Origin of the sequence: Thiocapsa marina 5811 (genome assembly GCF_000223985.1) — a bacterium.
Taxonomy (GTDB): domain Bacteria; phylum Pseudomonadota; class Gammaproteobacteria; order Chromatiales; family Chromatiaceae; genus Thiocapsa; species Thiocapsa marina.
Window position 1 is genome coordinate 112243 of sequence record NZ_AFWV01000003.1, and the last position, 57083, is coordinate 169325.

The 57083-nt window shown below is 65.3% G+C and carries 51 protein-coding genes and 1 other RNA gene (2 of these 52 only partly in view); 33 read left to right on the forward strand and 19 right to left on the reverse strand.

Annotated elements, in window-relative coordinates:
* The 4 genes from THIMADRAFT_RS04945 to THIMADRAFT_RS04960 form a co-directional block, all read right to left on the reverse strand.
* Positions 1-171: the start of a glycosyltransferase family 4 protein gene (locus THIMADRAFT_RS04945; RefSeq protein WP_007191879.1), read on the reverse strand. Its footprint begins 1065 nt before the window's first position; only the first 171 of its 1236 coding nucleotides appear in the window; the start codon lies at positions 169-171; its stop codon lies beyond the left edge, outside the window.
* Positions 161-901 (reverse strand): lysophospholipid acyltransferase family protein, encoded by a 741-nt coding sequence (locus tag THIMADRAFT_RS04950; protein WP_158308360.1) that lies wholly within the window; start codon positions 899-901, stop codon positions 161-163. Before THIMADRAFT_RS04950 ends, THIMADRAFT_RS04945 begins: the two co-directional genes overlap by 11 nt.
* 130 nt (positions 902-1031) lie before the next feature.
* Positions 1032-1799: a GNAT family N-acetyltransferase gene (locus tag THIMADRAFT_RS04955; RefSeq protein ID WP_007191881.1), complete on the reverse strand. Its 768-nt coding sequence runs from the start codon at positions 1797-1799 to the stop codon at positions 1032-1034.
* 143 nt (positions 1800-1942) lie between these two features.
* Positions 1943-2599, reverse strand: a complete 657-nt coding sequence (locus THIMADRAFT_RS04960; protein WP_007191882.1) for a histidinol-phosphatase — start codon at positions 2597-2599, stop codon at positions 1943-1945.
* Between the two features lie 293 nt (positions 2600-2892).
* On the opposite strand from THIMADRAFT_RS04960, the gene THIMADRAFT_RS04965 reads away from it, so the two are divergent.
* Both THIMADRAFT_RS04965 and ptsP read left to right on the forward strand, forming a co-directional pair.
* Complete coding sequence (locus THIMADRAFT_RS04965) at positions 2893-3432, forward strand: RNA pyrophosphohydrolase (RefSeq protein ID WP_040729956.1); 540 nt, start codon at positions 2893-2895, stop codon at positions 3430-3432.
* 98 nt (positions 3433-3530) lie between these two features.
* On the forward strand, positions 3531-5792 hold the full coding sequence (ptsP, locus tag THIMADRAFT_RS04970) for a phosphoenolpyruvate--protein phosphotransferase (RefSeq protein WP_040729959.1): 2262 nt from the start codon (positions 3531-3533) through the stop codon (positions 5790-5792).
* 27 nt (positions 5793-5819) lie between these two features.
* On the opposite strand, the gene THIMADRAFT_RS04975 is transcribed toward ptsP, so the two are convergent.
* From THIMADRAFT_RS04975 to THIMADRAFT_RS04990, 4 genes are read right to left on the reverse strand one after another with little or no spacing between them, the layout of a single operon-like run.
* The gene (locus THIMADRAFT_RS04975; protein WP_007191885.1) at positions 5820-7253 is read right to left on the reverse strand and encodes an FAD-binding oxidoreductase; all 1434 of its coding nucleotides are present in this window, start codon (positions 7251-7253) and stop codon (positions 5820-5822) included.
* Positions 7228-7917 (reverse strand): BON domain-containing protein, encoded by a 690-nt coding sequence (locus THIMADRAFT_RS04980; protein WP_007191886.1) that lies wholly within the window; start codon positions 7915-7917, stop codon positions 7228-7230. Before THIMADRAFT_RS04980 ends, THIMADRAFT_RS04975 begins: the two co-directional genes overlap by 26 nt.
* On the reverse strand, positions 7895-8293 hold the full coding sequence (locus THIMADRAFT_RS04985; RefSeq protein ID WP_007191887.1) for a YraN family protein: 399 nt from the start codon (positions 8291-8293) through the stop codon (positions 7895-7897). The genes THIMADRAFT_RS04980 and THIMADRAFT_RS04985 overlap by 23 nt, the downstream gene beginning before the upstream one ends.
* Positions 8290-10104, reverse strand: a complete 1815-nt coding sequence (locus THIMADRAFT_RS04990; RefSeq protein ID WP_233490186.1) for a penicillin-binding protein activator — start codon at positions 10102-10104, stop codon at positions 8290-8292. Before THIMADRAFT_RS04990 ends, THIMADRAFT_RS04985 begins: the two co-directional genes overlap by 4 nt.
* Positions 10105-10167: 63 nt before the next feature.
* Between THIMADRAFT_RS04990 and rsmI the strand changes: the two genes are divergently transcribed.
* The 19 genes from rsmI (at position 10168) to lpxC (ending at position 30564) form a co-directional block, all read left to right on the forward strand.
* A complete protein-coding gene (gene rsmI / locus THIMADRAFT_RS04995) occupies positions 10168-11043 on the forward strand; it encodes a 16S rRNA (cytidine(1402)-2'-O)-methyltransferase (protein ID WP_007191889.1) in 876 nt (291 codons plus the stop codon).
* A 74-nt stretch (positions 11044-11117) separates the two neighbouring features.
* Positions 11118-11489: RNase P RNA component class A (gene rnpB / locus THIMADRAFT_RS24475), an RNA gene on the forward strand.
* Between the two features lie 296 nt (positions 11490-11785).
* Positions 11786-12241, forward strand: a complete 456-nt coding sequence (gene mraZ / locus THIMADRAFT_RS05000; protein WP_007191890.1) for a division/cell wall cluster transcriptional repressor MraZ — start codon at positions 11786-11788, stop codon at positions 12239-12241.
* A 2-nt stretch (positions 12242-12243) separates the two neighbouring features.
* Positions 12244-13182 (forward strand): 16S rRNA (cytosine(1402)-N(4))-methyltransferase RsmH, encoded by a 939-nt coding sequence (gene rsmH / locus THIMADRAFT_RS05005; protein ID WP_040729963.1) that lies wholly within the window; start codon positions 12244-12246, stop codon positions 13180-13182.
* Positions 13179-13469, forward strand: coding sequence for a cell division protein FtsL (ftsL, locus tag THIMADRAFT_RS05010; protein ID WP_007191892.1), 291 nt, complete (start codon positions 13179-13181; stop codon positions 13467-13469). Before rsmH ends, ftsL begins: the two co-directional genes overlap by 4 nt.
* Positions 13456-15225 carry a peptidoglycan D,D-transpeptidase FtsI family protein gene (locus THIMADRAFT_RS05015; protein WP_007191893.1) on the forward strand — a complete coding sequence of 590 codons (1770 nt, stop codon included), beginning with the start codon at positions 13456-13458 and terminating at the stop codon, positions 15223-15225. The genes ftsL and THIMADRAFT_RS05015 overlap by 14 nt, the downstream gene beginning before the upstream one ends.
* Positions 15222-16463 carry a Mur ligase family protein gene (locus tag THIMADRAFT_RS05020; RefSeq protein WP_007191894.1) on the forward strand — a complete coding sequence of 414 codons (1242 nt, stop codon included), beginning with the start codon at positions 15222-15224 and terminating at the stop codon, positions 16461-16463. Before THIMADRAFT_RS05015 ends, THIMADRAFT_RS05020 begins: the two co-directional genes overlap by 4 nt.
* Complete coding sequence (locus THIMADRAFT_RS05025) at positions 16463-17833, forward strand: UDP-N-acetylmuramoyl-tripeptide--D-alanyl-D-alanine ligase (RefSeq protein ID WP_007191895.1); 1371 nt, start codon at positions 16463-16465, stop codon at positions 17831-17833. The genes THIMADRAFT_RS05020 and THIMADRAFT_RS05025 overlap by 1 nt, the downstream gene beginning before the upstream one ends.
* Positions 17834-18916, forward strand: coding sequence for a phospho-N-acetylmuramoyl-pentapeptide-transferase (gene mraY / locus THIMADRAFT_RS05030; protein WP_007191896.1), 1083 nt, complete (start codon positions 17834-17836; stop codon positions 18914-18916). It abuts the gene before it with no gap.
* Positions 18917-19029: 113 nt separating this feature from the next.
* The gene (murD, locus tag THIMADRAFT_RS05035) at positions 19030-20382 is read left to right on the forward strand and encodes a UDP-N-acetylmuramoyl-L-alanine--D-glutamate ligase (protein WP_007191897.1); all 1353 of its coding nucleotides are present in this window, start codon (positions 19030-19032) and stop codon (positions 20380-20382) included.
* Positions 20379-21593, forward strand: coding sequence for a putative lipid II flippase FtsW (gene ftsW, locus THIMADRAFT_RS05040; protein WP_007191898.1), 1215 nt, complete (start codon positions 20379-20381; stop codon positions 21591-21593). Before murD ends, ftsW begins: the two co-directional genes overlap by 4 nt.
* Positions 21578-22672 (forward strand): undecaprenyldiphospho-muramoylpentapeptide beta-N-acetylglucosaminyltransferase, encoded by a 1095-nt coding sequence (gene murG, locus THIMADRAFT_RS05045; protein ID WP_007191899.1) that lies wholly within the window; start codon positions 21578-21580, stop codon positions 22670-22672. Before ftsW ends, murG begins: the two co-directional genes overlap by 16 nt.
* Entirely contained in the window at positions 22669-24099 is a 1431-nt protein-coding gene (murC, locus tag THIMADRAFT_RS05050) for a UDP-N-acetylmuramate--L-alanine ligase (RefSeq protein ID WP_007191900.1), read from the forward strand. The genes murG and murC overlap by 4 nt, the downstream gene beginning before the upstream one ends.
* The gene (gene murB / locus THIMADRAFT_RS05055) at positions 24096-24971 is read left to right on the forward strand and encodes a UDP-N-acetylmuramate dehydrogenase (protein WP_007191901.1); all 876 of its coding nucleotides are present in this window, start codon (positions 24096-24098) and stop codon (positions 24969-24971) included. Before murC ends, murB begins: the two co-directional genes overlap by 4 nt.
* Positions 24968-25903: a D-alanine--D-alanine ligase gene (locus THIMADRAFT_RS05060; protein WP_007191902.1), complete on the forward strand. Its 936-nt coding sequence runs from the start codon at positions 24968-24970 to the stop codon at positions 25901-25903. Before murB ends, THIMADRAFT_RS05060 begins: the two co-directional genes overlap by 4 nt.
* On the forward strand, positions 25896-26690 hold the full coding sequence (locus THIMADRAFT_RS05065) for a cell division protein FtsQ/DivIB (protein ID WP_007191903.1): 795 nt from the start codon (positions 25896-25898) through the stop codon (positions 26688-26690). The genes THIMADRAFT_RS05060 and THIMADRAFT_RS05065 overlap by 8 nt, the downstream gene beginning before the upstream one ends.
* Before the next feature lie 6 nt (positions 26691-26696).
* Entirely contained in the window at positions 26697-27932 is a 1236-nt protein-coding gene (gene ftsA, locus THIMADRAFT_RS05070) for a cell division protein FtsA (protein WP_007191904.1), read from the forward strand.
* A 302-nt stretch (positions 27933-28234) separates the two neighbouring features.
* On the forward strand, positions 28235-29401 hold the full coding sequence (gene ftsZ / locus THIMADRAFT_RS05075) for a cell division protein FtsZ (RefSeq protein WP_007191905.1): 1167 nt from the start codon (positions 28235-28237) through the stop codon (positions 29399-29401).
* A 251-nt stretch (positions 29402-29652) separates the two neighbouring features.
* Positions 29653-30564, forward strand: coding sequence for a UDP-3-O-acyl-N-acetylglucosamine deacetylase (gene lpxC, locus THIMADRAFT_RS05080; protein ID WP_007191906.1), 912 nt, complete (start codon positions 29653-29655; stop codon positions 30562-30564).
* Here lpxC and THIMADRAFT_RS05085 read toward each other — a convergent pair.
* Positions 30561-31118, reverse strand: coding sequence for a DciA family protein (locus THIMADRAFT_RS05085; RefSeq protein ID WP_007191907.1), 558 nt, complete (start codon positions 31116-31118; stop codon positions 30561-30563). The two genes, lpxC and THIMADRAFT_RS05085, sit on opposite strands and share 4 nt — an antisense overlap.
* A 458-nt stretch (positions 31119-31576) precedes the next feature.
* Between THIMADRAFT_RS05085 and THIMADRAFT_RS05090 the strand changes: the two genes are divergently transcribed.
* From THIMADRAFT_RS05090 to THIMADRAFT_RS05105, 4 genes are all read left to right on the forward strand, one after another.
* Positions 31577-32212 (forward strand): M23 family metallopeptidase, encoded by a 636-nt coding sequence (locus THIMADRAFT_RS05090; protein WP_233490187.1) that lies wholly within the window; start codon positions 31577-31579, stop codon positions 32210-32212.
* Positions 32213-32568: 356 nt separating this feature from the next.
* A complete protein-coding gene (secA, locus tag THIMADRAFT_RS05095; RefSeq protein ID WP_007191909.1) occupies positions 32569-35415 on the forward strand; it encodes a preprotein translocase subunit SecA in 2847 nt (948 codons plus the stop codon).
* A gap of 8 nt (positions 35416-35423) precedes the next feature.
* A complete protein-coding gene (gene argJ / locus THIMADRAFT_RS05100) occupies positions 35424-36665 on the forward strand; it encodes a bifunctional glutamate N-acetyltransferase/amino-acid acetyltransferase ArgJ (RefSeq protein WP_007191910.1) in 1242 nt (413 codons plus the stop codon).
* Positions 36662-37612, forward strand: coding sequence for a Nudix family hydrolase (locus THIMADRAFT_RS05105; protein ID WP_324603126.1), 951 nt, complete (start codon positions 36662-36664; stop codon positions 37610-37612). The genes argJ and THIMADRAFT_RS05105 overlap by 4 nt, the downstream gene beginning before the upstream one ends.
* An 86-nt stretch (positions 37613-37698) precedes the next feature.
* Here the strand turns inward: THIMADRAFT_RS05105 and yacG are convergent, their stop codons facing one another.
* From yacG to THIMADRAFT_RS05120, 3 genes are all read right to left on the reverse strand, one after another.
* On the reverse strand, positions 37699-37899 hold the full coding sequence (gene yacG, locus THIMADRAFT_RS05110; RefSeq protein ID WP_007191912.1) for a DNA gyrase inhibitor YacG: 201 nt from the start codon (positions 37897-37899) through the stop codon (positions 37699-37701).
* 190 nt (positions 37900-38089) lie between these two features.
* Entirely contained in the window at positions 38090-38857 is a 768-nt protein-coding gene (gene zapD, locus THIMADRAFT_RS05115; RefSeq protein WP_007191913.1) for a cell division protein ZapD, read from the reverse strand.
* A gap of 215 nt (positions 38858-39072) precedes the next feature.
* Positions 39073-41043, reverse strand: a complete 1971-nt coding sequence (locus THIMADRAFT_RS05120) for an LOG family protein (RefSeq protein WP_007191914.1) — start codon at positions 41041-41043, stop codon at positions 39073-39075.
* Between the two features lie 250 nt (positions 41044-41293).
* On the opposite strand from THIMADRAFT_RS05120, the gene THIMADRAFT_RS05125 reads away from it, so the two are divergent.
* The 6 genes from THIMADRAFT_RS05125 to THIMADRAFT_RS05150 all read left to right on the forward strand — a co-directional run bounded on the left by THIMADRAFT_RS05125 (position 41294) and on the right by THIMADRAFT_RS05150 (position 46889).
* Complete coding sequence (locus THIMADRAFT_RS05125) at positions 41294-42043, forward strand: YebC/PmpR family DNA-binding transcriptional regulator (RefSeq protein ID WP_007191915.1); 750 nt, start codon at positions 41294-41296, stop codon at positions 42041-42043.
* A complete protein-coding gene (gene ruvC, locus THIMADRAFT_RS05130) occupies positions 42036-42614 on the forward strand; it encodes a crossover junction endodeoxyribonuclease RuvC (protein ID WP_007191916.1) in 579 nt (192 codons plus the stop codon). The genes THIMADRAFT_RS05125 and ruvC overlap by 8 nt, the downstream gene beginning before the upstream one ends.
* Positions 42611-43219, forward strand: a complete 609-nt coding sequence (gene ruvA / locus THIMADRAFT_RS05135; protein ID WP_007191917.1) for a Holliday junction branch migration protein RuvA — start codon at positions 42611-42613, stop codon at positions 43217-43219. Before ruvC ends, ruvA begins: the two co-directional genes overlap by 4 nt.
* Before the next feature lie 177 nt (positions 43220-43396).
* Complete coding sequence (glcE, locus tag THIMADRAFT_RS05140) at positions 43397-44494, forward strand: glycolate oxidase subunit GlcE (RefSeq protein ID WP_007191918.1); 1098 nt, start codon at positions 43397-43399, stop codon at positions 44492-44494.
* A 198-nt stretch (positions 44495-44692) separates the two neighbouring features.
* The gene (gene glcF, locus THIMADRAFT_RS05145) at positions 44693-45901 is read left to right on the forward strand and encodes a glycolate oxidase subunit GlcF (protein WP_007191919.1); all 1209 of its coding nucleotides are present in this window, start codon (positions 44693-44695) and stop codon (positions 45899-45901) included.
* A 106-nt stretch (positions 45902-46007) separates the two neighbouring features.
* Complete coding sequence (locus tag THIMADRAFT_RS05150) at positions 46008-46889, forward strand: NAD(P)-dependent oxidoreductase (protein ID WP_007191920.1); 882 nt, start codon at positions 46008-46010, stop codon at positions 46887-46889.
* 45 nt (positions 46890-46934) lie between these two features.
* On the opposite strand, the gene THIMADRAFT_RS05155 is transcribed toward THIMADRAFT_RS05150, so the two are convergent.
* From THIMADRAFT_RS05155 to THIMADRAFT_RS05165, 3 genes are read right to left on the reverse strand one after another with little or no spacing between them, the layout of a single operon-like run.
* Positions 46935-49397: a bifunctional diguanylate cyclase/phosphodiesterase gene (locus THIMADRAFT_RS05155; protein WP_007191921.1), complete on the reverse strand. Its 2463-nt coding sequence runs from the start codon at positions 49395-49397 to the stop codon at positions 46935-46937.
* Between the two features lie 10 nt (positions 49398-49407).
* Complete coding sequence (locus THIMADRAFT_RS05160; RefSeq protein WP_007191922.1) at positions 49408-50601, reverse strand: hypothetical protein; 1194 nt, start codon at positions 50599-50601, stop codon at positions 49408-49410.
* Between the two features lies 1 nt (position 50602).
* On the reverse strand, positions 50603-51022 hold the full coding sequence (locus tag THIMADRAFT_RS05165) for a type 2 periplasmic-binding domain-containing protein (protein ID WP_233490188.1): 420 nt from the start codon (positions 51020-51022) through the stop codon (positions 50603-50605).
* Between the two features lie 607 nt (positions 51023-51629).
* Here THIMADRAFT_RS05165 and THIMADRAFT_RS05170 point away from each other — a divergent pair.
* Positions 51630-52463 (forward strand): PEP-CTERM/exosortase system-associated acyltransferase, encoded by an 834-nt coding sequence (locus THIMADRAFT_RS05170; protein ID WP_007191924.1) that lies wholly within the window; start codon positions 51630-51632, stop codon positions 52461-52463.
* Positions 52464-52510: 47 nt separating this feature from the next.
* Here THIMADRAFT_RS05170 and THIMADRAFT_RS05175 read toward each other — a convergent pair whose 3' ends face one another.
* The 4 genes from THIMADRAFT_RS05175 to THIMADRAFT_RS05190 form a co-directional block, all read right to left on the reverse strand.
* Complete coding sequence (locus THIMADRAFT_RS05175; protein WP_007191925.1) at positions 52511-53947, reverse strand: phenylacetate--CoA ligase family protein; 1437 nt, start codon at positions 53945-53947, stop codon at positions 52511-52513.
* Between the two features lie 3 nt (positions 53948-53950).
* A complete protein-coding gene (locus THIMADRAFT_RS05180) occupies positions 53951-54331 on the reverse strand; it encodes a hypothetical protein (RefSeq protein WP_007191926.1) in 381 nt (126 codons plus the stop codon).
* Positions 54332-54343: 12 nt separating this feature from the next.
* Positions 54344-54529, reverse strand: coding sequence for a hypothetical protein (locus THIMADRAFT_RS05185; protein ID WP_007191927.1), 186 nt, complete (start codon positions 54527-54529; stop codon positions 54344-54346).
* Positions 54530-54665: 136 nt separating this feature from the next.
* Positions 54666-55241, reverse strand: coding sequence for a copper-binding protein (locus tag THIMADRAFT_RS05190; RefSeq protein ID WP_007191928.1), 576 nt, complete (start codon positions 55239-55241; stop codon positions 54666-54668).
* Positions 55242-55586: 345 nt separating this feature from the next.
* Between THIMADRAFT_RS05190 and THIMADRAFT_RS05195 the strand changes: the two genes are divergently transcribed.
* On the forward strand, positions 55587-57083 hold the 5' portion of the coding sequence (locus tag THIMADRAFT_RS05195; RefSeq protein ID WP_007191929.1) for a Do family serine endopeptidase. 42 nt of this gene lie beyond the right edge of the window; the window shows 1497 of its 1539 coding nt (coding positions 1-1497); it begins with the start codon at positions 55587-55589; its stop codon lies off the right edge, out of view.

Consider the following 57083-nt stretch of genomic DNA (forward strand, 5'->3'; position numbering starts at 1 on the left):
TCGAGGGCGGATCAGTTGGATGGTATGTCCGCGTTCGGCCAAGCCCTCGGCGAGATGCCGCATGGTGTGGGCAACGCCGTTGATCTCGGGAGGATAGGTCTCGGTGACGATCGCGACGCGCAGACGCCCGGAGACCGTATCGGTTTCCGGGACAACGTTGTCAGGCGACATGAGCGATTCCGTCCGTCGTGATGGATTCCGGTCGCCCGTGGATCGGGTCCGGAACGGGATCCGGCAGCCGGGTAGGCCCCGCAGGACGCGGGCGATGCGGCGCGGCGTCGGGGCCTATACCGAGTGCTTCGACGATCGCGCGGCGCGTGCGCTCGGCGAGGAGGCGTCGGGTCGTGTTCTCTTCGTCGAACGCCACCGGCGGGAGGAAATGGACCTCCGCGGTGAGCCCGGGGTGGCGAACCACCCGCAGCAGGTGGGCGAGGAGGGTATCGTCGCCGATGAAGGGCGCGACGTTGTCGTGCGCCCCGCTCGTGTCGCAACGGTAGGCGATGGCGACAGGCTGAATCTCCAGTCCGGTCTCCTGCGCAAGCGCGAAGAGACGCGGGTGGAATCGCAGTACGCCCGAGCCGTCGCTTGTCGTCCCTTCCGGGAAGAGCATCAGGGTCCGATCTCGGCCGATTTTGCGAAGCTGCCCGGCAATCTCCTCGATGCGGATGGCGCCGCGCTCGACGAACAGCGTGCCCGCGGTGTCGGCAAGCCAGCCGATCAGGGGCCAATCGCGCACTTCGGCCTTGGAGAGGAACGCGATCTCGCCTTGTGCGCCGACGACGGGGATGTCCAGCCAGGAGATATGGTTGCCGATCAAGAGGCAGCCGGGATGTGGGCGGCCGACGACGCGAATCCGGATTCCGAGGATTCCGCAGAGACGTCGGTGCCAGCGCCGTGCCATGTCCGGAATCCGCGTCGGTCTCCGGCCGAGTCGCGAAAGAAGGCCGATGTAGAGTGCGAGCGACGCACCCTTGCCCAGGTGAGCGAGGATGAGTGCAAGCCGCCGAGTCGACCGCGCGTGCCGCATCGCGTCACAGACTCGCGGTGCGATCGAAAAAGTGCCGCGAATAGGTCGGATTCAGCGCATGGACGTCGAGCAGCATGAGTACATCCGCCACGCCGAAATCAGGATCGCGGCAGGGCTCTCCGCAGACCTTCGCCCCGAGCCTCACGTAGGTACGCAGCAAGGCCGGCAGCGGCGCATCCAGAACATCGTCGTGCACCTGTGCGGTGCGCAGCGGCACCCGCGGGATGACCTGCAGCTCGGGCGAGACCGTAGCATGTCGCCGCAATCGGTTCATGATGGCTGCGGCCTGGATGTCGTTCTCGCCGAGCGGCATGCTGGCGCAGCCGAACAGATAATCGAAGCCGTGGAGCTGAATGAATCCGGCCAGCCCGGACCAGAGCACGGCGATCGCTGTTCCTTGCCGAAACTCGGCCGAGATGCAGGTCCGACCGACCTCCAGGAGGCGGCCCTTAAGCCGGGGGATTGCCCCCAAGTCGAATTCGCTCTCGGAATAGAACCGACCGATGCGCTCGGCGTTGCGGTCGGTCAGGAGCCGCGTGCAGCCCACGACCTCGCCGGTGCGTGTGTCCCGCACCAAGAGATGCTGGCAGTAGGCATCGAGATCGTCCACATCCAGTCCGCTCGAGCCCGTCTTCAGCTTTGCGCCCAACTCCTCTCCGAAGACCCGAAACCGCAGGGCTTGTGCCTCGCGGATCTCCGACTCGCTCGCGGCGAGCTCGACGAAAAGGCGCTCCCCGCGCTTGGCGGTCAACGCAGACGCAGTCGCAACCATTGCATGCCCTCGGAAAAAGAACCATTGCGTGGAGGGCCATCATAGATTCGGAGTATTGCGGGCGTATGTGGGCTGCGTGACGCCGGTGTGAACGTGGATCCGAACGCGGTTGCGAGGCGCGCCGGCGGCCTTGCGCCCCGGGTTTAGGGTCTGAGCGAGATGACGGGCCACTCGCGTGACAGGGCCGTCGCGCGCAGTTGCGGATCGGGATCGACCGCGACCGGCCGATCGACGCGTTCCAGGAGCGGGAGATCGTTGTGCGAGTCGCTATAGAAGCTGCTGCCCTCGAGGGTCTCTCGATGCTCGCGCAGCCAAGCATCGAGCCGGTCGACCTTGCCCTCGCGAAACGCCGGTTGGCCAGCCGGCTCACCGGTGAAACGCCCGTTCTCTTCCGCCGGCAGCGTCGCGATCAGGTGCGCGATTCCGAAGCGCTGCGCGATCGGGGTCGTGACGAAGGCATTGGTCGCCGTGATGATCATGAGCGTATCTCCCGCCTTGCGGTGCGACTCGACAAGGTCCTTCGCGGCCGGGAGCATGATGGGCGCGATCAGCTCTTCGACAAAGCGCTCGCGCAGCGCTTCGAGATACCCTCGCGGGTTGTCGCGCAGCGGGCGCAGGGAGAATCTCAAGAATTCCCGGATATCCAGGGTCCCGTCCTTGTACTCGCGATAGAAGCGCTCGTTCTCGCTGTCGTAATGGTCTGCATCGACCACCCCTTCGGCGGCGAGGAAGCGACCCCAGAGATAATCGGAGTCGCCTGCCAAGAGTGTGTTGTCCAGATCGAAGATCGCCAGCGCCATGTCCTAGTCCTTCGGTTGATGTCTCGCGCGGTTGATGTCTCGCGGCGATGTGGGCATCGTCGTCATGTTCGGACGCCCGCGTGTTGCCTCGCATCGCCGGATGGTCTCGGAATCCGACCGGGGTTTCAAGCCGGGGCGGGTGCCGTGGTCCGGCGTCCCGTGAGGGGGCCTCCGAGCCGTTTCCGATGGCATGCGAAAGCCGTTGAATGGCAATCGCTTATACAGCTGTCTGCTTGCCGGTCATGCGCCGGATGTGGAAGAATGAGGCAACACGGCCTCACGGACTCGGTTCCTTGATCGATCACGACGGTTTCAGACCCAACGTCGGCATTATCCTGAGCAATCAGGACCGGCGTCTATTCTGGGGTCGTCGCGTCGGCCAGAACGCCTGGCAGTTTCCGCAGGGCGGGATTCATTCGGACGAAACGCCCGAGCAAGCCATGTATCGCGAGCTCGAGGAGGAGGTCGGACTTCAGTCCCGGCAGGTCACCATCCTTGGCTGCACACGCGGTTGGCTCAGGTATCACCTTCCTAAACGCTACATCCGGCGGCATTGCGGTCCGACCTGCATCGGCCAGAAGCAGGTCTGGTTCATGTTGCGGGTGGATTGCGGGGAAGACGCCTTCTGTCTGGACAGGACCGAGAAGCCCGAATTCGACGCCTGGCGGTGGGTCCGCTACTGGCAGCCGCTGCACGAGGTGGTTTACTTCAAGCGCCGTGTCTACATGCAGGCACTCGAAGAGCTCGCCCCGAGCCTGTACCCGGAGGGTCCGCCCGCCCGCGAGGACGTCCAGTCTCGGGCGGTCGGCTTGATGCATCAGCGCGGACGATGACAGGGCTCGCGGCGGAGCAGCTCGAGCGAGGATCGGGCGGACTCGACGGCGGCGCTTCGGTTGCCGCGTCCGCAGCGGGTCCGGGGCAAGCCTCGCCCATGCTCGAATCGCTTCGCCGCATCGTGCAGGAGGTCAACAACGCCCCCGACCTCGAGCGTGCACTCACCATTATCGTCCAGCGTGTGAAGCAGGCGGTCGGGGCCGATGTCTGCTCCGTCTATCTCAACGACTTCGACAACCGTCGCCATGTCCTGCATGCGACCGACGGGCTGCGCGCGAAGGCCGTCGGCAGGGTGCGATTGGAGTTGGGCCGAGGGCTGATCGGGTTGGTCAGCGAGCGGGCCGAAACGATCAACCTGGACGATGCGGTCAGTCATCCGCGCTATCAGCGCATCACGGATACCGGGGAGGAGCAGTATCACGGTTTCCTCGGCGCACCCATCATCCAGAATCGCAAGGTTTTGGGTGTGCTGGTCCTGCGTCAGCGCGAGAAACGTCACTTCGGCGACGACGAGGTTACCTTCGTCGTCACGTTGGCCTCGCAGCTGGCCGGCGCCATCACCTTCGCGCGCACCAACGGGGAGTTGGCGCGGCTTCAGGACGACGGGATCCCGCAACGCTTCCTTCCGGGGTTGCCGGCGTCGCCCGGCATCGGCATCGGGACGGCCGTGGTGGTCTACCCGCCGGCCGATCTCAACGCCGTTCCGGATCGGCGTGCCGAGAATCTCGACAACGAGGCCAAGGATTTTCTCGGCGCGGTGGAGCATGTGGCCGAGGATCTGGATCGCTTCGCGGCACGCACCCAAGCCCATCTCAGTGCCGAAGACATGGCCCTGTTCGACGCCTGGCGCCTGATGCTCGAGAGCGACACCCTGATCGACGGAACACTCTCGCGGATTCGTGCAGGCAACTGGGCGCCCGGCGCCCTGCGCGAGACCATCGCCGAGCACGCGAAGGTGTTCGACGATATGGACGATGCCTATCTGCGCGAGCGTGCCTCCGATGTGCGCGATCTGGGTCGCTGCATCCTGACCCATTTGCAGAAGCTGACGGCGGCGCCGATCCAGTACGTGCCCAATACCATCCTGGTCGGCGACGAGCTCAGCGCCATGCAGATCGCCGACGTCCCGCGCGAGATGCTCGCGGGGATCGTCTCGACTACCGGCTCGGGCTCGTCGCATGTCGGCATCCTGGCGCGCGGGATGGGGGTGCCGGCGGCGATGGCCGTTGCCGACCTGCCGGTCGGGCGTGTCGAGGGACGCGAGCTGGTGGTGGACGGTTACCGCGGGCGGGTCTATGTCGCACCCGGCCCGACCGTGCGTACCGAATATCAGCGTCTCGCCGAAGACGACGCGGCCCTGACGAGCGAGCTCCAGGCCTTACGCCACCTCCCGTCCGAGACCTCGGACGGCTATCTGGTGCCGCTCTATTTGAATACAGGCCTGGTCTCCGAGGCACGCCCGCTCGGGATCGAGGAATCCTCCGGTGTGGGACTCTACCGCACCGAGCTGCCCTTCATCGTGCGCGATACCTTTCCGGGCGAGACCGCGCAGATGTCGAACTATCGGCGAGTGCTCGAGCTGTTCGCCCCTCGCCCCGTCACCATTCGGACACTGGACATCGGCGGGGACAAGCCGCTGCCCTATTTCCCGATGCACGAGGCCAACCCCTTTTTGGGCTGGCGCGGCATCCGGATCACGCTCGATCAGCCCGAGATCTTCTTGACGCAGGTGCGCGCGATCCTGCGCGCGTCCATTGGGCTGGATAATTTGCAGATCCTGTTGCCCATGATCAGCACGGTCGGCGAGGTGGACGAGGCGCTGCTGCTCATCCATCGCGCGCACGAGGAGCTGCTCGAGGAGGGCTACCAGGTCCGATTGCCGCCGATCGGCGTGATGATCGAGGTCCCGGCCGCCGTCTATCAGTGCGAGGCGCTGGCGCGGCGGGTCGACTTTCTCTCCGTCGGGACCAACGACCTGACCCAATACCTACTCGCCGTCGATCGCAACAACGCCCACGTCGCGAAGCTCTACGACGAGTTTCATCCGGCGGTGTTGCGGGCTCTCCTGCAGATCCTCGCGGGCGCCCGCGTTCATGGCCGCGAGGTGAGCGTTTGCGGCGAGATGGCCGGGGATCCGCTCGCGACCTTTCTCCTGCTCGGGATGGGCGTGCACAGCCTGAGCATGGGGGCAGGCAGTCTGCTGCGGGTGAAGCGCGTCATCCGCAGCATCAGCCGGGCACGGGCCCGCGAGGTGCTCAAGGTGGCCCTGCAGTGCGAGGACGCGGCGTCCGTGCGGCGCCTGCTTCTGGATGCGATCGAGGCGGTCGGACTCGGCGGCTTGGTGCGTCCGGGTAAGTAGCCCCGTCCGGAGATGCTCGGTCGCGGGTCAGCGCTGCCGCGCGGGATGCTCGGCGGTCTCCTCCGGAAAGCCTTTTCCGGGATTGAGAATCCCGGCCGGATCGAATTGGCGCTTGATGTCGCGCATGAGCGCCAGTACGGGCGCATCGATCTCGCGCTCGACGAAGGCGCGTTTGGCGATCCCGACACCGTGCTCGCCCGAGAGCGTGCCGCCGAGCCGCAGCACGAGCGAAAACATCTCATCCAGGCACCGATGCGCGCTCTCGACGGCAACCGGGTCGTCCGGGTCGATCAGAAGATTGACATGGATGTTGCCGTTGCCCGCGTGGCCGAAGTTCACGATCTGCACGCCGCTCTCGCGCGAGAGGCCTTCCAGTCCCTCGATGAGCTCGCCCATGCGCGAGACCGGGACGACGATATCCTCGTTGATCTTCTTCGGTGCGATATGGCGCAAGGCGGGCGAGAGTGCCTTGCGGGTCTTCCAGAGCGAGGTCACTTCTTCGGCCGACTCGGCACGACGCAGCTCGATCAGGCCGGCATGGTCGGCGGCTGCGGCGACGGCAGCGACGGACTGATCGATGCCTGCCGCCGGTCCATCGACCTCGATCATCAGCAGTGCGCCGACGCCCTCGGGCAGGTCGAGCCCCGCATAGCGCTGCACGGTGCGGATTGCCGCGGCGTCCATGATCTCCAAGGCACAGGGGATCACGGGCTGCGCCATGATCGCCGACACCGCAGCCGAGGCCGCGTGGATGTCCGCATAGGCGGCGCGCAGCGTCCGCTTGGCCTCCGGCAGCGGGGTGAGTTTCAGCGTGGCTTCGGTAATCAGGGCGAGGGTGCCCTCGGAGCCGATGATGAGCCGGGTGAGGTCGTAGCCGACAACGCCTTTGGTGGTGAGCACGCCCGTGCGCAGTCGCTCCCCGCGACCGTTGACGGCGACCAGACCGAGCGTGTTCTCGCGCGGCGTGCCGTACTTGACCGCCCTCGGCCCGGCCGAGTTGTAGGCGAGATTGCCCCCGATGGTGCAGCTTGCCGCACTGGTGGGGTCCGGCGGCCAAAAGAAGCCGACGGCGCCGACGGCGCGCTGGAGCTGCTCGTTGAGCACCCCGGGTTGCACGACGGCGAGGCGATCCTCCGGTGCGATGCGCAGGATGCTGTCCATACGCTCGAAGGACAGCACGATGCCGCCCCGGTCCGGAACCGTCGCTCCGGTGGTGCCGGTTCCCCGCCCGCGCGCGACCAGAGAAACGCCGGCGTCGCGGCAGAGCGCGACCAGCGCCATGATCTGCGCCTCGTCGGCCGCGAAGACGACACCTCGGGGCAGTGCGTGGAGTCTGCTGTTGTCGTATCCATAGGGCCAGCAATCGGCCGGATCCGTGAGTAAGCGTCCCGCGCCGGCGATCCGTGCAAGACTCTTCAGGAATCCCGCAGACAGCTCAGGCGTCGGCGTAGTCGTCGACATACTCGAAGAGCTTCACTACACGTTTGACGCCCGGGACATAACTGGCCTTTTCCGCCGCGGCATCGGCTTCTGAGGGGTTGACAAGCCCCATCAGAAAGACCACGCCGTCGCTGGTGACGACCTTGACCCGGGTCGGGTCGAATCCCGGCAGCTGCACGCCGATGAGGTCCGTCTTGACGCGGCCCGTAATATAGGTGTCCTGGGCTTGCCGGTTCAGGTCGAGACGAGGCCCGACCTTGATCTCGTCGACCACCCGCTGAACCTTGCCGATGCGGCTCAGCAGCGCCGCGGCCTCTTGCGCCACCTCGGTCGTGTCCGCCGTGCCCGTAAGCAATAGGGTGCGGTTGTAGCTGGTGGCCGAGATTTGGGAGCGGCCTCGGATCTCGGCATTGCCGAGTAGGGCGCTCATCGCCTCCAGCTCGATTTGTTGATCGTCGAAGATGACGTTGGCCGGGCGTCTGTCGTGGACCGTCGCGGCGGTGCCGACGGCCGCTGCGCCGAAGAGCATGGGCGCACAACCGGACAGAAGTGTTGCTCCGAGCAGCAGCAGGCCCGCTGCGGCGAGTCGTTGTCGCGTGACCGAGTGCAGGCAGCTTCCGATGCTGTCGAGCGGCGTACGCACGAGGACCCGGAATGGGGCTTTACGATTCAACGGAAAAGGCATTTTTGATCCACTCGATTCGGTCCCCGGCACTGACCGCGACCACGTCGAAGCGACAGGGTAACAGGGTCGGATGCGCTTGAAGATAATGGCTCGCGGCGGCCGTCAAACGCTGTTGCTTGCGTCGGTCGACGGTCTCCGCCGGGGCACCGAAGCGGTCCGAGCGACGGTAGCGAACCTCGATGAAGACCAGCGTTGCGCCGTCGCGCATCACCAGATCGATCTCGCCGAAGCGGCAGCGGTGATTGCGCGCGACGGGTTGCAGATGCCGCCGCTTCAGATAGTCCTCGGCGAGCCGCTCCTTGGCGTCGCCGACGCCCCGAGTCCCGGGCGGCGCGTGCGCCGTCCCCGAGGGCGGGCGAGGTTCGTCGCTGCTCAAGGGGTGTCCGACGGCGGCTTGTCCGACGTCTCCCCCGCCTCGAGCACGCCCGTCTCGCCGAAGCGCCCGAGTGCGAGCTGGCGCTGGATGCGACCCAGCGAGTCGATCGAGAGACCGCCGGTCTGTCCCGGGTAAAAGGCGCCCGGGCTCTTCGCCAGCGCAGGCAGCCGCGGGGCGATTCGGTAGGCATCGATCCCCATGGCGTAGAGACGCGCCAGCGGATTGGCGACCTCGAACGAGGATCCGCTCAGGCGCCGCCGCGACAGAGCACCCTCTCCGCGGCTGTTCAGCATCCAGGGGATATCGACGAAATACAGCCCCGACAGGACCCGGTCGCGATTCGGATCGAAGACGCCGGAGTAGACGTGCGATGTGGACATCACCGTCACCGAGGACCTGCTCAGCCGGATCTGCGGATAGATCTTTCGTGCGAGCTCGCTGGTCGCCACCAGGAAGACGACGTCCGCCTGCGAGTCGCCGAGAAGGGTGGTGACGGTCTTCTCGAAGCTCCGAGCCGTCGGATTGTAGATGCTTTCAGCCTCCAGCGTTCCGCCCAGTCGGCGCCACTGGTTGCGGAATGCACTGGCCAGACGCGCTCCCCACGGCCCTTGCGGATACAGCACGGCGGCACGCTTCAGACCCATCGCGGCGGCCTTGTCGGCGACCTCCGCGGCCTCGTTTTCGGGAGAGAGCGAGAACTGAAAGAGATTCGCCGCGGGCTGGCTGTCGCGGGTCGTCTGGTTCAGGGCCAGCGTCGGCACCGCGAGTGCGGGGCCGGCCGCGAGGCTGTCCACCGATTCTTTCTCGAGCGGGCCGATCACATAGTCCGCGCCGGCTTCTACGGCCTTCGCGTGTAGGGCTCCGGTGCGCCCCGTTTGGCTGCTGTCGATGAAATCGAGCGTCGGTCGGTTGCCGCTGCTGTCGGCTCGGCTGGCGGCCTCGATGCCCTCTTTCACGGACGTCGCGGCGCCCGCGAAGCGTCCCCCGCGCGGGAGCATGACCGACACGCTGTCGCCCGCGGCGTATCCTCCCGACAAGATCTCGACGTAGGTCTCTGCCAACTCGGGGTGGGCGGGATGGCCGATGCGTTTGGAGTGCTCTTGCCGGTAGCGGGTCTGGAAGGTCGCGGGATCCGCGCCCGCGTCGTGCGCCAAGAGGGCGATCTCCGCCCAGCCTTTCATCGCCCCGCTCGAGCTGCGTGCGAGTTTGCGCAGGTCATCGCTGCTCATCGTGCTCAAGGTCGTGACCAGAGAGACTTGATTCAGTAGACGTGCATCCTCGTTGTCGAGGAGACGATCGAGCGCGATCAGTGACTCGGCGGAGGCGACGGGATCGTTGGCGAGACGCTGGGCCGCGGCCAGCGTGCCGAGCCGTTGGGTCTTCAAATCCTTCGGCAAGGCGTGGACCTGCATCGCTTGGAGACGCGCGATCGCATCCTTGGGGCGTCCGTCCAGAAGCGCGAGATCGGCTTCGACGAGCAACAGCAGCTCGCGTTGACCGCTCGTGAGTGCAGGTCGCGAGATCTCGCCGATGGTCTGCTGCGCCTGCAGGGTGTCGCCGGCCGAGAGGAAGGCGCGGGCTGCCTTCAATTGGAGTTGCTCGCGTGCCGGCGGCGTGGCTCCCTTTGCGATGTCCAGATAGGCCTTGGCCGCCGCGTCCGCCTGACCTTGTGCGGCGAGCGCATCGGCTTGGCTCAGCGGCTTCCCTGCGACGGGCGCCAACAGGCGTGCTTCGTCCCGAGCCGGATCGATCGCGCATCCGGTCAGTGCAATCGCAACAAGGAGAACGATGACTGTCATCGCAGTGGACATGGAACGGTCGTCAACGCGATTCTTGGGCATGATCCGTACCGGTTCGAGACGATGGGAGGTAAGGTGCAGCAGTCAACAGGGCTACTATACGTGGTCGCCACGCCGATCGGCAATCTCGGGGACATGACCGATCGGGCACGCAAGGTGTTGAGCGAGGTCGATTTGATCGCCGCGGAGGATACCCGTCAGACGCTTCGATTGCTGACCCACTTCGGCATCTCGTCCAAGCTCGTGGCCTATCATGACCACAACGAGGCCAGTGTCGCCCCCCGGCTCCTTGCCGAGATCGAGAGCGGGCGGAACGTCGCGCTCGTCTCCGATGCGGGTACGCCGCTGATCAGCGATCCCGGGTTCAGCCTTGTGGCTGCGGCGCGCGAGCGTGGTCTGGGGGTTGTCCCGGTGCCGGGCGCCAATGCGGCCATCTGCGCCCTCTCTGCGGCGGGTTTACCGAGCGACCGCTTCTTGTTCGTCGGATTTCCCCCGCGCACCCGATCGCATCGCCTCGCCTGGCTCGGCGGGCTCGCGGCGGAGCGGGGCACGCTGATCCTCTACGAGAGCGGCAAGCGCATCCTCGCCACCTTGGCCGACATCGGCGAAGCGCTGGGCGAGACACGGCGCCTGGTCCTGGCGCGGGAGCTGACCAAGCACTTCGAGACCTTTCTCGTCGGGACGGTTTCCGAGTTGGCTCAACGCATCGAGGGCGATGCCGAGCAGCGTCTCGGCGAGCTCGTCGTCCTCATCGAGGGGAACACCGCTACGGGCGATCCGGATCGAGCGGAGGCGGAGCGGGTGCTGCGCATCCTCGGGGAGAGCTTGCCGCTGGCGCAGGCCGTCGCGATCGCGGCGCGCTTGACCGGGGTGAAGAAAAACGCGCTTTACCGATTGGGTCTCGAGCTGGATGTCGGTCGGAGCGTCGCCGTGACGGACGACGAGGCGTAAGGCGTCTCCTTCGCGGCACGCATGCGCGATCGACCGAGACCCGCAGCCCCGGTTGGCGTTATACTTTGCGGCTGGGAGTCGGCCGGACAGTCGCGCTCGCCGTTCGCGGCGAGGGAGGAAAGTCCGGGCTCCACAGGGCAGGGTGCCAGGTAACGCCTGGGGGGCGAGAGTCCACGGAAAGTGCCACAGAAAAGATACCGCCGATCCCGTCTTCATGACGGGAGGTAAGGGTGAAATGGTGCGGTAAGAGCGCACCGCGCTGGTGGCAACAGCAGCGGCAGGGTAAACCCCACCCGGAGCAAGACCAAATAGGGGGGCATGCAGCTCCGAGCTGCGGCGCGCGGCCCGCGCGTGCTCCCGGGTAGGTCGCTCGAGGCGTACGGTGACGTACGTCCCAGATGAATGGCTGTCCCCGACAGAACCCGGCTTACAGGCCGGCTCCCAGACCCTCACCTCGACCCTTCGCGGGACCCGACCGACGGCAGCCGGGCTCCCGCGCCCCGTCGCTCGCATCTCTTCTGTAAACCTCTTCAGCTTTGCCCGTTAGCAGCATGAAAACAAATGTATTAAGCGCAGCTTGTGCCGTGCTTGCGGCGCCGTGCCTAAGTTGCTGTCTGTCAAGAATTAAAGCTGCCAATCGCCTTGACGATCCCGTTGGGCAGCTCTAAGATGAGGTTGAAGTGGGGGGAAGTGGGGAATTGGGGGAGTAGTCGCCGGGCGCAAGTCACCACGGGGGGCGGCCGTGTTTCGGGGGGTCTTCATCGTCAATCTCGACGTCAAGGGGCGTCTTGCGGTTCCTGCAAAGTACCGCGAGCGACTGCAGTCGTCGTGCAACTCCCAACTCGTCGTCACCGTCGATCGCGACCGCTGCCTCCTCCTGTATCCGGAGCCCGAGTGGGAGCTGATCGAGGCGAAGCTCTCCGCCCTCCCTGCGTTCGACAACACGGCCCGTGCGATTCAGCGCCTCTACATCGGCAACGCACAGGAGGTCGAGATGGACGCCCAAGGTCGAATCCTGCTCCCGCAGTATCTGCGTGATTTCGCCTCGCTGGAGAAGCGAGTCGCCTTCGTCGGTCAGGGCTCGAAGTTCGAGCTTTGGGATGAGCCTGCATGGAACGCGCGCAACGAAGCGGCGCTCGGCGATGCGGATATCGGGGAGTTGGCGACGGCGGCCGGGCTCGGTTCCTTGACGCTTTGAGTATTCCTTTGACGGAACAACAACATCTGCCAGTGCTGCTGGAGGAGAGTGTGCACGCCTTGGTCGTGGATCCGAACGGCATCTATGTCGACGCTACCTTCGGGCGTGGCGGGCACAGCCGTGCCGTTTTGGCGCGTCTCGGCGAGGCCGGGCGATTGATCGCGATCGATCGCGATCCCGAAGCGGCTTCGGTGGGGCGCGAGCTTGCACGTGCCGATCGGCGATTCACGATGGTGTCCGGTCGCTTCGGCTCGATTGCCGGTTTGCTCGAGCACATCGGGGTTCAGGGAAACCTCTGCGGCCTGCTGCTGGATTTCGGCGTGTCCTCGCCACAGCTCGACACGGCGGAGCGCGGTTTCAGTTTTTCCGCCGAGGGCCCGTTGGACCTGAGAATGGATCCCACCCGCGGCGAATCGGCGGCGCAATGGCTCGCCCATGCCACCGATGCCGAGATCGCTCAAGTCTTGTTCGACTTCGGCGAGGAGCGTTTCGCCAGACGCATCGCGCGCAACATCGTTGCGCAGCGCAGCGAGAGCCCCTTGACCACGACCACCCAGCTCGCTGCCTTGGTCGCGCGGTCGGTGCCGACGCGCGAGCCCGGCAAGCACCCCGCAACGCGGACCTTCCAGGCGCTGCGTATCCGGATCAACGACGAGCTCGACGAGATCCAGGATTGTCTGCGCCAATCCTGCGACCTCTTGGCGCATGCCGGACGCCTGGTCGTCATCAGCTTTCACTCCCTGGAGGACCGTATCGTCAAGCGTTTTATGCGCATGGAATCTCGCGGCCCCGTCCTGCCCAAAGGGCTTCCGGTCACCGCCGACGAGTCACGCGGACGCTTGCGTATCCTGGGTAAACCGGTGCGTCCTTCGCCTGCCGAGGTCGCGTCCAACCCTCGTGCACGCAGCGCCATCATGCGCGTCGCGGAGCGCCTGACATGAGTGCCCGCCCGCTTTGGATTTCGCTCGGGCTGGTCTTGGCCGTCACCCTCTCGGCGATCGCCGTGGTCTACACCAAGTACCAGACCCGGCTCCATTTCAGTCACTTGCAGGAGCTGCGTGCCCAGCGAGACGCCGTCGACGTGGAGTGGAATCGGCTTCGTCTCGAGGAGGCCGCCCTCTCGACCCATGTCCGTGTCGAGCGTAAGGCCAGAGACCAGCTGGGCATGTTTAATCCCAGGTTCGAAGACGTTTTATTGATCGAGGGAGTCGGCCGTGTCTACCCGTAATCGCCGTGTCCGACGTTCCGAGCCGAGACGTGCCAGACCGAAGCTCGCGCTGCGCCGCCGCCTGTTGGTCGGTGTCCTGTCGAGCGCCTTTGTCGTGCTCTCGGTCGCGGTTTTCTATCGTCAGGTCGTCGAGACCGACTATCTGCGCAGCGAAGGCGAGCGCCGTTATCTGCGTGTGGGCGAGATCGCGGCGCGTCGAGGCATGATCACCGACCGCAACGGCGAGCCGCTGGCGGTGAGCACCCCGGTGGAGACGGTCTGGGGCGAGCCGCGCAAGCTGGTCGAGCGACGCGATGCGATCCCGGCGTTGGCCACCGCGCTCGGGCTCGAGCCGAAGGCGCTGCAGGAACGGCTCGACGCGACCTCCGAACGCGGGTTTCTCTATCTCAAGCGACGAGTCAGCTTCGAGGAGGCGCGCGCGGTGCGGCAGGTCATCGCCGATCACGATCTCGTCGGCGTGGACTTCGAGACCGAGTATCGCCGCTTTTACCCGGGCGTCGAGGTCTTCGGGCACGTCCTCGGATTCACCGATATCGACGACAAGGGCCAAGAGGGTATCGAGCTCACCTACGACTCCTGGCTGAAATCCGAGCCGGGGCTGCGCCGCGTGATTCGCGACGGTCGACAGCAGATCGTGAAGGAGATCGAGCAGGTCCGTGCCCCGCGCCAAGGCCAGGACCTTGCGCTCAGTCTCGACCGACGCCTCCAGTTCCTCGCCTACCGCGAGCTCAAGGCCGCCGTTGCCGAGCACAAGGCGGTCGGGGGCACGCTGGTGGCCTTGGATGTCGAAACCGGCGAGATCCTCGCGATGGTCAACCAGCCGGGCTACAACCCGAATGCTCAACGCGGCGGCAGCAGCGAGCGTCGCCGCAATCGTGCCGTGACCGACGTCATGGAGCCGGGCTCGACGATCAAGCCGTTCGTCGTCGCCGCCGCACTGGAGCGGGGCTTGATCACGCCGAAGACGACGATCGCGACGCGGGGCGGGTCATTGGCGGTCGGGCGCAACACGGTCAAGGACGTGCGCAACTACGGCAATCTCGATGTCACCGGCGTCATCACCAAATCGAGCAACGTCGGCGTCGTGAAGATCGCCCAGATGATGAGCTACGGCGATCTTTGGGGGCTCTACGATCAGCTCGGCTTCGGACACGCGACCGAGATCGGTGTGCCGGGCGAGAGCCGAGGCGTGCTGCGGCATCACTCGACCTGGCGGGTGTTCGAGCATGCGACTCAGGCCTTCGGCTACGGCTTGTCGGTGACGGCGTTGCAGTTGGCGCAAGCCTACGGGGTGCTCGCCGCCGACGGCGTCAAACGGCCGGTCACCTTGATGAAGCGGGATGGCGTCGCCCGTGTGGATGCGGGCGAGGACACGCGTGTCCTGAGCGCCGAAACGGCGCGCAAGGTCCGGGCGATGATGGAGACGGTGGTTTCCGAGCAAGGTACCGCGAAACGTGCCGCCATCACCGGATACCGGGTGGCCGGCAAGACCGGAACGGCCAAGAAATCGGCAGGACGCGCCGGCTACGGCGGCGGGCGCTATCAGGCCGTGTTTGCCGGCTTCGCGCCTGCGGGCTCGCCGCGCCTGGTGATCGCGGTCATGATCGACGAGCCGAAGGGTAAGGCCTACTACGGCGGACTCGTGGCCGCGCCCGTTTTCCAAAAGGTGATGGAAGGTGCATTGCGGCTGTTCAACGTCCCGCCGGACGATCCGCAACCCTCGATGCTGCTGGCTCGACGCGAGGTCGAGCCATGATGGTGGATCGTGTCGCGAGCACGCCGAACCTGTGTTCGGAGACCTTCGGCATCGCCGGGGCTCGGGGAAAGACCAGCATCGCCCACGTGCTTGCGCAGGTTTTGGCCGTGGAGATGCCGTGTGGCCTCGTCGCGACCGTCGGGTATGGGTTTCCCGGCGACCTCAAGACGACACGCGACTTGTTTGCTCGCGGCCTGCAGGCGGTGCTCGAGGGGCTGCGTCTACGCGGTGCCCGGGCCGTTGCGGTCGAGCTCTCCTTCGATGCGCTCGCGCACTCCGGAGCGCAGGACGTTCGCTTCACGCATGCGCTTTTCACCGGCATCGACGGGGGCGACCCGAGCGAGACGGGCACGTCGTCGGATCGCGCCGAGGCGCTCCTGCGTCTCTTCGGGTCTCCGGATCTGAGGTGGGCCATCCTGAATCTGAGCGATCCTTTTTCGACAACGATCCTGAAGGCGCTGCCCGCGGGGGTCGCCGTGGCGGGTTTCGTGGCGGACCCGAGCGCGCCGCCCGGCGACGAGGTTCTTCGCGCATGCGATATCCGACTTCAGGCCCGCGAGATCGTGCCGATGCCGAGAGGGTTGCGGTTGCGTGTGGCCTGCGAGACACGCGACGCCGTGACCGAGGCGGATCTCGTTGTCGGCCTGATCGGCGCCTTTAACGCGACCAACCTTGTGGCCGTCCTGGCCACGCAGCTTGCGCGCGGCGTCCCGCTCGAGCGGGCCGTGCGCGAGTCGAGCCGTATCCAGGGTGTGCCCGGCCGCATGGAATGCTTCGGCGGCGAGCAGACGCCGCTCGTCGTGGTCGACGAGGCCCGGACACCGGGCGCACTCGAGACGGCGCTCGTGAGTCTGCGCCGGCACGGTCCGCGACGCATCTTCACGGTCTTCGGATGTGCGGGCGAGCGCGATCCCGGGATGCGCCCCGTCATGGGGGCCATTGCCGAGCGCCAGAGCGATGTGTTGATCCTCGCCGACGACAACCCGCGCGGGGAGTGTGGCGATACGATCATCGCGAATATCCTCGCCGGCCTCGTCGACCCCAGCCCTGTGCGGGTGCGACGCCAGCGCGGTCTTGCGATCCGCACCGCGATCGCCCTGGCCGGGATCGGCGATGCCGTTCTCATCGCCGGTAAGGGTCACGAGACGATCCAAGAGATGGGTGAGCTCAAGGTGCGCTTCAGCGATCGCGCCCAAGTCGTCGAGGCATTGCGTGAATGGAAGGAGGGTCGTCACTGATGTGGTCTCTCTCCGAAGCCGTCGCCCGCGCCGGTGGATCCCTCGAAGGCGAAGATTGCACCTTCGTCTCGGTCGGCACCGACAGCCGTGTCGATTGCGCCGGCCAGCTCTTTGTCGCGCTGCGCGGCGAGCGTTTCGACGGGCATGACCACGTCGCCGCCGCCCGCGCCGCGGGTGCGGTCGCCGCGATGGTCGATCACCCGCTCCCGGTGGATCTTCCGCAGTGGATCGTCGAGGACACCCGTGCCGGACTCGGTGCGCTCGCCGCGGCTTGGCGCGACGTCTTCCCGGGGCGGGTCGCCGCCATCACGGGGAGCAACGGCAAGACCACGGTCAAGGAGATGCTCGCCGCTATCCTCGAGCAGGCGGGCCGTGTTCGGGCGACCCGCGGCAATCTGAACAACGATATCGGGATGCCCTTGACCCTCTTGAGCGCGCGGGACGAAGACTTTCTCGTCCTGGAAATGGGGGCCAACCACCATGGCGAGATCGGCTACATGACCGACATCGCTCGCCCGGATGTTGCTCTGATCACCAATGCCGGCCGCGCTCACCTGGAAGGCTTCGGCAGCGTCGACGGCGTTGCCCATGCCAAAGGCGAGATCGCCCGCGGCCTGCCGGCCGACGGGGTCTTCGTCTTCGCCGGCGACTCGCCCTATGCGGGTCTTTGGAACGCCTTGGCCGCCGGTCGACGTACCCTGACCTTCGGTCTGGAGGGGTCGGAGGGTTTCCCGGCCGATCTGCGGGCGGATCGGTCGGCGATCCGGGGCGAGTGGACCGAGACGGGTTTCAGCACACATGTCGTCGCACACCACGAAGGCAGGGCGATCCCGATCGCGCTGCGTCTGGCCGGCGAGCACAACGCCCGAAACGCGTTGGCCGCTGCCGCGACGGCGTTGGCGCTCGGGATCGAGCCGGGTGCGATTCAGGCCGGTCTCGCGACGCTGATGCCGGTGAAGGGTCGTCTCTGTCCCCGTCGGTGTGGCGGGGTGGGCGTCATCGACGACACCTACAACGCCAACCCGGATTCGATCGCTGCAGCGATTCAGGTCTTGGCGGGCCTGTCGGGCCGGCGCTGGCTGATCCTGGGCGACCTCGCCGAGCTGGGTTCGGAGGCCGACGCGTTGCACCGCGAGGTCGGCGAGATCGCGCGCGAGGCCGGGATCGAGCGTCTTTTCAGTGTGGGCATCCTGAGCGAGTCGGCGACGTCCGCCTTCGGCGACTGCGCACGCCATTTTGCCGACCAAGGGGATCTCGTGCGCGCGCTGAGAAGCGAGCTGTCTGCCGGCGACCGTCTCCTGGTCAAGGGTTCGCGCTCCGCTCGGATGGAGCAGGTCGTCGAGGCGCTGTGCGCCGAAGGAGAGAGTTAGGTGTTGCTTTACCTTGCCGAATGGTTGTCGCAATTTCAGACCGGATTCAATGTCTTCCGGTATCTGACCGTGCGCGCCATCATGGGCGTGCTCACGGCGCTCGCGATCGCTTTGCTTGTCGGCCGGCCGATGATCACCCGTCTGCGCGCCTACAAGGTCGGCCAGATGGTGCGCGACGACGGCCCGCAGAGTCATCTATCCAAGGCCGGTACGCCGACGATGGGCGGTGCCCTCATCCTCGTCGCGGTCGCGATCAGCACGCTCTTGTGGGCGGATCTGGACAACCGCTATGTCTGGATCGTGCTCCTGACCACGCTTGCGTTCGGCCTTGTCGGTCTGGTGGACGACTACAAGAAACTGGTGCTTCGCAATCCGCGCGGACTGGCGGCGCGCTGGAAGTATCTCTGGCAGACGGTCGCGGGCTTTTCCGCGGCGATCGCGCTCTATGTGACGGCAGGCTCGCCGGCGGAAACGGCGCTGCTGATTCCCTATCTGAAGGACGTCTCGATTCAACTCGGGCCTTGGTTCATTCTGCTGACCTATTTCGTGATCGTCGGGGCCAGCAACGCGGTCAACCTGACCGATGGACTGGACGGCCTCGCCGTCATGCCGACGGTCTTGGTTGCCGGTGCATTGGCGGTCTTCGTCTATGCCGCGAGCCATGGGCCGATCTCCGGCTATCTCCTGATCCCGCACATCCCGGAGGTCGGCGAGCTGGTCGTCTTCTGCGGCGCCCTGGTCGGCGCGGGTTTGGGGTTTCTCTGGTTCAACGCCTATCCGGCGCAGGTCTTTATGGGCGACGTCGGCGCTTTGGCCCTGGGGGCCGCGCTCGGTGTGGTTGCGGTGGCGGCGCGCCAGGAGTTGGTGCTTTTCGTGATGGGCGGCGTCTTCGTCGTCGAGACCATCTCGGTGATGATGCAGGTGATGTCCTTCAAGCTGACCGGCAAACGCATCTTCCGAATGGCCCCGATCCATCATCACTTCGAGCTCAAAGGTTGGCCCGAGCCGCGCGTCATCGTCCGCTTCTGGATCGTGACGGTGGTCCTGGTGCTGGTCGGATTGGCGAGTCTGAAGATCCGGTAAGCGCAGCGACAGCCTTGGGTTCGTGTAGGCTTTGATTCGACGGGGGGGGGAATGAAAGCAATCGAAACGGACAAACGCGGCACGGGTCCGCGTATGTCTTCCGAGCAGGTCCGATGAGTCTGCTGTCCGCTACCGCGAAGACCCTGGTGGTCGGTCTCGGCAAGACAGGGCTCTCCTGTGCCCGTTATTTGCGCTCGCAGGGCATCGCGACGGTCGTGGCCGACTCGCGCGAGAATCCGCCCGGCTTGCAGCAGTTGCGCGAGGCGCTGCCGGAGGTCGCGGTCTACGTCGGCGGCTTCGAGCCCGAAGTCTTTGAGACCGCCGCGCGACTGGTCGTCAGCCCCGGTGTTCCCGTCTCCGAGCCCCTGGTGCAGGCCGCGGCGGCGCGCGGGGTCGAGGTCATCGGCGACATCGAGCTCTTCGCACGTGCCGCGCAGGCGCCGATCTGCGCCATCACCGGATCGAACGGCAAAAGCACGGTCACGACCCTGGTCGGGCAAATGGCTGAGGCCGCCGGGCGGCGCGTGGCGGTCGGCGGAAATTTGGGCGAGCCCGCATTGGAGCTGCTCGACGTCTCGATCGAGCGTTATGTCTTGGAGCTTTCGAGCTTCCAGCTGGAGTCCACCTTCAATCTACACGCCGATGTGGCGGTCGTGCTGAATGTCTCGGCCGACCACATGGATCGGTATCCCGATCTGGACACCTATGCGCGGACCAAGGCACGCATCTACCGGGGGGCGCGGGTCGCCGTCGTGAATCGCGACGATCCGATCGTCGTCGCCATGCCGCGGGAGGCCGCGCTCGAGATCGGATTCACCCTCGGCGAGCCGACGGGCAGTGACTTCGGCGTGCGTGTCCACGACGGGGTGCGTTGGATCTGCCGCGGGACGCAGCCGCTGATGTTGGCCTCCGAGGTCCGCATCGCGGGTCTGCACAATCTGGCGAACGCCCTTGCGGCCTTGGCGCTGGCGTGCGGATGCGGCCTTCCGATGGAACAGTCGTGTGCGGTTCTGCGGCGCTTCTCGGGCCTGCCCCACCGCAGCGAGCTCGTCGCCGAGCGCGACGGCGTGTGCTGGTACGACGATTCGAAGGGGACGAATCCGGGCGCGACCGTGGCCGCACTCGAAGGCTTGATGCCGCTCGGAAGCACCGGCCGTGTCGTCCTGATCGCGGGCGGGGAGGGCAAAGGTGCCGACTTCGCGCCGCTGCGCTCGGCGGTCCGGCGCTCGGCGCGCGCCGTCGTTCTGATCGGACGCGACGCCGGGATGATCGCGCGGGCGCTGGATGGCGAGGTTCCTCTGGTGGAGGCCGCGAGCATGCAGGATGCGGTCGTCCGGGCTGCGGAGATCGCCCGGCCCGGCGATACGGTTCTGCTCTCCCCGGCCTGCGCGAGTTTCGACATGTTCGACAGTTACGAGCATCGCGGCCGGGTCTTCGCCGAGGCGGTGCGGGGGCTCGGAACATGACGGTTGCCGCCCGCCAGGTGCGTGGAAATCCGGCGCGCAGCGCGCAACGCAGGCGTGCGCGCTCGGTCGCCGGGGTGGACTACCCTCTGCTGCTGTGTGCATTGGGGTTGGTGGCATTCGGCTTTGTGATGGTCGCCTCCTCATCGATGTCGATCGCGGTCAAGTGCTGCGACGATCCCTTCTATTACGTCACGCGCCACGGCTTGGCGCTCGGGCTCGCGTTGACCGCGGCGGTCCTGGCCTACAGTGTGCGGGTCGAGTGGTGGGAGCGCGGCGGGGTTTGGCTTTTCCTGCTCGGTATCCTGTTGCTCGTCTTGGTGTTGGTGCCGGGTGTGGGTCGCGAGGTGAACGGCGCGACGCGCTGGATCCCGCTCGGACCGCTCAATCTTCAGCCCTCCGAGCTGGTGAAGCTGTTCGCGATCGTCTACGTCTCCGGATACCTGGTGCGCCATGCCGACGACGTCGTCAACCGGATCTCGGGATTCATCCGGCCCATGATTTTGATCGGCATCGCCGGTGCGCTGATCCTGCAACAGCCGGACTTCGGAACGACGGCGGTCATGCTGGCGACCGTCATGGGCCTGCTCTTTCTGGGCGGGGTCAGCCTCATGCCCTTCGTGGTCTTGTTCCTGGTCGTCGCCGTCGGACTCTTGGTTCTGGTCATCACCTCGCCCTATCGATTGCAGCGTGTGACATCGTTTCTCGATCCCTTTCAGGACCCTTTCAATACCGGCTATCAGCTGAGTCAGGCCTTGATCGCGTTCGGTCGTGGTGAATGGCTCGGCGTGGGGCTGGGCAACGGGATCCAGAAGCAGTTCTTTCTGCCCGAGGCGCATACGGACTTTATCGCCTCTGTCGTGGGCGAGGAGCTCGGTCTGGTCGGGATGCTGGTGCTGATCGCGGCCTTCGCCTTCCTGACCTGGCGGGCCTTCTCGATCGGCGCGCGCGCCGAGGCCGTCGGCGAACGTTTTTCCGGCTATGTGGCCCAGGGGATCGGCCTCGGTCTCGGTCTGCAGGCCTTCGTGAATATCGGCGTGAATGTCGGAATGCTGCCGACCAAGGGCTTGACGCTGCCCTTCATGAGCTACGGGAGCAACAGTCTGATCGCGGCCTGTATGGCGATCGCGATCCTGCTGCGGATCGATGTGGCGGTGCGTCGCGTCGAGGCCGAGAAGGGATCCACGCGGGGGCTGCCATGGGCAAGAGCGTAGCCGTCATGGCCGGGGGCACCGGCGGGCATGTCTTTCCCGCACTTGCGGTCGCCGAGCGTCTGCGCGAGCAGGGCGTGGGTGTCTTCTGGATCGGCACGCGCCGCGGGATGGAGTCGCGTCTGGTGCCCGAGCACGGCTTGGAGATGGAGTGGATCCGCATCGAAGGTCTGCGCGGCAAGGGGATCGCTCAGATCCTCGGCGGCCCCTTCAAGATCGCGGTTGCGCTCTGGCAGGCCGCACGGATCCTGCGCCGGCGTCGTCCCTCGGTGGTGCTGGGGATGGGCGGATTCGCCTCCGGCCCCGGTGGTCTGGCCGCTAGGTTGTTGGGTCTTCCGCTGGTGATCCACGAGCAGAACTTCGTGCCCGGGATGACCAATCAGTGGTTGGCGCGGATCGCCGTGCGGGTGTTCGAGGCCTTTCCCGGGAGCTTCCCGGGTGCGCGTGGTGCGCAAGCCTGCGGCAATCCGGTGCGCCGCGCGATCGTCGATCTGCCGCCGCCGCGCGAGCGTCTGGCGCAGAGGCGCACGGAAGGAACGGCGGAGCCGGCTCGGCTGTTGATCCTGGGCGGCTCGCTCGGGGCTCAGGTCCTCAACGAGATGGTCCCCGCCGCGCTGGCCGGACTGCCGGCGGAGCTGCGTCCGAGCGTGCGCCATCAGGCCGGCGAGCGCACGCTCGACACGGCGCGCGCAGGCTATCGGGCGGTCGGCGTCGAGGCGGAGGTCGTCCCCTTCATCAAGGATATGGCCGAGGCCTACGGTTGGGCCGATCTGGTCGTCTGCCGGGCCGGCGCGCTCACGGTCTCGGAGCTGGCCGCAGCCGGCGTCGCCTCGGTGTTGGTGCCTTATCCATTTGCGGTCGATGACCATCAGGTGGGCAACGCACGTTATCTGGCCGATGTCGGCGCGGCGCGACTCGTTATTCAGCGCGATCTGACCGTTCCCGGTTTGACCGCGTTGCTCCATGAATTGCTGGGCGATCGCGAGAGGCTGTCGGCGATGGCCGATGCGGCCCGCGAGCGCGCGCAGCCGGATGCCGCCGGACGAATCGCGGCTGCTTGCTTAGAGGTTGCCGGTCAATGAGCGCACATCTGCAACATACCGCCGCCCGGATGGGTCGGGTTCGCCGACTCCACTTCGTGGGGATCGGCGGCTCCGGGATGAGCGGCATCGCCGAGCTGATGGCCAATCTGGGCTACGAGGTCGCGGGGTCGGATCTGCGCGAGAGTGATGCGACGCGTCGTCTCGAAGGGCTGGGCGTCGAGATCTTCGTCGGTCATCGGGCCGAGCAGGTCGCGGATGCGGATGCCGTCGTGGTGTCGAGCGCGATCGACGAGACCAATCCGGAGATCCAAGGGGCACGAGCCGGACGGATCCCGATCGTGCGTCGTGCCGAGATGCTCGCCGAGCTGATGCGCTTCTACTACGGCGTCGCCGTGGCCGGCACGCACGGGAAAACCACGACCACCAGCCTGGTCGCGAGCATCCTCGCCGAGGGCGGGCTCGACCCGACCTTCGTGATCGGCGGTCGGCTCAACAGCGCGGGCGCCAATGCCAAGCTGGGGACGACCAAGTATCTGGTTGCCGAGGCTGACGAGAGCGATGCCTCCTTCCTCTATCTGCAGCCCATGATCTCGATCGTCACCAATATCGATGCCGATCACATGCGCACCTACGGCAACGACTTCAATCGGCTGCGCAGCACCTTCATGGAGTTCCTGCATCATCTGCCTTTCTACGGGCTCGCGGTGCTCTGTATCGACGACGACGAGATCCGCGCCCTGATCGAGACGGTGCCGCGTCCCGTGCGTACATACGGTACGCGTCCGGAGGCCGACGTGCGCGCGGTCGACATCCGGCAGGACGGGATGCGCACCCGTTTTCGCGTCGAAGCGCGTGACCTCGAGTCCCCGTTGGAGATCGATCTGAACCTGCCCGGTCGGCACAACGTGCTGAACGCCTTGGCCGCCGTCAGTGTCGCGCTTGAGCTGGGTGTCGATGAGGAGGCGATCGCGCGCGCACTGTCCCGTTTCGAAGGGGTCGGACGTCGCTTCATGATCAGCGAGCTGACCGACACATCCGGTCGCCGACTGCTTTTGGTCGACGACTACGGGCATCATCCGCGCGAGATCGCGGCCACCTTGGCGGCGGCACGCGCCGGATGGCCGGGGCGTCGATTGGTCTTGGTCTTCCAACCCCATCGGTATACGCGGACCCAGGAGCTGTTCGAGGACTTCGTGGCGGTCCTGTCCAGCACCGACGCGCTCGTCTTGTGCGAGGTCTATCCGGCCGGCGAGGCGCCGATCCCGGGTGCCGACGGGCGTGCCTTGAGCCGCGCGATTCGCACTCGCGGGGAGTTGGATCCGGTCTTTGCACAAGGGATCGACGAGGTGCCGGGTCTTTTGGACAACCTGGTGCTCGACGGCGACATGGTGCTGATGATGGGTGCCGGCGACATCGGCGGCCTGGCGGCGCGTCTGCCGAGCTTGATGGTCCGGTCGGGGTCATGATGGGCGAGCTGCGCGAGCGCGAACCGCTCTCACGCCACACCAGTTGGCGGGTCGGCGGGCCCGCGCGCCGCTTTTATCGACCGACGGATGCGGAGGATCTGGCCGCCTTCCTCGAGCGGCTCGACCCCGGGGAGCCGCTCTTGTGGCTCGGGCTCGGGAGCAATCTCTTGGTGGACGACGCCGGTTTTCCCGGCACCGTGATCCAGACCCAGGCCTGTCTGACGCGTCTGGAGCGACGGGGTGCGACCGGAATCTATGCCGAGTCCGGCGTCTCCTGTGCCAAGGTGGCCCGGTTCGCATCGCGGCACGATCTGGTCGGGTGCGAGTTCCTCGCCGGTATCCCCGGGACCATGGGGGGCGCGCTGGCCATGAATGCCGGCGCCTGGGGCGGCGAGACCTGGGCCCATGTGGTCTCGGTGCGGACCATCGATCGCGTCGGTCGGATTCGCGAGCGTGTGCCGGGGGATTTCTCCATCGGTTACCGCGAGGTCCTCGGACCGCCCGGCGAGTGGTTCCTGGACGTCGCGCTCGAGCTTGCCCCCGGCGACGGCAAGGCAGGGATGGCGCGGATCCGCGAGCTGCTCGATCGGCGTGCGCAGACTCAACCCGTGGGGCTTCCGAGCTGCGGATCGGTGTTCCGCAATCCTCCGGGCGATCATGCCGCGCGCCTGATCGAGTCGGAGGGGCTCAAGGGTTATCGAATCGGCGGCGCTCAGGTGTCCGAGAAGCACGCCAATTTCATCATCAACACGGGCGACGCCAGTGCCGCGGACATCCGCGAGCTGATCGACCTGGTGCAGCGTCGGGTCGAGGACGCCACCGGCGTCAGACTGGTGCCCGAGGTCAAACACATCGCCGGAGAGCAACCATGACACCAGAGAAAATCCAGGCGCGTGCTCGGTTCGGCAAGGTCGCGGTACTCCTCGGGGGGCGCGCCGCGGAGCGCGAGATCTCCCTCAAGAGCGGCAGTGCGGTGCTGGCTGCCCTGCTGCGTCAGGGCATCGATGCCCATGCGCTGGATCCGGACGAGCGGGTTCTCGAACATCTGCGAACGGGCGGCTTCGATCGCGCCTTCATCATCCTGCACGGGCGCGGCGGCGAAGACGGTCAGATCCAAGGCGCCCTGGAGACCATCGGGATGCCCTACACGGGCTCCGGGGTGCTGGGCTCGGCGCTCGGCATGGACAAGTATCGCTGCAAGCTGGCCTGGACCGGGTGTGGTCTGCCGACGGCGGCCTCGGTGTTGCTGCGCACGGACGCCGATCTGGCGGTCGCCGAGGCGCTCGGCTTTCCGCTCATGATCAAGCCGGTTCACGAGGGATCGAGCATCGGCATGGCGCGTGTCGAGGACATGGCTTCACTCGCCGATGCCTGGCGCGCGGCCCGCGGTTACGATGCGCTGGTTCTCGCCGAGCGGTGGATTCATGGCGCCGAATACACCTGCGCCGTTCTCCGGGGCGAGGCGCTCCCGATGATCCGGCTCGAAACGCCGCACGCCTTTTACGACTTCGAGGCCAAGTATCGGGCGGACAGCACGCGCTATCACTGCCCCTGCGGTCTGCCCGAAGCGGAGGAGTCGCGCCTGCAGCGACTCGCGCTCGACGCCTTCGAGGCCACCGGGGCGAGCGGATGGGGACGGGTCGATCTGATGGTCGACGCGAGCGAGGAGCCATTCCTGTTGGAGATCAACACGGTGCCGGGTATGACCGATCACAGCCTGGTCCCGATGGCGGCGCGGGTGGCGGGGCTGGACTTCGACACCTTGGTTCTGGGGATCCTGGAGACGAGTCTCGACCGTGGCTGATCCGGCACGCATCACCCCCCCGGTCGAGGAGGTGCGTGTGCGCCGCTCCGGGACTTGGCTCGCGCTGGTCGGGTTCCTCTTGATCTCGGCAATGGCGAGCGGTGTGTGGCTGCTCGGTCATTGGGAGCCGCAGCTGTTTCCGGTGCGGATCATCGCCGTGGAGGGCGAGCTGCATCACCATTCGTCACGCTTGTTGCAGGAGACCATCAGCGAGCGGCTGAGCGGCGGCATCCTGACGGCGGATCTGCAGGATTTGAGACAGGCCGCGGAGGACCTGGCCTGGGTCGGTCGCGCCACCGTTCGGCGCGTCTGGCCGGATCGTTTGCAGGTCGAGGTCGAGGAGCACCGCCCGCTCGCGCGCTGGAATCGTGACGGTTTGGTGACCGCCGAGGGCATCGTCTTTCGGCCCGGCACGGGTACGGTCCCGGCGGGTCTGCCGCTGCTCGAAGGGGAGGATCGACGTGCGCCCGAGGTCGTGAAGCGCTATGTGCAGTGGCGCGACGATCTCATGTTGATCGGCCATCTCATTCAGTCGCTCTCGGTTGATCCGCGGGGGGCATGGCGGGTCGAGCTGGTCATGGGCGTCGAGTTGTATCTCGGCACGGAGCACGTCGATCAACGGCTTGCGCGCTATATCGCCAGCGCGGCACAGTTGGAGGCGGCCGGCCAGCCGCTGGTGGTGGACCTGCGCTACAGCAACGGTTTCGCCGTGAAATGGGCAGCGAACGCCGAGCCTCAGGCTCGCGCGACAACGGATCGCTCGAAGCGATCCGGCAAACGAGGATGAGACCGGATGTCGAGACGTAACGACAAGAATCTATTGGTGGGCCTGGATATCGGGACCTCGAAGGTGGCCGCCTTGGTCGGCGAGCTCAAGGACGACAACCAGATCGAGATCATCGGAATCGGCACACACCCTTCGCGGGGTCTGAAGAAGGGCGTGGTCGTCGACATCGAGTCGACTGTCCAGTCGATTCAGCGCGCGGTCGAAGAGGCCGAGCTGATGGCCGGCTGCGAGATCCACTCGGTCCACGCCGGGATCGCCGGCAGCCATGTGCGCAGTCTCAACTCGCACGGCATCACCGCGATCAAGGAGGTGGAGGTCACCCAAGCCGATGTCGATCGGGTCATCGATGCGGCGCGCGCCGTGGCGATCCCGGCCGACCAGAAGATCCTGCACATCCTGCCGCAGGAATTCATCATCGACGACCAGGAGGGCATCCGCGAGCCGATCGGGATGTGCGGCGTGCGCCTCGAGGCCCGCGTGCACATGGTCACGGGTGCGGTGAGTGCCGCCCAGAACATCATCAAGTGCATTCGGCGCTGCGGGCTCGAGGTCGACGACCTGGTGCTCGCGCAGCTCAGCTCGAGCTATTCGGTGCTCGGCGACGACGAGAAGGAGCTCGGCGTCTGTGTCGTCGACATCGGCGGCGGCACGACGGATCTCGCCGTCTTCACCGACGGGGCGATTCGCCACACCGCGGTGATCCCCATCGCCGGCGATCAGGTGACGAACGACATTGCCGTCGCGTTGCGCACGCCGACACAGCATGCCGAGCTGATCAAGGTCAAGCATGCCTGTGCGCTGGCGCAGCTGGCGGCCAACAGCGAGTCCATCGAGGTGCCGAGCATCGGCGATCGCCCGCCGCGGCGTCTCTCGCGCCAAACCTTGGCCGAGGTCGTCGAGCCGCGTTACGAGGAGCTCCTGACCCTGCTCCACAACGAGCTGCGCCGCAGCGGTTTCGAGGATCTGGTCGCGGGCGGCGTGGTGTTGACCGGCGGCAGCTCGAAGATGGACGGTCTGATCGAGCTGGCCGAGGAGGTCTTCCACATGCCTGTACGGCTCGGAGTTCCGCAGTACGTGATCGGGATGGACGAGGTGGTGAACAATCCGATCTATTCGACCGGCGTCGGCCTGCTGATGTACGCGCGTCAGCATCGCTTCTCGCGGCGTCCCGAGATCGGGGATTCCGTCGGACTGCGGGGCGCTTGGTCGCGGATGCGCAGTTGGTTCCAGGGCAATTTTTAGCCGTATTGCCGCCGGTGCGACCGGTGGTCTGCGTACGGCGTGCGGTGTTTGATCCACCGCGTGTGTCTCCCGGCCGACCTCGTTTGGTCGGTCGGGTATTTTCGGCGGGGCTTTGACTCCGTTGAAAGCGGGAATGGAATGGGGTGTTTCGTCAAACCCCATTGGTCGGGGGGCCGCGGCCTGCGGTCCGAGGCTGCGACACATGTCGTGTCGTGGCGGTGTCGGGGGGGCGTGCGCGCCGAAGCGCGCACGTACGAGGTTCATAGGTCGTGCAACAAACGAATTCGAGAGGAGACAACAGCATGTTTGAGCTCATGGATACCCACAGTCAGAACGCTGTCATCAAGGTTGTCGGGGTCGGCGGCGGCGGCGGAAACGCGGTGAACCACATGGTCGCCGCGACCATCGAAGGGGTGGACTTCATCTGCGCCAACACCGATGCGCAGGCGCTGAAGAGCTCGCAGGTGAAGACCATACTTCAGCTCGGTGCCGGGATCACCAAAGGCTTGGGCGCCGGCGCCGACCCCGAGGTCGGGCGGAACTCCGCGATGGAGGATCGCGATCGGATCCAAGAGGCCCTCGACGGCGCGGATATGGTCTTCATCACCGCCGGCATGGGCGGGGGCACCGGCACGGGCGCGGCGCCGGTCGTGGCCCAGGTGGCAAAGGAGCTCGGCATCCTGACGGTCGCCGTCGTGACCAAACCGTTCCCGTTCGAAGGGACCAAACGTCGCCGCATCGCCGAGGAAGGCATTGCGGAGCTGGCCAAGCACGTCGACTCTTTGATTACGATCCCCAACGAAAAGCTCTTGGCGGTTCTCGGCAAGGACATGAGCCTGCTCGGGGCATTCAGCGCCGCCAACGACGTGCTGTTGCATGCGACCCAGGGCATCGCCGAGCTGATCACCCGTCCGGGCTTGATCAACGTCGACTTCGCCGACGTCAAGACCGTGATGTCCGAGATGGGTGTTGCCATGATGGGAACGGGCGCTGCACGCGGCGAGCATCGTGCCCGCGAGGCCGCAGAGGCAGCCATCCGCAGCCCGCTCCTCGAGGACATCGACCTTGCGGGTGCGAAGGGCATCCTGGTCAATATTACCGCCGGACTGAGTCTGACGATCGGCGAGTTCGACGAGGTCGGCAACACGGTGCGTGATTTCGCAGACGACGATGCGACCGTTGTGGTCGGTACCGTCATCGATCCGGCGCTGGACGACGAGCTGCGGGTCACTGTCGTGGCGACCGGATTGGGCGAGCGCCGCGTTACGCTCAAGCGGCAAGGTGCCCAAGAGGCTGCTGCAATGCACCTGGTCAGCGGCGGCAACAACGAGAGCGCGCCAAACTACAACGACCTGGGTCGCCCCGCCATTTACCGCCGCGGCGGTGCTGCGGCGGTGGCCGAGGCGGTCGTGGAGAGCGATCTCGACTATCTCGATATCCCGGCTTTCCTGCGTCGGCAGGCGGATTGATCAGGGGTTTCCCTGTATCGAATAGTTCTTCTAAAACAGTCGCCTTCAAAAAGGTTCGTTGTTGATCTTGATAAACGTCGGGGAAAACCCTAAGCTTGTCGGCAGGTGGCTCGCATGCGAGCCGCAAAACAACATGACGAACGGAGAACGATCGTGGTCCCGGCATGGATTCGCCGGACCACGCTCGGTCGTCGAACAGCCGGCACCGGATGCCGACAGCCGCCACGGCTTGCGATGGGAGACCTCGACCGATGCTCAAGCAGCGTACCTTGAAGAATGTGATCCGGGCGACCGGTGTCGGTCTGCATACCGGCGAGAAGATCCCTTTGACCTTGCGGCCGGCGGCTCCCGATACGGGCATCATCTTCCGCCGGGTCGACCTGGATACGCCTGTCGAGATCAAGGCGACTCCCTTCAATGTCGGCGATACTCGGCTGTCCACCACGCTGGTCAAGGGCGATGTCCGCGTCTCGACGGTCGAGCACATCCTGTCGGCCTTCGCCGGGCTGGGGATCGACAACGCCTACGTGGACGTCGGTGCCGCCGAGGTACCGATCATGGACGGCAGCGCCGGGCCCTTCGTGTTCCTGGTTCAGTCGGCCGGGATGGAGGAGCAGCATCGCGCCAAGCGATTTATCCGAATCAAGCGACCGATCGAGGTGCGCGACGGAGACAAGTACGCTCGCTTTTCGCCGTACAACGGATTCAAGGTCGAATTCTCGATCGACTTCGACCATCCGGCATTCCATGCGCGCGCCAACCGGGCGATCGTGGATTTCTCCACGTCCTCGTTCGTGAAGGAGGTGAGCCGAGCGCGAACCTTCGGTTTCCTGCGCGAGATCGAGGCCCTGCGGGCCCAGAATCTGGCCCTGGGCGGCAGTCTGGACAACGCGGTTGTCGTGGACGAATACCGCGTCCTCAACGACGAAGGCCTGCGCTACGAAGACGAGTTCGTGAAGCACAAGATCCTGGATGCGATCGGCGACCTCTATCTTTTGGGTCACACCCTGATCGGATCCTTCCAGGCACACAAGTCCGGGCATGCGCTCAACAACAACCTCTTGCGAGCACTGGTGGCCGATGTCGAGGCCTGGGAAGAGGTCGTGTTCGAGGATTCCGCCGAATCCCCCATCTGCTACGCGCACCCGGTGGCACTGGCTTAGTCCGCCTTCGGCGCGAGTGTCTTTCCTGGGTCGACCGATCCCAGCTGCTCATCGCCTCTATCCCCGACCGCCGCCGAGGCGGCCGGGGCATGATGGTTTGCGAAACGCCGAAAGACCTCGGCCAACAGCGGGTCCGGCATCCCGTCCGCCGCGGCGAACAAATGGGCGATTGCCCGGCTGGTCAGCCGGTTGCTCCCGCTAGGCGATGCCGCCGATTCCACCGGCGGGCCGTCTCGATGCCTCGCCGCCGAGCCGCCCTCCGCGGGGATCCGGACCCGAGTCGCGATCTTGACGACGCCATAGCGCTCGAGCGATCGCGTCAGATCCTCGATCAGGAAGCGTGCGCGGGTGACCCAGGCCGGCGAATCCAGGACAAGCGTCAGGATCCCCTCGGCCAAGGTCGCGTCGCGGCAATGCGCGCGAAGCGGATCCGGCAGCCGATTCAGCACCAATCCCAGTAACGCCAGCTCGCGGTCTCTGCGCTCGAGATGTTTACGGATCAGTGGGTTGGATTGAAGCAGTTCACGAACATGAGCCAATCTCGGCTGCAGCATCGAAGGTGATCCTCGACATACGAACGACTGACCGAGAGGCATCCCGATGGGTGCTCTCGCCGAAAAACGAATCGACCTGGGCGACGATTGTGGCGACAATCACGCTTTGCGCCCAGTGCCCATCCCGTTAGAGAAGAAGCAGAGGGAAGACGATGCACCACCTCGACCGACGAAAAACCGATCGCGGACAGGCCGTTATAACACTCTTGGCCGTTACTCTGTTCACCGTAGCCGGTGTAGGATTAGGATTCTGGATCGGGCATTACCAATATTTGACGACAGTTGTCGACAACAATGCTCAGGCAGCGCTTGTACCCCGCTCCTCGCCGGCACCCGCACTTCCCCCCCCCGCTTCCGATCCCGCCACCTCCGACGACGTCGATGCGATCGCCGCCCGCGTCGGCGAAATGCAAGCCGAGCTCTTTAGGCTCAACGCGCTCGGCGAACGACTTGTTCAGATGTCCGGACTGAACCCCGAAGAATTCGATTTCGAGAATCCCCCTCCGCGAGGCGGTGCCGAGGACGGCCCGGCACGAGACTTTACGATCCGCGAGATCGCCAGCGAGCTCGGCAGCATGGTCAGCCTGGTGCAGGATCGCAAGCGCAAGCTCGAGGTCATCGAAGACGTCATCATGGACAAGGATCTCACTGCGCAGGCGATGCCCTCGGGTTGGCCGGTCCGAGCCGGTTATGTCACCTCGAGATTCGGTTTCCGGGTGCATCCCATCAAGAAGAAGCGCCTCTTTCACGAGGGCGTCGACTTCGCAAGTCCTCGCGGCACCGCAATCGTAGCGGTCGCCGACGGTGTCGTGACCTTCAGCGGCCGCAAGGGCGGATACGGGCGCACGGTCGACATCCGGCATGTCAACGGGCTGGTCACGCGTTATGCCCACAACCAGGACAACCTGGTCAAAGAAGGTCAGATGGTCCGGCAAGGACAGAAAATCGCGACGGTCGGATCCTCCGGGACTGCAACCGGCCCGCATGTCCATTTCGAGGTTCTCAAGGACGGCAAGGCGGTCGATCCCTTCCGTTACATCGACCGTCAGCCGAGGCCTGTACTGGCCGGCGCGTCCGAGGATCAACCCGGTTAAACCGCGCTTAGCGCGGTATGCGATGTTTTTTGGAAGGGATCGGCCCTGGCGGACTTGACGGCCGCTGGAGCCGGCGGGGTTTAAGAGAATAAAAAATATGATATTAAATCGCGTCCCGGCTAAGGGCCGTGGATTCAGCAAATGCCGAGCCCACTCGAAAATTTAGCATCTCGCTCTGAATGCGGTTTAGGGGCTCGGGGACATGCTGAATCGGTCGGGGTGCTTGGATCTGCCTGCGGTTTGTGCAGGCAATAGCCGCAGATCCCGACCCCGGGCGCGCTTCCGATGCGGCCTGCGGTTGTCGTGGAATTCCGGTATCATGCCGGAATTTTCCCGACAGGTCTCAAACGTATCCGATGGTCAAGCATCTGTTCAAGAAGGTCTTCGGCAGCCGGAATGACCGGCTCGTCAAGACACTGCTCAAGTCCGTCGCACGGATCAACGCCCTCGAGCCCGAGCTCGAGGCACTCTCCGATCAAGCCCTCGCCGCGAAGACCACGGAATTTCGCGAGCGTCTTGCCGCCGGGGCCGATCTCGACAGCCTGATCCCGGAGGCCTTCGCGGTTGTGCGCGAGGCATCCAAGCGAACGCTCGGCCTGCGTCACTTCGACGTGCAGATGGTCGGCGGCATGGTGCTCAACGACGGCAAGATCGCCGAGATGCGCACCGGCGAGGGCAAGACCCTGGTTGCGACCCTCTCGGCCTATCTCAACGCGCTCCCGGGAAAGGGCGTTCACGTCGTCACCGTCAACGACTATCTGGCTCGGCGCGACGCCGCCTGGATGGGGCAGATCTACCATTTCCTCGGTCTGTCCACCGGCGTCATCAATTCATCGGGCGGCACGGGCCCCGACTCCTCGTCCTATCTCTTCGATCTGAGCTATGAGCCGCCGGTCGGTCAAGGTTACCGTCATATGCGCCCGGTCTCCCGCAAGGAGACCTATGCCGCGGACATCACCTACGGCACCAACAACGAGTTCGGATTCGATTACCTGCGCGACAACATGGCCTTCGTGGCCGAGCAGCGCGTGCAGCGCGACCCCTTCTACGCGATCGTCGACGAGGTCGACTCCATCCTCATCGACGAGGCGCGCACCCCGCTCATCATCTCCGGCCCTTCCGAAGGAAGCACGGATCTCTATAAGCAGATCGACAAGATCATTCCGCGCCTCACGCGTCAGGCCCCCATCACCAACGAAGAGGGACAACCCGACTTCGGTCCCGGTGATTATTCGGTCGACGAGAAGGCACGCCAGGTCTATCTGAGCGAAGAAGGCCACGAGCACGTCGAGCAGATGCTGGTCGAGATCGGACTTCTCGCCGAGGAGGGCGGTCTCTACGACCCGGCCAACATCGTCTTGATGCACCACGTCTACGCGGCGCTGCGTGCGCATGCGCTGTTCCAAAAGAACGTCGAATACATCGTGCGTGACGGTCAGATCGTCATCGTCGACGAGTTCACCGGACGCACGATGCCGGGCCGACGCTGGTCGGAGGGTCTGCATCAGGCGGTCGAGGCCAAGGAGGGGGTCGCTATCCAGCCCGAAAACCAGACGATGGCCTCCATCACCTTCCAGAACCTGTTCCGCCTCTATCCCAAGCTCTCGGGCATGACCGGTACGGCGGATACCGAGGCCTACGAGTTCCAGCAGATCTACGGTCTGGAGGTCGTCGTCATCCCGACCAATCAGCCCATGGTTCGAGAGGATCGGGGCGACCTCGTCTACCTGACCCAGGAGGAGAAGTACGAGGCCATCGTCGAGGACATCCGCGACTGTATCGCCCGCGGCCAGCCGGCCCTGGTGGGCACCGCCTCGATCGAGACCTCGGAGCTGATCGACAGACTGCTCGTGGAGCAGAAGATCCCGCACGAGGTCCTCAACGCCAAGCAGCACGAGCGCGAGGCCGGGATCATCGCCCAGGCCGGCCGCCCCGGTGCCGTGACCATCGCGACCAACATGGCCGGTCGCGGGACCGACATCGTCCTCGGCGGGAATCTGGAGGCCGAGCTCGAGGAGGCCGGTCCCGATGCGGATCGCGACGCCATTCGTGCCGCCTGGAAGGAGCGCCACGCCCGAGTGGTGGCCGCCGGCGGTCTGCATGTGGTGGGTACCGAGCGGCACGAGTCCCGTCGAATCGACAACCAGTTGCGCGGTCGCTCCGGTCGCCAAGGCGATCCGGGCTCCTCGCGCTTCTATCTGTCGCTCGAAGACAACCTGATGCGCATCTTCGCCTCCGAGCGCGTCGGCAAGATGATGCAGAAGCTCGGCATGCAGAAGGGCGAGGCGATCGAGCACCCCTGGGTGACCAAGGCGATCGAAAACGCCCAGCGCAAGGTCGAGGGCCGCAACTTCGATATCCGCAAGCAGCTGCTCGAATACGACGACGTTGCCAACGATCAGCGCAAGGTCATCTATCGCCAACGCCGCGAGCTGATGGACAGCGTCGATGTCTCCGATACCGTCACCGCGATGCGCGACGATGCCCTGACGCGTCTGATCAATACCTACGTCCCGCCCGAGAGTCTCGAAGAGCAATGGGATGTGGAGGGACTGAGTGTTGCGCTGACCGAGCATTTCGGCGGCGACTGGCCGATCCGCAAGTGGCTCGACGAGGACGACTCGCTCCACGAAGAGACGCTGCGCGCGCGCATCCACGATACCCTGACCTCGGCCTACGCCGAGCGCGAGACGCTCGTCGGCTCGCCGACCATGCGCCAGATCGAGACGGCGGTCATGCTCCAGACCCTGGACACCCATTGGAAGGACCATCTCGCCGCGATGGACTATCTGCGCCAAGGGATCCATCTGCGCGGCTACGCCCAGAAGAATCCCAAGCAGGAGTACAAGCGCGAGGCATTCGAGATGTTCTCCGCGATGCTCGACAGCATCAAGCACGACGTCGTGGCCACCCTCGCCAAGCTCCAGGTGCAGACGCAGCCGGGTGCCGCGGCTGAGCCGGTTGCGGCGCTCGGGGCAGCGCCGGCGCGGGAGCGCGAGTTCGAGTTCAAGCACGAGCGCTTCGAGGGTTTCGGGTCCGCGGACGAGGCGGAGTCCGAAAGCCGCGACGGGGCAAGTGCCCGAGGCGCCGACGCCGCGCAAACTCAACCCTACGTCCGCGGCGATCGCAAGGTCGGACGCAACGAGCCCTGTCCCTGCGGCTCCGGCAAGAAGTACAAGCAATGCCACGGCAAGGCGAGTTGAGCGACGCCATGACGTCGACGGACGCGCATACCTCGGATCCGGTCCCGTCGGACGACTCCTGGCTCCCGGTCGAGGGCGTGCGCCTGGCCGCGGGGGCCGCCGGCATTCGCTATCAGGGGCGTGACGATCTCCTCGTCCTGGAGCTCGTCGGCGGCAGTCGATGCGCGGCCGTTTTCACACGCAACGCCTTCTGTGCCGCGCCCGTGCGGCTCGCGAAGACCCATTTGGGCCGAACTGCGCCGCGTTACCTGCTGATCAATGCGGGCAATGCCAACGCGGGCACAGGTCGGCGCGGTCTGGCGGATGCCGAGTCGAGCTGTGCGGCGCTCGCCGCAATCGGCGAGTGTTCCGCGCAGGAGGTTCTACCCTTTTCCACGGGCGTCATCGGCGAGCACCTGCCTGTGGATCGTATCGCGGCGGCACTGCCCGAGCTGCTCGGGCGCTTGGATGCAGCGGCCTGGCCGGCCGCCGCGCGGGCCATCATGACCACGGACCGGGTGCCCAAGCTGGTCTCGCGTCGCTTCGAGATCGACGGGCACACCGCCTCGATCACCGGGATCGCCAAGGGCGCCGGGATGATCTGTCCGAACATGGCGACCATGCTCGCCTTCATCGCGACGGATGCGGCTGTTGCACCGGATGTGCTCCAGGCGTGTCTGGGCTCCGCGGTCGCCCGGTCATTCAATGCCATCACGGTCGACGGCGATACCTCGACCAACGATGCCTGCGTGCTGGTCGCAACCGGTGTCTGCGGGAATGCGGAAATCCGCAACGGCGCATCGCCGCAATTGGATGTGCTCCAGACCGCCGTCGATGCGGTCTGCCTCGAGCTGGCGACCGCGATCGTTCGGGATGCCGAGGGCGCAACCAAGCTGGTGACCGTCGAGGTCGAGGGTGCGGCCGACGTCGAGGAGGCTCGCGCCGTGGCCTACACCATCGCCCATTCCCCCTTGGTGAAGACGGCGCTCTTTGCGTCCGATCCCAACTGGGGCCGCATCTTGGCCGCGGTCGGGCGTGCGGGTCTTCGGGATCTCGATATCGATCGGATTCGAATCCACCTCGGCGAGGTCTTGATCGTCGATGCCGGGGGGCGTGCACCGGACTATACGGAGGAGGCCGGCGCCGCCGTCATGGCCGAGCCCGAGATCCTGATCCGCGTCTCGCTTGGCCGGGGTCCGGGCCAAGCGCAGATCTTGACCTGCGATCTGTCCTACGATTACGTTCGGATCAACGCCGAATACCGCAGTTGAGCAGCGACCTGGTTCATGTGATGGTCGGCGCGATCTCCGACTCGGCGGGACGTGTGCTGGTCACGAAACGCCCGGATCATGTCCATCAGGGCGGGCTGTGGGAGTTTCCGGGCGGTAAGCTCGAGCCCGGCGAGTCGCCCGAGCAGGGTCTGGCGCGCGAGCTGGCCGAGGAGCTCGGCATCGAGGTCCGCGACAGCCGTCCGCTGATCCGTATCCGGCACCATTACGGCGATCGGCATGTCCTGCTCGATGTCAGGCGTGTCGAGTCGTACGCGGGCATCCCGGCCGGTTTGGAAGGGCAGCCTCTCGCCTGGCAATCCCCCGAGACCCTGGATCCCGGCTGCTTTCCTGCTGCCGATCGTCCCATCATCACCGCCCTGCGCCTGCCGGCTTGCATCTTGATCACGGGTTCCGACCCGCTTGAGCCGGAGGTCTTTCTGGCGCGGATCGCGCAAGCCGTCGCGGGGGGAATCAAGCTTGTTCAACTGCGTGCACATGGACTGAATCAAGGGGCCTACGGGGATTTGGCGCGGCGCGCCTTCGTGCTGTGCGCGCAAGGCGGTGCACGTCTTCTTCTAAATCGCGATCCGGACGAGACGCTCGGCATCCCGCGTCACGGTCTGCACCTCGGCGGGCAGGCTCTCGCCCGACTGACCGAGCGTCCGGGTCGGCCCGACGACCTGGTCGGAGCCTCCTGTCACGCGGCCGATGATCTTCTGCGCGCGGCGCGTCTCGGGCTCGACTACGCGCTGCTCTCGCCGGTCCAGCCGACTGCATCCCACCCCGAGGCCGAGCCGCTCGGCTGGCAGCGCTTTGCCGAGTTGACGGATGCGGCGACGCTTCCGGTTTATGCGCTGGGCGGCGTGACCGGAGCGGATCTGGATGTCGCCCGCGAGCATGGCGCACAGGGCGTGGCGGGGATTCGAGGCTTTTGGTCGATCGATTGATCGGTTAAACCGCGTCCCCGCTAAGGGCCGTGGATGCACCAAATGTCGATCTCACTCGAAAATGCGCATCTTGCACCGGACGCGGTTTAATGTGCCCCCGGCGAATGCTCGCTGATGGGCGAATCATCGTCGAGATCGTCTTCGGTGCCCGGTATCCGGCGATTCTCGTCCAGCCACTCGCCTAGATCGACCAAACGGCAGCGCTCGCTGCAGAAGGGGCGCCACGGCGATTGCGGACCCCAAACAACAGACTTGCCGCAACGCGGGCAGGAGACGGTCGTGGCCATGGCTAAACCGCGTCCCGAGCGAAAATCGATGCTGTGTCGGCGAGCGCAGCGCGGTGCATGCCGATGAATCCGTGCCGGACGCGGTTCAGGAATGCATCCGAATCATCTGAACCACGTCCACGGATGAGGCGTTTGGCGGGTGCCCGGGCAGCGAGCGAGTCGGAACAGTGCATGGTGTAAAGGACGTGCTTCAAAAGACGCAGCAGGTGAGGTTGAAGGGGATGTTTTCCGGGATCTGAGACGGCCGTCCTTGAGGCCCGGTCTTCATGAAACGGATACTGAAGCGGCTCTTGTGTCCGCTGATCTCGGGATAGAGTGCGCCGGTCCCGTTGATGCCGACCCGCACCATCTGCGCGGGTGCCTGCACGTCGAGCGCCTCTTGGAAGAAACCGCCCTCTGCGAGCACCTGGCGCGGCGATGCGCTGGTTCGGGCCAGCGAGAGGACGAGACGGATCGCCCGCTCCGCCGGTCGCAGATCCTGGAGCCAATGGTCGAGCCGTGCCTGCCTGATCTCCGGTACCTGGATGAGCCAATGATGAAACTGCGGTAGATCGAAGCTGCAGGCCCCGCCCGGAATGCTGCTGCGCTGGGCGACGCTCTTGAGAAGATCGTCCTCGCGGGCGATCTGCCCGATGGGTCCGGACAGGCGATGGACGCCGCCGACGGCATCCGCAAGGTCGCCGAGGACCTGCTCCAAAGCCCGCGGATCCACCCCCGGCTGATCCCCGAAACGCTTGAGCGTGGCCATGTTGCGATCGAGCTCTTTGAGCAGCTCGGTCTTGACGTCCGCGCGCGCGGTCACAGAGGCGATGTCGAGCAAGGTCTCGACGGCCACTCGGGTTGCCCAAGCATCGTACTGAGGCGCGAAATAGTTGAGTCGCTCGAACAGATGCTCGATCCGCAGGAAGGTGCGGACGCGCTCGTTCAGCGGATGCTCGAAGGTCATCAAAGTCGACACAAAGGCGCCTCGGGGGTCGGCGCGACCCGGATCCGATCATCTCGGCCCGGTCGGCGCGGCAGTCGTTCGAACGTCGCGCATCCATCGATCCGATGCGCGATACCATAGACGGAATTCTCCCGATTTTGCGCGGGGTTGTCACGGGCTCTCGCCAACAGAAGGTCGTTTACGTTGCATATGTTCCCTCCGCGCGCGATCGAGCGACGCGCTCGATGTCAACCCAGACGCAGGGTCTGTTTGTAGAAGCGCGGGATGGCGTCCGGATCGGCGGTCATGAGGATGTTCTCGAGCACCCAGTCCGGCAGTCGGCCCTGGGCGGCCATGCGGGTGAGCTGGGTCTTGAGACCCTCCCAGTAGAAGCCCTCCCCGGAGCCGTCGAAGAAGACGATAGGTCCGGACTCGATCACGCCGAGCTTCATGTCGGTCAGGGTCAGACCGATCTCTTCGAGTGTTCCGACCCCGCCCGAGAGGAAGATATGGAAGCTCGCGATTTCGAACCAGCGCTGGCGCGACTGGCGGCTGCGTGCCTGGAAGGTCTGGTAATAGTCCGCGCTTTGATTGGGCTTCTGGTCCAGGGTCTCGATGTAGCTCGAGCCGACCAGCAGTCCGAGGCGGTGGGCGGCCTCGGTCACTTGCAGCATGGCGCCCGGGCCGCCGCCGGTGAGGATGCTGATGTCGCTTCCGAACAGGCCCTTCAGGTTGGCCAGCAGGCGCGAGATCTTCAGCGCGGAGGCCTCGTCGAGCGGCTTGATGGAGCCGTAGATGGCGAAGACCAGGCTGGTGCGGAAGCGGTCGACCTGCTCGGGCGAGGTGAAGTAACCGCGCAGCCCGCGGAAGACGTGCCGCACGACGTGAGCGCGCGCATCGTTGCACCAGAAGACCTCGATGCCGAGGCCCTCGTAGTCGGCCAGTCGGCCGTGGTCGCGGGCGGAGAGGAAGTGACCATGCTCGAAGGAGGCGCGACGGAAAACGATGCGGCCGATGCGCCGACGCAGCGCCGCGGCGCAGATCTCGGTGTGCTCGATGAGATTCGGGAAATAGCCGAGCAGCAGGGTCGCGTGTGCGCCGTCGGAGAGATTCTCCAGGATACCGGTGCCGTATTCGGTGCGGGTGTCGAGCTTGAGCCCCTCGGCGACCAGACCGGCCGCCAAGTCGGTCCCGCCGCGCGGGTCGCGCGGTTCCTCGGGTCGGGTCCAAATCCGGTCGGGTCGCGCACCGTTCAGCAGGGTCTCGGGATGCTGCGTGACGGCCATCATGCGGTGCGAGTAGCAATCCTCGAGCGGTCCGGCCTCGAGCCGATCGAAGATCTCGGCGAGCTGCGGATAGTCATTGCCGGGCCGCGCCTCGGGGGCCGGGGCGCTCGCGCGGCCGTGCCAGTAACGACGGCTCGGCGTGAGCGGGATCGCCTCGTGAACCGATGCGGCGACGCTCGGGTTGACGATCAACCGCTCGGATCGGTTGATGAACTCCAGGTAGACATTGGTGCCGCGCGTGGAGACCGGGTCGAGGACCGTCGCCTGCAGATGGAAGCCGAGCGCGTCGTCCAGGTTGCGCAGCACGACGTAGTGGCGGTGCAGGAACATGGAGCAGGCCGTCACCAGGCCGTCGCTCGGCGGCAGCGCGATGTGATCGACGGCCTCGCGGATTTGCAGGCGATTGAGCAGGTCCTTGCCGTCGGCATGGGTGGCGATCGCGGTGACCTGATCGAGTGTCAAGGGCTGAAGAAACCGAAAGAGCTGTCGCTGCGGCCGCAGGATGAGATAGCCGTTGCTGTCGACCGAGAAGCCGGCCGGGACCTGGATCTCGTTGGTTTGGATAAGTGCATGGATGGCGGCGGAGTCGAGACGGCGGTCCTGCGGGCAAAACACCAGTCGCCCGACACGCAGGCCGGGGACCACGATGTGCTGCAGATGCTCGGTGATGCCGAACGAGCGGATCGCCGAGACGACTTGGAGCTCGAGTGTGCAGTGATCAGGCTCGAAGCGCGGCTCGTCGAGCGGGCAGATGTTGACCCCGATGCGCGCGAGCCGGCTGCGGGCGGCAAACACGAGGTCGGACTCGCGGCCCTTCACGAGCGCGCGAAACCGCTGCGAGATCGCAAAGCGCGCCTCGACACGAAAGCCTTCCTCGTCGGCGCCGGTAAGGGCCGTGATCCAACCGTCGCCGGTCTCGGGGGTCGCGTACATGTCCTTGTTCCTGATGTCGCCGGTGAGTCGCCGCGGAGGGTGCGGCGTGTGGGCGCGGGTCCGCCGGGCGGCTAAAGCCCGCATCCGCGCGCCGGGTTCCCCCGCAGTTTCCCGGCCGATGCTAGAATGCGCGGCCAAACAACATGCAGCGCGACTCCCTCGGTGTCAACAGGCCCGGATCGGGTTCCCCGGGCCGGGCTCAGAAGCCGGGACGCGCGCTCGGTCGATCTCGAGTGAAGAGAGGTTAGCGATGGCGGGTCACAGCAAATGGGCCAACATCAAGCACCGCAAGGCGGCGCAGGACAAACAGCGCGGTAAGGTCTGGACCAAGCTCATCCGCGAGGTGACCGTCGCGAGCCGCGAGGGCGGCGGCGACCCGGGTGCGAATCCGCGATTGCGCTTGGCGATGGACAAGGCGTTCGGTGCCAATATGCCGCGGGATACGGTCGAGCGTGCCATCAAGCGCGGAGCCGGCGGGATGGAGGGCGAGAACTACGAAGAGATCCGCTACGAGGGCTACGGGCCCGGCGGCGTCGCCATCATGGTCGATTGCATGACCGACAACCGCAACCGCACCGCGGCCGAGGTTCGTCATGCCTTCAGCAAGCACGGCGGCAACCTGGGCACCGACGGCTCGGTCGGCTATCTCTTCACCAAGCAGGGCATCATCAGCTTCCAGCCCGGGACCGACGAGGATGCGGTGATGGAGGCGGCGCTCGAGGCCGGAGCGGAGGATGTCCTCGCCAACGATGACGGCTCGCTCGACGTGGTCACCACGCCCGAGGCGTTCGCCTCGGTCAAGGACGCGCTGACCCAAGCGGGGTTCGATACCGAGGTGGCGGAGATCTCCTACAACGCCGCGACCCTCGCCGAGCTGGACCGCGAGACGGCCGAAAAGCTGCTGCGACTGGTCGATGTCCTCGACGAGCTGGACGACGTCCAAGAGGTCTACCACAACGCCGAAATCGCCGACGAGATCCTGGCCGAGCTCGATGCCTGAAGACCGGCAGCGTCCGCCCGTCGGCCGCACCCCGAACGCATCCCCGGAGAAGCTTCGGCACCGCATCTTGGGGATCGATCCGGGCTCGCGCACGACCGGGTACGGTGTCATCGATACCGACGGTCAGCGCAGCCGTTGGATCGCCAGCGGCACCTTGCGGGTCGGCGAATATCCCTGGCCGGATCGTCTCGGTCGCATCTTCGACGGTGTTGCCGCCGTCGTGGCCGAGCACGCGCCCCACGAGATGGCGGTCGAGCAGCTCATCTTCGCGCGCGATCCGACCGCCGCGCTCAAGATCGGTCAAGCACGCGCCGCGGCACTCTGCGCAGGCCTGAAATCCGGCGTCACGGTACACGAATACAGTCCCAAGACGGTCAAGCTGGCAGTCGTCGGTACGGGCGGAGCCGAGAAGTCCCAGGTCCAACATATGATCCGGGTGCTGCTCGCGCTGGCCGAGATGCCCTGCGAGGACGAGGCCGACGCCTTGGCGATCGCGCTCTGTCATGCGCACTCGATGGGGATCCCGGCGCGCGGACGGGCCGCCGCCTCCTGGCGGGATTGGCGCCCGTGATCGGCCGTCTGCAGGGCCGCATCCTCGCCAAACATCCCCCTCAGCTGCTGCTGGATGTGGGCGGGGTCGGCTACGAGATCGAGGCCCCCATGTCGACCTTCTACGACCTGCCCGCCGTCGGCGAGACGGTGACCCTGGTCACCCATCTGGCGGTGCGCGAGGACGCCTGGTCGCTCTACGGCTTCGGCCGCGAGCAGGAGCGCGCGCTCTTTCGTCGTCTGCTCAAGGTCACCGGTGTCGGCGCCAAGATGGCCTTGGCGATCCTCTCCTCGATGGACGCCGCGCGCTTCGCGCAATGTATCGAGCACGAAGACCTCGATGCGTTGGTGCGGGTTCCGGGGATCGGCCGGAAGACGGCCCAGCGACTGGTGATGGAGTTGCGCGACAGCCTGGATGTCATTCCGGGCAGCGCACCCCATCTCACGGAAACGCGCTCGGGGAGTGCCGACCCGCGCGAGCAAGCGCTCGCCGATGCGGTGAGCGCGCTGGTGGCACTGGGCTATCGCCCCGTCGATGCGACGCGGATGACTCGTGCAGCCGACGACGGCAACGGCGGGGCCGAGGAGATCATCCGCAGCGCTCTGCGGTCCGCGAGCCAGAAATAATTTCGGTACTGAAGCACCAAATCGTTGTCGTAATCGCCAACGACAACGACAAGCCTCGCAAAGGGATTCTCTCGTCGAGCTCCCTGTAATGACGGTGCGGGTTGGGCACGCTGCGCTTTGCCCAACCTACCTGTTCATGTTGATTTTGAATCGTTCCTAAACGACAAGGGGAGACCGTTGAGCAACGACCAGACCGCCGAGCTGCAAGAGCGGGTCCGCCACGCGGCCGAGGCCTCATCGCCCCTTCGCTTGGAGGGCAGCGGCACCAAGTCGACCCTCGGGCGTGCGGTCGACGGCGAGGTCTTGTCGCTGTCCGGGCATACCGGGATCCTCAACTATCAGCCCAAGGAGTTGGTCGTCACCGCGCGCTGCGGCACGCCGTTGAGCGCGATCGAGTCCGCGCTCGCCGAGCAGGGGCAGATGCTCCCGTTCGAGCCGCCGCATTTCGCCGATGCCTCGGGCGGGATCGACGCGGGCTCCGGCGCGACCCTAGGCGGAACCATTGCCTGCGGTCTCTCCGGTCCCGCGAGGCCCTACGCGGGCTCGGCACGAGACCTGGTGCTCGGCACACGCGTGCTGACCGGGCGCGGCGAGGTCCTGCGTTTCGGCGGCGAGGTGATGAAGAACGTCGCGGGCTACGACATCTCGCGGCTGATGACCGGGGCCTTCGGGACACTCGGTGTCCTGCTCGACATCAGCGTGAAGGTGCTCCCCATCCCGACGACCGGCCGGACACTGGTGCAGACCTGCTCGCCGGCGGAGGCGCTCGGACGCATGACGGGTTGGGCTGCGCAGCCGCTTCCGATCAGCGCGACCTGCTACGACGGCGAGCAGCTTTGGGTTCGTTTGTCCGGCAACCACGGCGGTGTTTCGGCCGCCGCCGAGCGCATCGGGGGCGAGGCGGTCGACGATGCCGAGGCACTGGTCTTCTGGCGCGATCGGATCCGCGAGCAGGGCCATCCCTTCTTTTCCGGTGATGCGCCCTTGTGGCGCTTGTCGGTCCCGCCGACCGTCGCGCCCCTGGCGTTGCCGGGCGCGCAGCTGATCGAGTGGAGCGGGGCGCAACGCTGGCTGCGCAGCGATGCCGAGACCGAGGTCATCCGTGCGGCGGTCAGCTCCGTCGGCGGGCATGCCACGCTCTTTCGCGGAGGGGATCGCCACTCGGAGGTCTTCCACCCGATCCCGGCCGGACTCATGACACTACATCGCGAGATGAAACGGGCCTTCGATCCGAACGGCATCCTGAACCCCGGTCGCCTCTACGCGACCCTCTAAACCGCGTCCAGAGCGACATGCGTCATTTTCATTTTGTGTTTGGCTTCGGAGATGGCCTCGATCTCGGTGAGACGCGGTTTAGAATTTAATTTTTTGAATACGTTAAACCGCGCCCGCTCCAACGGTCGTCAAGTCTGCCGGGGCCGATCCCATCCACAAACATCGCATACCGCGCTGGGCGCGGTTTAGGAGCGAGGCATGCAGACCGAGATCCTGCCCGAGTTTCTGAGCACGCAGGCGGGTCGCGAGGCCGATGCCATCCTTCGCTCCTGCGTCCACTGTGGCTTCTGCACCGCGACCTGTCCGACCTATCAGCTTCTCGGCGACGAGCTCGACGGTCCGCGCGGGCGGATCTACCAGATCAAGCTGGTCATGGAGGGTCAAGCGCCGACCCGCATCACTCAGCAGCATCTCGATCGCTGTCTGACCTGTCGCTCCTGCGAGACGACCTGCCCGTCCGGCGTGCGGTACGCGCGCCTGCTCGACATCGGGCGGCACCTGGTCGAGGAGCGCGTCGAGCGGCCGGTCTTCGAGCGGCTGCTGCGCTGGGCGCTCGTCAAAACCGTACCCTATCCGTCGCGCTTCGGCCCCTTGATACGGGTTGGGCACTGGGTGAAACCGCTGCTGCCGGCCAAGCTCAAGGCGAAGCTGCCGACACCGCGCCCGGCCGGTGCTTGGCCGAAGCCTGCCGGGCGTCGTCGGATGCTGGTGCTCGGCGGCTGCGTCCAGTCGGTCGCCACACCCAAGACCAATGCCGCGGCGGCGCGCGTGCTGGCGCGGCTCGGGATCGATCTGATCGAGTCGCCCGCTGCCGGCTGTTGCGGTGCCGCCGCCTATCATCTGAACGCGCTCGAGGACGGGCTCGATGCGATGCGCCGCAATATCGACGCTTGGTGGCCCGAGATCGAGGCGGGCTGCGAGGCGATCCTGGTGACCGCGAGCGGATGCGGTGCCATGGTGAAGGACTATGGCCATGCGCTGGCCGGGGATCCCGCCTATGCCGAGCGGGCGGCGCGTGTGGCGGCCTTGGCGCGGGATCCGATCGAGGTCGTCGCGAGCCTGGATCTCGCGCCGATCGGCTCGCCGGGTGAAGGTCGCAAGGTTGCCTTTCACGCCCCCTGCACCCTGCAGCACGGCCAGCAGCTCAAGCAGGTCGTGGAGCCGGTCCTGTCGCGACTCGGGTTTGCGATGACGCCCGTGCCGGACGGCCATCTGTGCTGCGGTTCCGCCGGGACCTATTCGATCACGCAGCCCGAGCTCTCTGCACGTCTGCTCGTGAACAAGGTCGATGCGCTGGAGTCCGGCCGGCCCGAGCTGATCGCGACGGCCAACATCGGCTGCCAGCTCCAGATCGGCGGCGGCACCGAGATCCCCGTCGTCCATTGGCTCGAGCTGCTCGACGGCTGAGCCGCGCTCGGAGCACTCGGTGTAGGTTTGCGCTCAACCCGTCCTTGGCGCTCGACATGCCCTCGGCGGGCGCGGCTCAGGTGGAACAAGCAACGAGGATCACAGCATGACCGAAACTGTCGGTTTCATCGGACTCGGGATCATGGGTCGGCCGATGGCCTTGAATCTCGTCAAGGCCGGCTACGACCTCGTCGTCCATGCACGGCGCCCCGAATCAATGGCGCCGCTGGCCGAGGCGGGTGCCCGGACGGCTGCGAGTCCGGCGGCGGTCGCCCGAGACGCAGCGATCGTCTTCACGATGGTCTCGGATACGTCGGATGTCGAAGAGGTGATCCTGGGCCCCGAGGGGGTCATCCAGGGTGTCCGACCCGATGCGGTCGTCGTGGACATGAGTACGATTTCGCCCTCGTCCACGCGGATGATGGCCGAGCGACTCCGGGCCGCCGGCGCCGCGATGCTCGACGCCCCGGTCTCGGGCGGGGAGGCCGGAGCGAAGGCGGGTACCCTGTCCATCATGGTCGGGGGCGAGCCGGCCGACTTTGCCCGGGTGCGGCCGCTGTTCGAGGCGATGGGCGGAAATGTCGTGCACGTCGGCCCGAGCGGTGCCGGTCAGGTCTGCAAGTCATGCAACCAGATCGTCGTCGGCGCGACCATCGCCGGCGTCTCGGAGGCGGTCTTGTTGGCGCAGGCGAGCGGTGTAGATCCGCGGAAGGTGCGCGAAGCCCTGCTCGGCGGCTTTGCGGGCAGCCGAATCTTGGAGGTGCATGGCCTGCGGATGATCGAGGGTGACTACACCCCGGGCTTCAAGTCCCGCTTGCACCGCAAGGACATGCGGATCGTGCTCGAGTCCGCGCAGGAGTTGGGCATCTCCCTGACCGCGGCGGCGATGGTTTCGGAATGGCTGGATCTGCTGGTCGAGCACGGGCTAGGGGAGGAGGATTCCGCGGCCATCTTCGAGGTGATCCGGGGTGCGGTCGGCGAGACGTAAATCTCGTCGGGCATCGGCGCAAGGACCCCGCCCGATGTTGTGGAGTCACATGTCGGAAAGGACGCCGTCGAACACCATCGGCGTGCCCGGTTGCTCCAACTTGACCGGCTTGCTGAAATGGTAGCCTTGGGCGTCGTCGACCCCGAGTCCCTTCAAGATCGCCAGGATCTCGGCGTTCTCGACGAATTCGGCGATGACACGCTTGCCCATGCCGTGGGCCATGTCCGTGATCGCTTTGACGAAGATCCGATCTTCCGGGTTTTTGGCGATATCGCGCACGAAAGCCCCGTCGATCTTGACCTCGTCGACCGGAAGCTTGCGCAAGTAGGCGTAAGAGGCATAGCCGCTGCCGAAATCGTCCAGCGCGAAACGACACCCGAGTTCCTGCATGCCGCGCATCAGGCGCGTCGCATTCAGCAGGCTGTTGATCGCGGCGGTCTCGGTGACCTCGAAGGAGATCCGCTCGGGCGCGATGCGGTGTCTCTCCAGGAGGTGTCGCAGATCCGTCAGCAGTAAGGGATCGTCCATGGCGCTGGCGGAGAGATTGATCGCGAGTCTTAGGTCGGTTCGCAGCTCCATGGCGGCAAGCGCATTGTCGATGACCCACCGATCGATCGCCTGGATCTGCCCGGTGCGCTCCGCGACCGGGATGAACCGATCCGGATAGACCATCCCGCCACGTGCGTCGCGCATCCTGAGCAAGACCTCCATGTGCCGTATTCGTCCGGTGGCGATCTCGATGATGGGTTGCACGTGCAGCTCGAATCGGTTCTGGGTCAACGCCTGATTGATCTGCTCGCGCCAGAGCACGCGGGCATCGAGCTGCTCCTTGCCCTGGTCATCCTCGGAGAAGAGATACCAGCGCCCGCGGCCCTTCTCTTTGGCCTGATACATGGCCAGATCCGCGCTCGCCATGAGTTGGCCGATGTCGCTGCCCTGGGTCGGAAACATGACGATGCCGATACTCGCCGTGACCCTGTGCCGGCGGCCATGCTCCTGTAGGCTGATCGAGCAGACGGCCTCTTGGACCGACTCGGCGCTGGCAAGGGCGTCATCCTCGGTCGCCTCGGGCAAGACCAGGGCGAACTCGTCGCCGCCCAGGCGTGCGAGCAGATCGCTCGTCTGGGTGACGAGTCTCAATTGCTCAGAGACGCGCTGAAGCAAGGTATCGCCGACCCGGTGGCCGCTCAGATCGTTGACGTCCTTGAACTGATCGAGGTCCAGGAACAGCAGCGCTCCCTGATGACCGAAACGGATGGTTTGATCCAGGATGCGCTCGAAATCGTCGTTGAAGCGTCGGCGATTGTAGAGCTGCGTCAAGGGGTCGTGATCGGCGAGCCAAACCAGGCGGGCCTCGGCCTGCTCGCGGTCGTACTGGAGCAGCTCCATGCGGTCGGTCAGACTCCTGACCGTTTCGGTCATGAGATCGATCTCGTCGCGCGGCATGAGCGACTTGGAGCGTCCCGGGAGCTGACGGCGCAGATCCGTATAGCGGTTTTCGGCCAGTAAGGGAATTACCGTCGCCAGATCCCTGAGTCGGTACAAGGGGCCTTTGATGATCAGCAGGAGCAATGAGCCAGAGAGGATCAGGCCGAGGATCCCAAGCAGGATGCTGCCGGTCGTGGCCGTTCGGATCGCCTCGCGTTGGGTCGTCACGTCGTTGATCACCAAGGCGTCGATGCCGGAGGCAAGTGCCGGGATGCGAAAGATCTCGTACCAACCCGACCCATGCGGGATCAGCAGCGGCGCATGCACCATGTCGGCGCTTGTGAGCGTCGGTGCGGCGGCGCGCAGAACGGGCACGGTGTCGTCCGGGTAGGTGACGGCGGGAAACTGCAGGTAGTCCGGGCTGAGCGGATCCAGCACCGCGGCGGCTCGGGCATCATCACGCCAGGTGATGGCGACCTCGGCCCCGGTCAGCGCGTTGAAGGTCAACAATGCATCGGCGAGCGAGCGACCGAGGACCAGGTTGCCGGCGAAGGAACCCTCCCAGAGCAGCGGGGTTGCTTTGTACTGCCGGCATTCAGGGCTGCAGAGGAGTGCCGCGATCGCCTGCTCGGGCGTCTTGCGAAGCTCCGCACGCAGTGCGTCGGGAATATCCGGAGCACCCTCCGGCCAGACAATGGCCGTGGTGCCGTCGGGCCGAACCCACTGGACGGATCGAATGTCCCACTCCAGATCGAGCATGGCCCCGTTGTCGAGCAATGCCGCCTCGATCGCGGCGTTCGGACCCGCCATCGCGGATTCGTTGCCGCCGAGCAGAGGAACCAGGCTGGCGAGCTTCGACATCTCTTGGGTGTCTTCTTCGACGAGGGCGCGCAACTGCCGAGCTTGCTGATCGCGAACGGCGCTTTGTTGGAGTTCGAACTGACTGGTCAGCTGAAAGTTCGAGATCAACGCGAGCGACGCATTCACCAGCACGAGCGCCAGGGTCATGGCGATGAGAGCCTTCCAGCGTAGGCTCAAATCGACCGATGGTGTCGTCTTGACGGCGGCGACCTCTTCCATCCCCGGGGCCTTAAAAACGCACCGAAACGGAAGCAGCGAAAACATCCCACTCGCGAACTAGATCGCCCGGATCCGGGTTTTCGCGGATCGACAAGGCATAGGTTCCGTCGTGCCGCTGAAATTCGAGACGAAACATGATGTTCGGGTTGATGTCCCAGCGCAGACCGAGCGTCAGGATTTTGGAGAAGAAATCGAATCGCGGGGTGGTTCCGCCGGTGAGATCCGAGAAATCCCGCCCGTCGCGATCCTTGCGGTTTGCGAAGCCTTCCTCGTAACGGGACATGATCTCGAGATTCGGTCGAAGCCGGTAAGCACCTTGAAGATAATATCCTTCCACGACCTGGTCTTTGAAGGGCCAATAGGGGCCGAAATCGTTCCAGCGAGTGGGCGCACGGGAATACTCGGCCGAAATCGTCCAATCCGCGGCGTTGTATTGAAACGAAGCGACCCAGTCGAAGACATCGATGGTACCCGAGCTTAAGGGGGATTCCGGGCCTGCATTGAAATCCATTTCCGTCAGGATGGCGCTCAGACCGAGCTTGAGGCTGTCTGACGGGGTCGAGAACCAGAGGCTTCCGATCCCCCAGTTGATGCCCTCGGCCCGGAGGTCGCCGTCGAGGTCGTCGCCGAGATAGGTCCATTCCACGTTGTTGTCGATCACCGACTGCCCGACGCCCAGGTTCAGAGAGAGATTACCCTGCTCCAGGTAACGGTCACCGTAGAACATGATGCCGTCGAACGACAGCAAGGCGTTGCGAATCTTGTCGTAGTAGATGGCTTGCGGGAGAAAGATGCTCGGGCGTGTAAAGGGAACGTCGCGCGTCTCGTTGTAGAGTCCGAACGGATTCTTGATGCGTCCCAGACGCACCCCTAGGCGCTTCTCGGCATCGGAGAGGGGCGAAAAATCCACGAGACCATAGTCCAGCGACGGGGTGCCGTCGTACATCTCCCCGGCGCGTCGTACCAAAAGCTGGCCCGAAAACAGCAGGTTCGGCGTTTTTTGGTAGGAGGCATTCAGTCCGATTTCGGTGAAATCGAACGACGTCTCGGGGCTATTACCAAAATAGTAGTTGTCGGTCGACTTGACGACGGCCTGGCTGGCGAAGCCGTGGACCTGCAGTTTCCCCTCGACAAACTCCAGGGCCGGAGCCGCGCTCGGGGTCATCCATGCCAGCATGACCGCGATAGAGAGCCGGGTACGCATCTCAACGCACCTCCAACAGGCGGATGTTTGAATGATCGATCGGCCCGTCTGCATAGCCGATCGCTCCGGGCGTTTTTGCGACGCGCTCAAGCATCTCCTGTTCGCTCGAGACCGTTGTCGGTGCTTGCCCTGTCCCGGAGAAGATCTGTCGGTCCCAAACGCGGCGAAGTTGGTAGGGGTAGAGTCCGAGAACCTCGTTGGAGAAGCGAATATGGAGTGGGTTGTTGTCGGGGAGCACGAAAACCTTGACCAAGGTTCCGTTGGGCCAGTTCTTGAGGCGCATCGTGAAGTAGAGACGAGCCTCGTTGCGCGTCAAGCTCTCGACTCCCGCGTCCCGATTGGCGATCAACTCCTGCGGGCTGACATACGGCGTCGCGCAGCACAAGGCCGCAGCGACCAAGCCCTTGAGAATGTTGCGCACGGACCGTCGGGAGATCAAGGCGTGTTCCAGAAGTCCTGAATCGACTCATCCATCACGGGTACGCTCGAAGATCGAGGCCCCATGCCGAGGTCCTTAGGGCGCAGGCCTAGAGTGTCGAAAGCCATCCTGACCCGCGTGCTCACGGGGCGGCCTCCGGCTCGATCAGCACCGTCGCCTTGCCGATCCTGCCCCGTTGACCGGGGTGCCGGCGTGGATTGTCTTGTCTGGGCGTCTGCGAGTCGCAACTCTCGTCATGATCTGCGCCATGATCGAGCGCGGTAGCGGGAGTCGCGACCGGGCTTGGGGAGATGAAGCGATGGCCCAAGTCTAAGCGGTGCAGGGGCGTAGACACAAGGGCTACGTCCGTGTCCAAAGCGCTTCATGTCGCGTCGCTGCCGCGGACGGCTCAATCTGTGGTTCGCTAGATTTTGGGATTACGCGACATGTTGTTGATGTGATAGCGTTCCGGGAACGGCGAGGCTAAGCGCCGGCGGCGCGGAAGCGCGCCTCGGCGAAAGCGTCGCGCGGCTCCACCTAAGCGCAATCTCGCGTCCCGCTTTTTTGCTCGGGGCTTGGGGTTGTCTATTTGGATAACGTCGTCGGGGGCATGAGCTTGAATACGTCGGAGTCAACCTGTCTTCCGGAGGCTGGTCATGGCCAGGACTCCTACTTTCGGTTTGCCTGCGTCGGGAATGCGACCGATCTGGATACCGTCTATCGAATCCGCTACCAAGTTTACTGCATGGAGCGTCGTTTCTTGGATGAGAATGACTACCCGGACGAAGCAGAGCGAGATAAGTTCGACGCGCATTCGCTACACATGCTTGCGACCCATCGTGCGGGCCATCCCGCAGGAACCGTGCGGCTCGTCATGTCTTCGCCGCTCGGTTTTCCACTGATGGATCACTGTGTCTTCTCCGGCGATTACGCCTACTTGAACGACCCGTCACATCCTGCACTGGCAAGCTTTGCCGAGGTCTCGCGTATGGCGGTTTCGAAGAGCTATCGCCGTCGCGAGGGCGATTCCATCTTTGGCGGGCCGCCTCGAATCGACTCCGGTCGGCGGGAAGGTGCCGAGATCTTGCCTTTCGTCCCTCCGCGGGATACCCCTGAGATACTGATCGGATTATGCCGGTTGATGTACCAGGAGAGCCGGCGTCGAGGAATTACCCATTGGATGATGGCTATGGAGCGGCCTCTGTATCTTATGATTAGACGATTGGGTTTTCGATTCATCCCCGCCGGCCCGGAGGTCGACTACTGCGGTCCCGTGCGACCCTATGTGACCAGCGTCCAGGCGTTCGAGACTGCACTGCACGCGACCTTCCCGGCAACCTTGCGGTACCTCGCCAGCGGTCTGGAGCCCGAGCTCCTGCCCGATTGCATCGAATGTGCTGTCGCTGATGGTTCGCACGTGCATGAGCATGCCCGGCGGGCCTGATTGGATTCACGGATTCGGTTGAGCCCCCGGCCTTTTCGGGATTCGGCTCAGTGTTTTCTCGGGGCGTCGAGATAGTTGAATTTTCTCTCGTAATCAAGGGCTTGGCCAAACGGAAACTCGGCGTGTGACCAGGTCTTGATTCGGTCGCGACCACCGGAGATCGGTTTGGGGAGGCATGCTTCGACCGCGCTCGCGAATTCCGGCCCTCCGTTCCCCGCGCCCCCGCCCATCTGCAAATGGAGGCAGCAACCCGTGTCATCATGCTCGATTCGAAAGGCGCCGCTCAGGCGGTCCGCGATGTCGTGCCTCAAGTAAAGCGCATCCTTGATGTCGAGCAGGGGGCGTCCATCGGGTAGCCGATCGCTGTGGCGACCGGCAACGGCAATCATGGGTAGTTTCGGGATCGTCATGCGTTGGCCGTGGATGTTGCTCACGACGTGTGCGACGGTCGCGGTGTCGACCAGTCGTGCCCGGTCCCCGGTCTGATAGCGGATGAGCGGAAGCATCGATGCCGGGTCCAGGGTGGAGATCGTCAATGCACCGAAGCCGCTCGGGTCGGGCTCGATCACCTCGACAAAGATCCTCAGCGGGTCATAGACGAAGAGCAGGGGCGGGACGCGGCCCTGCCAATCGCCGATGGCCGGACGCAGCGTCTCCGGTTGTCGATCGGCAAGCTGCCGCAGACGAACGGTCTCGGGTGTTTCGAAGAACAGGTTCAGGCCGAGTTCCCCGACGCCCATGGAGGAGATCGCCAATCCAGCCTTCCATCCGTCCGGATCTTGTCCCAGCCCGCGTACGACATAGTCCCGAAAGGCCTCGCCGAACGTTTCTTCGCCGAAGACGACGTGCACCTTGAAACGCCCCCAGTCCAGACTGCGGTCGCGGCCTTGATCCAGGATACGTTTGCAGAACAGCGGGTCGGTGACCAGGATGGTCTGGTCGTAGCGGTCGGAAAACTGCTCGACCAGTGCACACACCATGTCCTCGCGCACGCTGGTTTCGGCGACGGTGACGGTCGAGCAGGTAAAGCGAACCCCCATCGGGAGTGCGTTGATCAGGAGGGTGCGGTAGCGATCCGTACCGAAGACATATTCCATTGCCAACTCGATCGCCTTCGCCGCGCGTTTGTTTTGCCGATGCGTGGAGAGACCGAATGCGAATCGTCCGCCCTGTCCGGAGCTTGTCAGCACGCCCGCCAATGGACCGAGCCTTCCGCCGACGCACAACTGCTCGATCGGGGTCTCTCCGAAGACGTCCTGCTTCTCGAGGATCGGACACAGTGCCTGGAAATCGGCAGTCGTACGGATCGTCTCGGCAAGGATACCGCGTCTCTCCAGGAGGGCCGCGTAGGCCGGCACATCGCGCGCGACGCGCTGAAACCGCTCGACGAGGCGTCGATTGCCGGCCTGTACGAGCGCCGAGGCGTCGACCTGGTCCATCGCCTTGAGCTGCCATCGCCGAACGAGCTTGTCCAGTGCTCTCATTGCCTACTCGTAGATGGTCGTGGCGACGCCGTTCATGACGGCCACCCTCGCGACACCGGCCGCGCCGAGCGGACACATGTAATTGACGATGGCGACCGTGCGCGTGTTGCTGAGCGCTTCTTCCGACATCAGCATGACGGAGCCGTCGCTCCGCGAGTTCCCGGCAACGCAGCCGCATCGAGCCAGGTCATCCGTCGTCATGCCGGGGGCGAAGGTACAGGCATCGCCGCGCGAGCTCGACGCCGTGGATTGACAGCCCGTCGCTGCAAGCACGCAAACCAGTACGCCGACGCCGACTGGACTCTGCCCATGTCCCCCGGCACCCGGTATCCGGCATGCCCGACGGCGTCGGGGAGCCGGGACGGCGGCGACGCTGTCGGGCATGTCGATGTTCCGTCACTCGGATTCGACGTGGGTCACGGAGGAGCGCAATGCCCCGAGGATGAGCCGGCGCGCGGCCTGCTCGTCGAGGTCGGGGATGTCCCAGGCCATGATGCGGCAATACTTGCGCACCAGATGGCGGACGTCGTCTTCGAGCTCTTTCGCGTAACGTCCCATCTCGACTTCTTCGATCGTTGCCATATCGATCTCCAATCGTTTTCGGGAGGATGTTGAATCGATTCGAATGCAAGCAAGGGCGAGCAGCTCCAAGTCGAAGCAACCGCCTGTTCGGGCAACGCTCGCGCAGGCTGTGCCGCTGCGCGACCATGCCGGAGCCTCAGCGAACCTCGACCTTGCCTTTGACCGATCGGATGAAGGTCGCGACCACGCCGTCGCCCACGGCCAGCTCTTCGAGGAGTGCCGGGTCATTCACCGTAAAGTCGACCGTCTCCTGCGCGCCCTGGACGCTGACCTTGCGGTTGGCCTTGTCGACCGCCGCGATCCGGCCGTAGAGGGTCATGGTGTCGGTCATGGTGCCGGCCGGCTTCCTCCCGCGCTCGCGGTCGACGACCGTTTCTTGAGTCGTCCCGACGGCGGCCTCGTCGGGTCCCTTGACGAGATCGACGAGGACGGCCTCGGTCTCGGTGATGGTGAGCTTGTTGCCGATCTTGATCTCGTCGAGGCGCCCGACCTGTTCAGGGACATTGATGACCTGGAACCTGCCGTCCGGCGTCTTGATCGTCAGCATGCGTCGCTCGACGTTGACGATCTCGACGATCCCGGTGATCTCCGAGGTCACCTCGGCGCCCGTCACCGGGATGACCGTCACGTCCGCCATCGCGGTCGAGGAAACGGCGGCGATCCCGCCTGCAAGTGCGAAGGCCAAGCGCATGGCCCGTGGTTTTCCATTCATGGTGTGTTCCCCTGTTGTGCGGATGGATCGACTCGGATCATCCTTTCGGAGCCGATGTTCCGTCTGCTTATACTCGTGAATGGTGCTTGCGCGATGGTGAGGTTTCTCCAACTCCCGTCGCGGAGCGAACAGCGTCGACGCACTGCTGCCGGAGCGCGAACGGTACCCCGTCGGCGCCGCTCCTGCAAGCGACCCCGCGGACGGCTCCTTGGATGAATAAGAATTAAGGTTTCGGACATCCTCGGGCAATGGCTGCGCCCGAATACTCTCGATCCTGTTCAGCAACGTCCCGGTGCGCATCCGTCTCGATGGCGATACCGCCCGGATATTGGTCAGGAGAATACCGTGTCACAACGCCGAATCACGACCCCGACTCGATCGAACGCCATGGCCCCGTGGCTGCCCTTGCGGCATCCGGGGCTCGTCAGCGCGACCCTCGCGCTTGCCCTCGCATCCGGCGCCCTGTACTGGAGCGGGCGCACTGCGGTGGCGTCGGATCAACCCATGCCGGCGGATGCGAGCGCCGCATCGGTGGCGTTTCCAGGCTTCGCGGACGTGGCCGAGCGCGTCACCCCCGCAGTGGTCAACGTCTCGGTCAAGGCCGAGCGCGCGCAGCCTATGGGTTTACGCGGCCACCCGGCGCTTCCGCCGGATGCCGACGTGCCCGAGTCCTTCCGCCGTTTCTTCGAACAGCGGGGACGGGCGATGCCCCGCGAGGTCACGGGGCAGGGGTCGGGCTTCGTCGTCGATAGCGACGGCTATGTCGTCACGAATCACCACGTGATCGAAGGTGCCGGGGAGGTGACGGTCGTCCTGAACGACGGAACCAGCCATGTGGCACGCGTGATCGGTCGCGACATCAAGACCGATCTCGCCCTGCTCAAGATCGATGTCGATCATCCGTTGGTTGCCGTCGAGCTCGGTGATTCGAGCAAGGCGCGCGTGGGTGATTGGGTCCTCGCGGTGGGGAATCCATTCGGCCTCGGCGGATCGGTGAATGCCGGCATCATCTCCGCACGCGGACGCGACATCAACTCCGGTCCCTACGACGACTATCTGCAGATCGATGCACCGATCAATCGAGGCAACTCCGGAGGGCCTCTCTTCGATATCGAGGGTCGGGTGATCGGCGTGAATACGGCCATCTTCTCGCCGAGCGGCGGCAATGTCGGGATCGGTTTCGCCATCCCGGCCGAGACGGTCGAGCGTGTGGTAGCCGACCTTCGCGAGAACGGGCGCGTGGAGCGCGGCTGGCTCGGCGTGCAGATCCAGCCGGTGACGGAGGAGTTAGCGGCCGGGCTCGGCCTCGAGGACGCGACCGGGGTCTTGATTGCGGATCTCATTGCCGGCAGCCCCGCGGCCGCGTCCGATCTGCGGACCGGTGATGTCATCCTCAGTGCGTCCGGTCAGCAGCTCACGAGCGCGAAGGATCTGGCGAAGCTGGTCGCCGCGACCAAGGCCGGGACGCCGATGACCCTGCACATCATGCGCGACGGCACGGCACGGGATCTGACGTTGACGATCGGTTCGATGCCCGAGGAGGATCGGGTCGCCGCGACCCCGAGTGACGATGCCGATGCGTCGGAGCGCCCCCGTTTGGGTCTCTATCTGTCGCCGCTCACCCCTGAGCTCCGTGCCGAGCGCGGTCTCGATGCGGATGCCGTCGGCGTGTTCGTGGCGCAGGTCGAGGCCGATAGCCCGGCCGATCGCGCGGGGGTGGAGGCGGGCAGTCTCATCTCGATGGTCGGTACGGAATCGGTCGACACCCCTGACCAGGTCGTTGCAGCGGTCCGCGAAGCGATCGAAGAGAAGCGCGATAGCTTGATCCTGCGTGTCGAGAAG

What these genes read in the sequence shown, in the direction of transcription:
- THIMADRAFT_RS05185 (WP_007191927.1), bottom strand. Translation starts at nt 54,529, where the DNA reads ATGGCAACGATCGAAGAAGTCGAGATGGGACGTTACGCGAAAGAGCTC.
- THIMADRAFT_RS05155 (WP_007191921.1), bottom strand. Translation starts at nt 49,397, where the DNA reads ATGGAAGAGGTCGCCGCCGTCAAGACGACACCATCGGTCGATTTGAGC.
- lpxC (WP_007191906.1), top strand. Translation starts at nt 29,653, where the DNA reads ATGCTCAAGCAGCGTACCTTGAAGAATGTGATCCGGGCGACCGGTGTC.
- glcF (WP_007191919.1), top strand. Translation starts at nt 44,693, where the DNA reads ATGCAGACCGAGATCCTGCCCGAGTTTCTGAGCACGCAGGCGGGTCGC.
- THIMADRAFT_RS05160 (WP_007191922.1), bottom strand. Translation starts at nt 50,601, where the DNA reads ATGCGTACCCGGCTCTCTATCGCGGTCATGCTGGCATGGATGACCCCG.
- ftsA (WP_007191904.1), top strand. Translation starts at nt 26,697, where the DNA reads ATGTCGAGACGTAACGACAAGAATCTATTGGTGGGCCTGGATATCGGG.
- THIMADRAFT_RS04990 (WP_233490186.1), bottom strand. Translation starts at nt 10,104, where the DNA reads ATGTCCACTGCGATGACAGTCATCGTTCTCCTTGTTGCGATTGCACTG.
- THIMADRAFT_RS04955 (WP_007191881.1), bottom strand. Translation starts at nt 1,799, where the DNA reads ATGGTTGCGACTGCGTCTGCGTTGACCGCCAAGCGCGGGGAGCGCCTT.
- THIMADRAFT_RS04960 (WP_007191882.1), bottom strand. Translation starts at nt 2,599, where the DNA reads ATGGCGCTGGCGATCTTCGATCTGGACAACACACTCTTGGCAGGCGAC.
- THIMADRAFT_RS05170 (WP_007191924.1), top strand. Translation starts at nt 51,630, where the DNA reads ATGAGCTTGAATACGTCGGAGTCAACCTGTCTTCCGGAGGCTGGTCAT.
- argJ (WP_007191910.1), top strand. Translation starts at nt 35,424, where the DNA reads ATGACGTCGACGGACGCGCATACCTCGGATCCGGTCCCGTCGGACGAC.
- murB (WP_007191901.1), top strand. Translation starts at nt 24,096, where the DNA reads ATGATGGGCGAGCTGCGCGAGCGCGAACCGCTCTCACGCCACACCAGT.
- THIMADRAFT_RS04950 (WP_158308360.1), bottom strand. Translation starts at nt 901, where the DNA reads ATGGCACGGCGCTGGCACCGACGTCTCTGCGGAATCCTCGGAATCCGG.
- murG (WP_007191899.1), top strand. Translation starts at nt 21,578, where the DNA reads ATGGGCAAGAGCGTAGCCGTCATGGCCGGGGGCACCGGCGGGCATGTC.
- ftsL (WP_007191892.1), top strand. Translation starts at nt 13,179, where the DNA reads ATGAGTGCCCGCCCGCTTTGGATTTCGCTCGGGCTGGTCTTGGCCGTC.
- THIMADRAFT_RS05020 (WP_007191894.1), top strand. Translation starts at nt 15,222, where the DNA reads ATGATGGTGGATCGTGTCGCGAGCACGCCGAACCTGTGTTCGGAGACC.
- THIMADRAFT_RS05150 (WP_007191920.1), top strand. Translation starts at nt 46,008, where the DNA reads ATGACCGAAACTGTCGGTTTCATCGGACTCGGGATCATGGGTCGGCCG.
- murC (WP_007191900.1), top strand. Translation starts at nt 22,669, where the DNA reads ATGAGCGCACATCTGCAACATACCGCCGCCCGGATGGGTCGGGTTCGC.
- THIMADRAFT_RS05090 (WP_233490187.1), top strand. Translation starts at nt 31,577, where the DNA reads ATGTCCGGACTGAACCCCGAAGAATTCGATTTCGAGAATCCCCCTCCG.
- THIMADRAFT_RS04980 (WP_007191886.1), bottom strand. Translation starts at nt 7,917, where the DNA reads ATGCCTTTTCCGTTGAATCGTAAAGCCCCATTCCGGGTCCTCGTGCGT.
- THIMADRAFT_RS05025 (WP_007191895.1), top strand. Translation starts at nt 16,463, where the DNA reads ATGTGGTCTCTCTCCGAAGCCGTCGCCCGCGCCGGTGGATCCCTCGAA.
- ruvC (WP_007191916.1), top strand. Translation starts at nt 42,036, where the DNA reads ATGCCTGAAGACCGGCAGCGTCCGCCCGTCGGCCGCACCCCGAACGCA.
- THIMADRAFT_RS05190 (WP_007191928.1), bottom strand. Translation starts at nt 55,241, where the DNA reads ATGAATGGAAAACCACGGGCCATGCGCTTGGCCTTCGCACTTGCAGGC.
- THIMADRAFT_RS04975 (WP_007191885.1), bottom strand. Translation starts at nt 7,253, where the DNA reads ATGTCGACGACTACGCCGACGCCTGAGCTGTCTGCGGGATTCCTGAAG.
- yacG (WP_007191912.1), bottom strand. Translation starts at nt 37,899, where the DNA reads ATGGCCACGACCGTCTCCTGCCCGCGTTGCGGCAAGTCTGTTGTTTGG.
- THIMADRAFT_RS05085 (WP_007191907.1), bottom strand. Translation starts at nt 31,118, where the DNA reads ATGCTGCAGCCGAGATTGGCTCATGTTCGTGAACTGCTTCAATCCAAC.
- ftsW (WP_007191898.1), top strand. Translation starts at nt 20,379, where the DNA reads ATGACGGTTGCCGCCCGCCAGGTGCGTGGAAATCCGGCGCGCAGCGCG.
- ftsZ (WP_007191905.1), top strand. Translation starts at nt 28,235, where the DNA reads ATGTTTGAGCTCATGGATACCCACAGTCAGAACGCTGTCATCAAGGTT.
- ptsP (WP_040729959.1), top strand. Translation starts at nt 3,531, where the DNA reads ATGCTCGAATCGCTTCGCCGCATCGTGCAGGAGGTCAACAACGCCCCC.
- secA (WP_007191909.1), top strand. Translation starts at nt 32,569, where the DNA reads ATGGTCAAGCATCTGTTCAAGAAGGTCTTCGGCAGCCGGAATGACCGG.
- THIMADRAFT_RS05060 (WP_007191902.1), top strand. Translation starts at nt 24,968, where the DNA reads ATGACACCAGAGAAAATCCAGGCGCGTGCTCGGTTCGGCAAGGTCGCG.
- THIMADRAFT_RS05175 (WP_007191925.1), bottom strand. Translation starts at nt 53,947, where the DNA reads ATGAGAGCACTGGACAAGCTCGTTCGGCGATGGCAGCTCAAGGCGATG.
- THIMADRAFT_RS05180 (WP_007191926.1), bottom strand. Translation starts at nt 54,331, where the DNA reads ATGCCCGACAGCGTCGCCGCCGTCCCGGCTCCCCGACGCCGTCGGGCA.
- THIMADRAFT_RS05120 (WP_007191914.1), bottom strand. Translation starts at nt 41,043, where the DNA reads ATGTACGCGACCCCCGAGACCGGCGACGGTTGGATCACGGCCCTTACC.
- murD (WP_007191897.1), top strand. Translation starts at nt 19,030, where the DNA reads ATGAGTCTGCTGTCCGCTACCGCGAAGACCCTGGTGGTCGGTCTCGGC.
- THIMADRAFT_RS05125 (WP_007191915.1), top strand. Translation starts at nt 41,294, where the DNA reads ATGGCGGGTCACAGCAAATGGGCCAACATCAAGCACCGCAAGGCGGCG.